This window comes from Paraburkholderia humisilvae (assembly GCF_902859855.1).
Classification (GTDB): domain Bacteria; phylum Pseudomonadota; class Gammaproteobacteria; order Burkholderiales; family Burkholderiaceae; genus Paraburkholderia; species Paraburkholderia humisilvae.
In genome coordinates this window covers 56,529-113,925 of record NZ_CADIKH010000018.1, presented here as the reverse complement: position 1 = coordinate 113,925, position 57,397 = coordinate 56,529, and the positions used below count along the sequence as shown (strand labels likewise).

The window sequence follows — 57,397 nt, the reverse complement described above, 5'->3', positions numbered from 1 at the left end:
GGCGATCATCCAGAGCCTCTACCCGCCGCATCGGCTCGGACGCGGCCTCGGGCTCAACGCACTCGTCGTCGGCACTGCGTTCGCCGCCGGCCCGACCGTCGCCTCGCTGATTCTGTCAGTCGCGAACTGGCCGTGGCTGTTCGCGGTCAACGTGCCGCTCGGCATTCTGGCGATTTCGTTCGCGCTGCCCGCGTTGCCGCATACCCCGCGCGGCAAGCATCATTTCGACCGGGTCGCGGCGATCCTCAACGTGATCATGTTCGCCGCGCTGATCTTCGCGCTCGCGGAAGCTGCCCAGCGCGCGCCGACGCAGATCGTGCTGGTCGCCGCGGCCATCGCGCTGGTGTTCGGTGTGCTGATGGTCAAGCGTGAGGCGGGACATCCGGCGCCCATGCTGCCGGTCGATCTGTTCAAGCTGCCCGTGTTCACGTTGTCGGCGGTGACGGCGGTCTGTTCGTTCGCGGCGCAAGGACTTGCGTTCGTGTCGCTGCCGTTCTATTTCGAAACCGTCCTGCAGCGCAGCCAGGTTGAAACAGGCTTTCTGATGACGCCATGGTCGGTGGTAGTCGCGCTCGCGGCGCCGTTCGCGGGCCGGCTGTCCGACCGCTACCCGCCAGGTCTGCTCGGCGGGATCGGTCTTGCGGTGCTCTGCGTGGGGATGATTTCGCTCGCGCTGCTGCCGCCCCATCCGTCGGTGGTCGACATCACGCTCAGAATGTCGTTGTGCGGCGCGGGCTTCGGCTTCTTCCAGTCGCCGAATCTGAAAGCGATCATGGCGAGCGCGCCGCGTGAACGCAGTGGCGGCGCGAGCGGCATCATCGCGACCGCGCGTCTGCTCGGGCAAACCACCGGCGCCGCGCTGGTCGCGCTGAGCTTCGGCATTGCCGGCCGTCACGGGCCGACGCTGGCACTGGTGACCGGCGCGGTATTCGCGGGCGCCGCCAGCATCGTGAGCGGCCTGCGCCTGCTTGCGCCATCACATCGCGCGGCGCGGCGCGGAGGTAGTGACCCGGGCACTGACCCCGGCAGTGCCCCGCAAGCGCCGGCCGCGGGGACGAAACCGCTGAGTCAACGGGCGAAGTAGCCCTTGACGGCTGCGATGAATGTGTCGATGTCGGCACGCGAAACATCCATGTGCGTGACGAAGCGCGACGCGTACAGCATTTGGGTGAGGATGCCGCGCTCTTTCAGCCACGCTTCGAGCGGCGCGCAGTGCGCTTGCGGCACTTGCGCGAACACCATATTGGTCGCCTGCGATTGCACCTTCAGCCCGGCGATCTGTGCCAGCCCGGCGGCCAGATGGGCGGCGTTGTCGTGATCTTCGGCAAGGCGCTCGACGTTGTGCTCGAGCGCATACAGGCACGCCGCCGCCAGCACGCCCGCTTGCCGCATGCCGCCGCCGAGCACCTTGCGCCAGCGATGCGCGCTCTCGAGCAACGCCTTGCTGCCGACCAGCACTGAACCCACCGGCGCACCGAGTCCTTTCGAAAAGCAGATCGACACCGAGTCGAATGGCGCGCACAGCGCCGCAACCGGCTGACGCGACGCGACCGCCGCATTGCAGACGCGCGCACCGTCCAGATGGGTCGCAAGACAGCGCTCGCGCGCGAACTGCGTCGCCTCCGCGACGTACCCCGCGAGCAGCACCTTGCCGCCGATGGTGTTCTCCAACGCGAGCAGACGCGTGCGCGCGAAGTGATCGTCGATCGGCTTGATTGCCGCGGCGATCTTGTCGAGCGGCAGCGAACCATCGAGCGCATTCTCGATCGGCTGCGGCTGGATACTGCCCAGCACGGCCGCGCCACCGCCTTCGTACTTGTACGTGTGAGCGGCCTGCCCAACGATGTATTCGTCGCCGCGCGCGCAATGCGCCATCAGCGCCGCGAGATTACTTTGCGTCCCACTCGGAAAAAACAGACCCGCCTCCTTGCCGGCGCGCTCCGCGACCGTCGCCTGCAAACGCAGGACGGTCGGGTCATCGCCCCACACGTCGTCGCCGACATCGGCAGACGCCATCGCGGCGAGCATGGCCTTGCTCGGCCGGGTAACGGTATCGCTGCGCAAATCGATCATGAGCACTTCCTGTAAGGATGGCGGGGAACGCGTCGCGCACCGGGCGCCGCGAACGTGAGTGATTGAACCCGCGAGTGTATCAACTCCTGGCGACACGAGCCGCACGCAAACGCGGCGCCATCGCGCGATGACCGCCGTCTAGCGCGGCAACCATGCGAGCGGATCGGCCGGGTGGCCGTCCTGGCGCACCTCGAACTGGATCGACCCGACGCCGTTGCTGTCCTGGCCAACCTCGCCGACCGGCTCCCCCTGCGTGACCGCCTGGCCTTCCTGCACGAGCAGCTTGCTGTTCTGGCCGTAGGCGGTGATCAGCGAATCGCTGTGCTTGATGATGACGAGCGGGCCGTAAGCGGGAATACCCGCGCCCGCGTAAACGACGCGGCCCGCCGCCGCCGCACGGACGGGCTCGCCGACGCGCCCGCCGATCACGATGCCATTTGTCTTGCCCGGTACGAAGGTCTTCAGTATCGGTCCGCGCAGCGGCCACGCAAGCACGCCGGGCTGTACCGCAGCCGTTGATGGAGGCTGCGGCGCACCAGGGGCCGGCGTCGCCGTCGCGCCCGGCGTAAGCGACGGCGGCGCGACTCGCAGCACCTGCCCGGTTGCGATGGGCGTGCCTGGGCTCAATCCATTCCAGACCGCGATATCCTGCGCGCGCTGGCCGAAGGCGCCCGCGATGCTCTGCAGCGTGTCCCCCGGGTTCACGCGATAGAAGCCCGCCGGCACGCCGTTAGCCGCGGCGCCGCCCGTTGCACGCGTGCCGATCGTGGTGGGCGGCGGAGGATTGTTCTCCCACGGCGGCGTGAACGCGCATGCGCTCAGCATCGTCGCAACCGAAAGGTAAACCCAGGCTTGCGTTTGTGCGGTATGCCACTTACCGGTCATCTTGCGATCCTCGACGCGGTCCGAAGTTGAAGAACCATTATGCCGTTGCTCGACAGCCGCCGTCACGCGCGAACGCACGTCCATCGCTCACTTTATCGGCGCTTGCGTGCGCGCTTTTCGGATACCGCCCGGATGTCTCTCGTGCGCATTTTCACGGGTCCCGTATACATCGAACGGGAGGTCTCTCACTCATCGAGCGATCCCCCACACACATCGTTGGCATTGCAGATTGATTGGGCAACGCGTGCATCGGCCGCTTTTATCCGCTACACGCTGCCTTCCGATTCGACGACGAGAATACGAGCTTCGCCGACCGGATGCGCGACGTGCTCGGTACCCACCGATGCATGAAACACGTCCCCCGTTTCGAGGATTGTTGAGTGTTCGATGCCGTTTTCGCGGTAACGCATCTCCACACGCCCGTCGAGCACCGCAAACACTTCTTCGCCGTCATTGATATGCCACCTGTATGGCTGGTTGGTCCAGTGCACGCGCGTCGTAATGCCACGCATGTTCGCGATATCGAGTGCACCCCAAGGGCATTCGGCGGTAAAGCTGCGGCTGCGAATGATTTTCATGGTTGCCAGGACGGACAGTGAACCGACAGTGAAGTCGCAGGGTGAATCATTATAGGGCCGCAAGCCCCCGCCCGCGCGCCGCGCGCGGATTCGTGCGACCATTGCTTCCACACGCTGCTCGCCTATACTGGTTCAAGCTGACGCAATGCACAGCGGGCAAGCGAGCCGCCGCGATGTCCTGTCCATGAGGAGTTCGAGCATGAACAAAGCCATGTTTCTGGCCGTGCAGCTCAGCGTCGACGAAGTTGCGTCGTCGCGCAGTCTCGTTGAACTGCTGAATACGCATCTCGTGTTCGCAGCGGACGTGGCCGAAGCCGCGGACGCGCTCGTACAGCTTGCCAGCATCGCCGGCCTGTCGAGCGGGGTCGAAGCAACCGTCGAGATTCCGGCACTGGCCATCGAACGTCTACGCGATGCGCTCGATACGCTAAGCGGCTATGACGAATCGTGGCTCTTCGCGCTCGAGCCGAGCCACGCGCTCTTCGATGAAATCACGCGCCCGCAGCGCACGCTGCATTAGCCTAAATTACGGGGAACGTCTACTTACGTTGCGACGACAACCAGATAGTTAGCTATCCGCATGAATCTGGAGGTGCTGCCATGAAGATTCTGCCCAACCGCCGCCGCACGATGCCGACCGATGGCATCGCACATCTGGTCCGCCTCGATCGGCACGAACCTTCGTCACCCGGCACGAGCGTCGATGGCGCCACACACGATGCAACATCCGTCTCGCCCGGGCTGCCGGTCGAACGCGCGGTGCGGCCCGTCGCGACGCTGCATCCGATGCCCTCGCAATCGAATGGCCGCGCCGCGCATTTCGCGGACCCGGCGGACATCGAGTGGATGGTGGGAGAAGGCGCGCTCGCGCCGTTTCGCGTATTTCGCGCGTTCGACTACTCGGTGAGTCTGCTGTTTCACGCGAAGGAGTTGAAGTACTACGTTGCGCTGTATCAGGACGGTACGCCATGGCGTGCGTTGAGGGTGAACGATCTCGATGCGGCGCAGGGCATCTTCCACCAGTTCGAACTGCAAGCGATGCGTCTCGCCGATGGGCAGACGCGTCGCGTGCAACTCGAAGCGCAGAACGAACAACTGATGAAGATCATCGCGCAATCGGAAGCGCAGGCCGAGCAATTGCGCAAGGCGCTGCAACGATCGGCCAATCAGGAACAGGCGGTGACGAGCCGTCAGCATCAGGTGCACAGGGAAGTCGCGCAACTGGAGGCACAGCGTGTCGCCGCGCAGGCGCAGTTGAACAAGGTCAGCCGGCAGATTCATCAACTCGATCTTGCCGCGCACGATGGCGTGCCGCATTTGACGAATCGTTAACGGGGTGCGCAGGGAAAGCGCAAAAAAGACGCCGGCCAGATCACCCTGGCCGGCGTCTTTCTGTTTCGGCCGGCGGCAAGGAACTGCCGCCGCGCTACGTCAATCAGTGCCCGAAAAACACCGACCGCGGGCCGCGTTCATCAGCCGCCGCGCGACCAGCCTCGGACGTCCCACCGACTTGCACGCCGTAACCGCTGGTGTCGCCTTGCGCGACTACTGCGTTCTGCGCCTTTTGCGCTTGCAGGCGCGCTTCCGCAGCCTGAATGTTGCGCGGGTATTCCTGACGGTCGCTCAGCGGGTCGTAGCCCGCCTTCTCGAGTTGCACCAGATCTTCCCGGACTTGTGCGCGGGTGAGCGGCTGATTCGACTGCGATGCCTGCGCAAACGAAACCACCGGCGCGGCCAGCAGCGTAGCGACGAGAACCGCGGGAATGAACGTTTTCATGACGTATAACCTCCGAGATCTTGTTTTTGGGTTCGCCGGGAATCTGATGTTCGAGGCGTTGATGAAAGTCTACGGAAGGGTCAGATTAGGGTAAATACCTACCGTGGCGATACACCATTCCAATTCGCGCAATAATCTCGCGAAAGATCGCGAAATTATCGAATCCTATAGTTTGGGATGCAATAAAGCGCGCAAAAAAAGCGACGACGCCCAGTGACGCCGCCGCTCGCGTTCCGGTGAACGGGACCGGCCCGAACGCGTTTACGCCCAGTTCGCGTGGAAGCTGCCCGGTTTGTCGATGCGCTCGAACGTATGCGCGCCGAAGAAATCGCGCTGCGCCTGGACCAGGTTCGCCGGCAGCCGCGCGGAGCGATAGCCGTCGAAGTAAGCGATGGCCGACGCGAACGCCGGCACCGGCACGCCGGCGGCAATGGCCGCCGTCACCACCTCACGCAGCGCGCCCTGATAATTGGCCGCGATATCGCGGAAGTACGGATCGAGCAACAGGTTCGCCAACGCCTTGTCCTTCGTATAGGCGTCCGTGATCTTCTGCAGGAAGCGCGCACGAATGATGCAGCCGGCACGGAAAATCTTCGCGATCGTGCCGTAGTCGAGATCCCACTTGTACTCTTCCGATGCCGCACGCAGTTGCGAGAAGCCCTGCGCGTACGAAATCACCTTGCTGAAATACAGCGCGCGGCGCACCGCTTCGATGAACGCGTTGCGATCGCCGCTGAACGGCTTCGCCGCCGGCCCCTCGAGCACCTTGCTCGCGGCCACGCGCTGATCCTTTAGCGACGACAGCACGCGCGCGAACACCGATTCGGTAATCAGCGGCAGCGGCACGCCGATGTCCAGCGCGTTCTGGCTCGTCCACTTGCCGGTGCCCTTCTGCGCGGCGCGATCGAGAATGATATCGACGAGGTCCTTACCGGTTTCTTCGTCTTTCTTGCTGAAGATCTTCGACGTGATCTCCATCAGATAGCTGTCGAGCTCGCCCTTGTTCCACTCGGTGTAGACGCGGCCCAGTTCCTCGTTCGACAGGCCCAGCACCTGTTTGAGCACCGCATAGCTTTCGGCGATCAATTGCATGTCGCCGTATTCGATGCCGTTGTGCACCATTTTCACAAAATGCCCGGCGCCGTCCGGCCCCATGTACGCGACACACGGCTCGCCGTCATCCGGCGCCTTCGCGGCGATTTCGGTGAGGATCGGCGCGACGAGGTCATACGCATCGCGCTGGCCACCCGGCATGATCGATGGGCCTTTCAACGCACCTTCCTCGCCGCCCGACACACCGGTGCCAATGAAATGCAGCCCCGCTTTCGCGAGGTCCTGATTGCGGCGGATCGTGTCGGTGAAATGGGTGTTGCCGCCATCGATCAGAATGTCGCCTTTTTCCAGCAGCGGTTGCAGTGCCGCAATGGTCGCATCGGTCGCGGCGCCGGCCTTGACCATCAGCAAAATGCGCCGCGGCTTTTCGAGCGACGCGACGAATTCTTCCATCGTGAAAGTCGGCACCAGCTTGCGATCAGGAAACTCGGCGATCAGCTCGTCGGTTTTCTCGCGCGTCCGGTTGAATACGGAGACCGCGTGACCGCGGCTTTCGATGTTGAGCGCCAGATTACGGCCCATAACCGCTAGCCCTACGACGCCGATTGCCTGTTTGCCCATGTGAGTTCTCCAGATGTCCGAGTGACTGATGCCGCATAAACCCGCGTTGCCGTCGGCCCGCGCGGCGTCAAGGATGAAAGGATAAAAGAAACGGCGCAACCACGCTCAGATTGCCACTTCCAGCAGGGTGGAAGCCTGCGCGATGCGTGAGACCCGCGGCAAGCATCAGCGTTTCCGGAATACGAGGCTGAAGTTGTTAGCCGGCATCGCGATCGGCGCGTCGGACGCCAGGCCAGCCGCATCGGCAAGCTGCACGACCGCTTCCATGTTGCGTACCCCCCATGCGGGATTGCGGCCGCGCAACTGCTGGTCGAACGCTTCGTTGCTCGGCGCCGTATGCGCGCCGCCGCGCCGATACGGTCCGTACAGATACAGCACGCCGCCGCTCGTCAGCAGGCGCGCGGCGCCGTCGATCAGCGCCTCGGTGGCCGCCCACGGCGAAATATGGATCATGTTGATGGACACCAGCGCGTGCGCCGCATCGATGCCCCATGGTTTGCGGCAAACGTCGAGATCGAGCGGCGGCCGGATATTCGTCAGACCGGCGTGCGCGGTCCACGCGGCGATCGACGCGCGCGCGCCGGCGTCAGGATCGCTCGGTTGCCAGACGAGGCCGGGAAACGCTGCCGCGAAATGAATCGCATGCTGGCCGCTGCCGCTCGCGATTTCGAGCACGGTCCCGTGTTGCGGCATCACCTCGCGCAGTACCGCGAGGATCGGATCGCGATTGCGCTCGGCCGAAGGCGCGTGTTCGCGTGCATCCGGAGTCGAAGGGGTCGTCATGGGTGCCCTGATGGGTTGATTGATCAGTAGAGGCTCGTGCGAACTCGTTCGGCGAGATCGCGATCGTACGCGTCCGCGTCGAATGACGGGCCGTTGAGGCGGCGATGGATTGCGCCCGCCGTCGGTAGACGTGAACGCTCCACATGATGCGACGGTTCCCACAGCTTCGAACGGACCAACGCCTTCGAGCAGTGGTAGTAGACCGCGTCGATATCGACCAGCAGCACCGTACGCGGCCGCTTGCCGTCCACCGCGAAGCTGTCGAGCAACGCGGCGTCCGCACTGATGCGGCCACGGCCATTCACGCGCAGTGTCTCGCCGACGCCCGGCACGACAAACAGCAGGCCGACATGCGGATTGACGATGATGTTGCGCAGGCTGTCGATGCGGTTATTGCCGACGCGGTCTGGAAGCGCGAGCGTCCGTTCATCGACGATGCGCACGAAGCCCGGCGCATCGCCTCGCGGCGAACAGTCGAGCCCTTCGGGGCCGCTGGTTGCGAGCACAACGAGCGGCGCATGTTCGATGAACGCGCGATAGTCTTCATTGACGAACGTTATTTCCTTGCGCACCGAGCGTTCGTGCGGCACGCCGTACAGCGCTTCGAGTGCTTCGATCGTCGTCAGCGTCGGCATCGTGTGTCTCCGGGGTGTTGGCACTACGCACGCGATCGCGCAGCCGTACTGACGCGCGCCGCGGTTCAATCGGATCATTCGGCTGCGAGCCGTGCGGCCAGCGCGGTCAGCGTATCGGCGCACGGTGCCGACATTTTCAGCGACAGCATCGGGTCGGCACGCGTGCGGCTCAGATTGATGGCGGCAATCGGCTTGTTCATCTTGTGCGCCCAAACACAGAAGCGATAACCCGAATAAACCATCAGCGATGAACCGACCACCAGCAGCGCATCGGCTGCTTCGAGCGCGCGCGATGCCTCGTCGACGGTTTCGCGCGGCACATTCTCGCCGAAGAACACGACCGCCGGTTTCAGCAAGCCGCCGCACTGCGTGCACGCCGGCACACGAAACGTGTCGAGCGCGTGCCATTCGAGATGCGCATCGCCATCAGCGGCCGGCTCCGCCTGCGCTTGCAGCAGCGCCGGATTATCGGCTTCGAGCACGCGTTGAATCGAGGCGCGCGTGTGCCGCGCACCGCAATCGAGACAGGTCACCGCACCGATACTGCCATGCAGTTCGATCACGTTGGTGCTACCGGCACGCTGATGCAAGCCATCGACGTTCTGCGTGACCAGCGCGGCGACGTGCCCTGCGGCCTCTAGTCGCGCGAGCGCGCGGTGCGCGTCGTTCGGTTGCGCGTGCGCGACGACTGGCCAGCCGACCATGCTGCGCGCCCAATAGCGGCGCCGCGACGCCTGCGTGCCGAGAAACTCCTGCAGCGTGATGGGCGGCGAGCGCTTCCATTGCCCGTTTTCGTCGCGATAGCCGGGAATGCCGGAATCGGTGCTGATGCCCGCGCCGGTCAGCACGAACAGGCGCGGATAACGCGCAACGAAGTCGTGCAGCGCATGCAGCGTTGCGGGCTCGGTCAACGGGGCGGCGAGTTCAGTCATGAAGCGGGGTCATCGAGCGAAGGCGGGCAGGCACTACGGCGCACGCTTGCCGTGCCGCGTTTCCCACTCGGCCAGCGCGGCGTCATAGCGTTCCAGCGCTTCATTGTACAGATCGAACACGCACGGATCGCAACCGCTGCGGCAGCAGTCGTCCGGGGATGGGCGGGTGGGCGGCACGGGCGGGGGATCGGCCCGTGCCGCCGGATCTTCGTTGCGTTGGGACTGACGCACGTGGGCTTGCGGCATGAAAAGCGGAGCCAGCGTTCAGTATAGGGGGATCGCGCAAATGGCGTGCGCGTCACCCGCGGCCGACGAACGGCATCTTGCTTGCCATGATCGTCATGAATTGCACGTTGGCCGACAGCGGCAAACTCGCCATATGCAGCACCGCATCGGCCACATCCTCGACGTCCATCAACGGCTCGACCGCAATCTGGCCGTTCGCCTGCGGCACCCCTTTCGCCATGCGCGCCGCCATCTCGGTCGCTGCATTGCCGATGTCGATCTGGCCGCACACGATATCGTACGGACGGCCATCCAGCGAAACGGACTTCGTGAGTCCGGTGATCGCGTGCTTGGTCGCCGTGTACGCGATGCTGTACGGCCGCGGTGCATGCGCGGAGATCGACCCGTTGTTGATAATGCGCCCGCCGCGCGGCGTCTGCGCCTTCATCATCGCAAACGCGGCTTGTGTGCAAAGAAACACGCCCGTCAGATTCGTATCGACGACCGCACGCCAGTCTTCCAGCGCGAGCGCGTCGATCTCGACGGCCGGCGCACCCCGTCCCGCGTTGTTGAACAGCACATCGAGGCGCCCGTAGCGGGTACGGATCGCGTCGAACAGCGCGGCGACGCCGGCTGGCTCCGTGACGTCGCAAGCGTGCGCGAACGCTTCGAAACCGCCGGCGCGCGCCTCTGCGGCAAGCTCATCGAGCGGTTGCTGCCGACGACCGGTCAGCACTACGCTGTAGCCGTGCTCGAACAGCTTGCGCGCGGTTGCGCGACCGATGCCGCTGCCCGCGCCGGTCACCAGCGCGACCTTGCCGAGCGAGGTGCGCCGGGTTCTCGGCGCTTCCTGCTCGCCGAATGCCATTTGTGCTTCGCGGACATTGTCCGCGCTATCTTCAGCCACTGTGCCTCCTTGAGTTGAGGACGCCGCGTGCACGCGTTTCACGCCGACGCGTCGCTCACGTTTGTGCCCTCGCGCCTCGCGGCCGTTTGGCCGCAAACCAAGGGTGCCATCCACGCAGCATGATGACCGAAGCGCGTGCGCCGCGCAGTGTCGCGGGCAACCGCGCACGCGCGGCGCATCGCGTGCAGCGACTGCGATTACATGCGTTTGCGTACAAATTCGTAGATCACGAGCAACACGATCGCACCGATCACCGACGCAATCCATCCGGCGCCCTGCCCCGGGTGATACCACCCCGCCGCCCGCCCGACGTAACCCGCGATCAGCGAGCCCGCGATGCCGAGCACGATGGTCATGATGAGGCCCATCTTGTCGTCGCCGGGTTTGATCGCGCGCGCGATCAGTCCGACGACCAAACCGACGATCAACGTACCGATAAACGCAAGCATATGCACCTCCCTCGTCAGTGAAGCCACGCGTCGTGGCCGAATGGCACAGCGTGCCGTACTCCCCCGGGGTTCGCGCCTGCTTTCCGTATGCGATATCTACACGCGGAAGTCGGCGGCCATATCCTCGTCAGTGCGCGCGTCGAGCACGCCGCTGCGGCATGCTTTCAGGAACGCATCGTAGTCACGCTCGACCTGGTCCGCATACGCGAACGCGTAGTCGGCCAACGCCTCGCCGAACTGATCGTTGCGTCCAATATATGCGGCGATCTCGATCGCCTTGCCGCTTGCCCTCGCGTGCGCACGCGCCAGCGTCCAACCGCACACGCGCGCATAACCGTTGAGCAGTTCCGTATCGATATGTTCGAGGTTCGGCGACATTTTCAAATCGAGCAGTTGCCGCACATAAAACGGGCGGCCGCCCGGCCCTGTCGCCCAGCCGAGAAAAATATCGTTGGTCGCCTGCAGCATCTGCTGCTCGCGCACGATACGCTCCCCCTCGTGGCGCGGCTGTTTCGACTTGAAATAACGTGCGACGACCGAAGGCAGCGCCTCCTTCAATTGCAGAAACAGCGGCTTGCCGGAAGGATCGGTCGCAAGCAGCACGAAGCAGCGCGCGCCGAAGCTGCCGATACCGGCCACCTTGAAGGAGAAATCCTGAATCGTGAACTGCGCCAGCAATTCGCGCCGGTCCGGCTGCAGCGTCTGCAGATAGTCGGCATACGCGCCGTCGATCAGCTTACGCCCATCGCCGCTACGGAAGCCGTCGTCGGCCGATGCGAATAGCGTATTGCCGTCGTGCAGGTGGAAAAGACCGGGCGGCATATCGCGCATCACGAAGCGGTCGTCGACGCGCTCCGCGACCTTGTCGAGCACCCCTTCGTGCGTGCGTCCCGCGGCCTTTTCCATCCCGCGCCGGATCCGGCGGCGTCCTTCGGGCGCCAATACAGCTTCAATCATCCGGTCGAACGTCATGCGCTCATACCAGAGTTCGAGCGTGCCGCATTGCGCGTATTGCGCGATCCGGTCGCGATACTGCTGCACCGCCGACATCACCGCATCGTGCGCGGCGCCGCGACTCAAGCGCAGCTGCCGCGCGGCCACCGCGAAGCTTGCAACAAGCCGCTTCAGGTCCCATTCGAATGGGCCGTGCGAGGCTTCGTCGAAATCGTTGACGTCGAAAACCAATTGCCGATCGGGCGTCGCGAAGCCGCCGAAGTTCAGCAGATGGCTATCGCCGCAGATTGGCAGCACGAACTCCGTATGAGGCACGTGGCCCAGATCGTGCGCTTGCAGAATCGCGCTGCCGCGGAAGAACGCGAGCGGCGAAGCCGCCATGCGGCCATAACGCAGTGCAACCAGCTTCGTGATGCGGCCTTCGCTGCTTTCGCGAATCAGATTGAGTGGGTCACGGCGAATCTCGCCGACCGCGCGATGGCTCGAGCGTTTCGACCGCTCGCGCGCGACCCGGCCGCTGGCTTCCCGTTCCGCGAGGGTACTGCCCTTCATGCGCCTCTCCGTTCTTGTTGATCGTCGTGCAGCGGTAGCCAATGAAATGACCTGTGAAATTATAGGGCCTGTTCACGCTAATAACAGGCCCAACGACAATCGTTGCGATGCCAGCGTCGGTTAGCCCTCTGCGTCAACCGCCCGCGTCGCCCGCACGGGTACGCAGTGCAGTACGATGCAAAGACGATTTCCGGGCCCATGGAGCAGTGCAACATGTCGATCGAAGTCGGTACCGCGTCATGGACGGACGCCATGCTGATCAAATCCGGCCGGTTCTATCCGAAGGGCTGCACGAGCGCGGAAGCGCGGCTTCGGTTCTACGCGGACCATTTCCCGATGGTCGAAGTCGATGCGTCGTACTACGCGATGCCAAGCGCGGCCCACAGCGCGCTGTGGGCACAGCGTACTCCGTCGGGCTTCACGTTCAACATGAAGGCGTTCCGGCTCTTCACCGGGCATCAGACCGAGCCGAAGTTCTTTCCGCCCGATATCCAGCAGGCGCTGCCGCAGTCCGGCAAGAAGAACCTCTATTATCGCGACGTTCCGCCCGACGTCATTGACGAACTCTGGCGACGTTTTTTTGAAGCGCTCGAACCGCTGCGCGCGGCCGGCAAACTCGGCGCGGTGCTGTTCCAGTTCGCGCCGTGGATCACGACCGCGCCGCGCGACAAGGCGCACGTCGCGCATTGCGCGGAGCGGATGGCGCCTTATCTGACCGCCTTCGAATTTCGCAACGCGAGCTGGTTCGACGAGCGGCACCGCGCATCGACCCTCGCGTTCGAACGCGAACGCGGGCTCGTCCACGTCGTGATGGATGCGCCGGAAGAAGTGACCACGCGCGCGCATACCGTGTGGGAAGCGACCTCGCCGCGCCTCGCGATCGTGCGGCTGCATGGCCGCAATGCGGACACGTGGTCCGGCAGCACGACCGCGTCCGGGCGCTTCAACTACGACTACAGCGACGAAGAGCTCGAACAGTTGACCATTCCGATTCGGGAAATCGCGAAACGAGTCGATCGCACGGATGTCGTGTTCAATAACTGCTTCGAAGATTCCGCGCAACGCAACGCGCTGACGATGATTCGTCTGCTCAACCGGCATGACGCCGGGTCTGGGACCGGGTTCGAGCTTACCTAAGCGAACCCGAAGCGAATCCGGCCACGCGACGTTGCGTTCGACCGATCACCGTGATCCGCCGCTCGAGACGCCCGAAGGTGCGACGGCGCCGCTCGCAGGCATCGCAGCCGCCCCGTTCATCCGCTGGTTGATCCATTGATCCAGCGACGTCTGTGCAGACGCCGTTGCGCCTGGTCCACTCAGAAGCGGCGGCGCTGAAGCGGGCTGCTGTCCGACGGCGCCCGGCGGCGACAGTAACGGCGGCACCGACGCGCCACCCGGCGCGACGATCTGCGGCGGCTCGACATCGCGCGGCTCCGCCGCCGACGCCGCCTGCGACGGCGCAGACGCAGACGCAGGCGCACGCCGCTGCACGAGCGGCGCGCTTTTCACTTTCTGCGGCGCGGGCTTCTTCTGCTCGTCGAACAGATGCCCCCACCATGTATCGAGCGTCGCACGCAGCGCATCGAACACGCCGGTCTGCTGCTCCTCGGCGAACTTCGCGCGTGGATCGACGAGCCGCGCACGCAGCGCCCGCTGGAAGAAATCGCCGACGATCGGCAGTGCACTGTGCGCGCCCTGCCCCCAGTAGTCGCTGCGCAGCGTGACACGGCTATCGTTGAAGCCAACCCACGCGCCCGCCACTAGTTGCGGATGCATCAGGATGAACCAGCCGTCCGCATCGTCCTGCGTGGTGCCGGTTTTCCCCGCGACATCCGCGCGAATGCCGAAGCGCGTGCGGATCGCCGACCCGGTCCCTTTGTCGATCACGTCGCGCATCACATCGAGCAGCGTTTGCGCGGCGGCAGGCGGCAGCGTCTGTTCGGCGCGCGCGGGTTGGAATTCGGCCAGCACGTTGCCGGCCCGATCTTCGATACGGGTGACGAACATCGGCGCGACATACGCGCCGCGATCCGCGATCGTGCCGTACGAGGACACCATTTCCTTCAGCGTCACCGGACTCGTGCCGAGCGCGAGCGACGGCACCGCCTCGAGCCGGCTGTCGCGCACCCCCATTGCATAAGCGAGGCGCGCGACCTTCGACGGACCGACTTCCTGCATCAGTTGGGCGGTGATCCGGTTCTTCGAATACGCGAGCGCATCGCGCAGCGTCACCGGCCGGCCGCTTGGCGGCGAGTCGTCGGTAGGCTTCCAGATTTCGCCGCCCGCCAGCGTGATCTCGACCGGCTGATCGATAAACGTATCGTCGGGCTTCGCGCCGTTCTCGAACGCGGCGCCGTACACAAAGGGCTTGAATGTCGAACCCGGCTGACGCCGCGCCTGTGACACGTGGTCGTACGGATCGTCGCCGAAGTCGCGGCTACCCACCCACGCCTTGATCTGGCCATTGCGCGGATCGATCGCGACAAAGGCCGCCTGCACGCGCGTCTTGTCGTCGCAGAGCGTCTGCATCCCATGACGGTCCGATTCGACCTGTTTCAGCGCCGCGTCGTCGGCGAGACCTGCCTGTTTTGCCGCGCGATATTCCGGCATTTCGCGCACGAACGCGTTGAATACGTCCTTGTGCGCGGCACATGCGTTGCGCGTGCCCCACACCGCATTCGCAATCGACTGCAGCTGGTTGCCCTGCCAGATCAGCGCCTGAGTCGCCATCGTTTGCAGACGCGAATCGATGGTCGTGCGCACGACGAGGCCGTCCGAATAGATGTTGTAGTCGTGCGCGTCGGCCCACTCGATCAGCCACTTGCGCAACTGCTGCGCGAAATGCGGCGCCGGACCTGGCGGCTCCGACTGCCGCTCGAAATCGACGCCGAGCGGCCGGCGCTGCAGCGTCTGATACGCGGCAGGCGCGAGCCGCTGGTACTTCACCATTTGCGCGAGCACGATATTGCGGCGCTGCAACGCCCGGTCCGGATTGATGACCGGGTTGTAATAGCTGTTGCCCTTCAGCATGCCGATCAGCGTCGCGCTTTCGAGCACCGTCAGATCGTGCGCCGATTTGTCGAAGTAGGTGCGCGCCGCCATTTCGATCCCGTACGCGTTGTACAGGAACGGCACGGTGTTCAGATACGTTTCGAGAATTTCGCTCTTCGTATAGACCGCCTCGATCTTGAATGCAGTAATCGCTTCCTTGACCTTGCGCGTCAGCGTCGGCGCTCGGCCGATTTCGTCGGGGTACAGATTGCGCGCCAGTTGCTGCGTGATCGTCGAGCCGCCCTGGCGATCTCCGGAAAACGTATGCAGCGCAGCGGACGCGGTGCGTCGCCAGTCGATACCGTGATGCTCGTAGAAGCGATGGTCTTCGGTCGAAATCAGCGCATCGATCACGTGGGGCGAAATGTCGGACAGCTTGACCCAGTCGCGGTTGGATGGCTTGAACGTCGCAAGCAGCTTGCCGTCCGCGGACATCACCTGAGCCGGCTGCTCGACCTTCGCCTTGCGAATGTCGCCGATGCCGGGCGTAAACGGAATCAGCACCAGCCCATACAACAGCACCAGGGCGGGCACGGCGGCGAGCGTCAGCGCGATACCGCGACGCGTCGGATGGCGCACGCGATCGAGCGCGTGCATCGCGTAGGGCTTGAGGAAAGTACCCGCCGTCGCGCAGAGATTGCGGACGAATGGCACGATGGATCGTTTCACGCAGGCTTACCGTCGGCAGAAAAGGCTGCATCGTACCAAACCGGCCCGCGCGCGCCGGTGTTTTCGACGTCGCCAGGTCGTCACCGCGCAGCACACACCCCGACCGGCGCCAATACTTGTGCCAACCCCGCGCCAAAACGCAAGCAGCCGCCAAAAAGGCGGCTGCGATGCAGAGAACGTGCGCGCCCCGACTGCGCGAGATCAGCCGGTACGCATCGCGTCGTTCGCTTAAGCGTTCACGCTGAGCGCCGCGCGCTTCGGCGTGACCACCGACACGACAAACGTGACGACGATATTCGCCGCGAGCGCGATCAGGCCGATATACAGCGGCCAGCTCGCGTCGCCGATATGCACGGTGAACACCGGCTTGAGCCCCTGCTCGATCGCGAGCCCGGTGCCGATCACGATGCCGACCAGCCAGCCGAGGAACAGCCCCGGCGTATTCAGGCGCCGCGTGTAGAGCGTGAATACGATGGCCGGGAAGATCTGCAGAATCCACACGCCACCCAGCAGTTGCAGGTCAATTGCGTATTGCGTCGGCAGGAACACGATAAACAGCAGCGCGCCGAACTTGACGACCAGCGACACGAACTTCGCCGTCGACGCTTCCTGCGCTCCGCTCATGTTCGGCGAAACGAGCGGACGCCACAGGTTGCGCGTAAACAGGTTCGCTGCGCCGATCGACATGATCGCCGCCGGCACCAACGCGCTGATCGCGATCGCGGCCGCGGCGAAGCCGACGAACCACGCCGGGAACAGCGTACCGAACAGCGTCGGCACGACATCGGAAGCCGACTTCACGTTCACGCCGGCCGCAATCGCCATATAGCCGAGCAACGCGATCAGGCCGAGCAGCAGCGTATAGGCCGGCAGGAAGATCGCGTTCTTGCGCACCGTCTGCGCCGATGCCGACGACAGCACCGCGGTCATCGTATGCGGGTACATGAACGCCGCGAGCGCGGAGCCGAGCGCGAGCGATGCGAATGCGGTGTATTGCGTGGGCTTCAGCAGAATGCCGGTCGCGCCGCCTTTCGCCTGGAAGTGCTGGTCAGCCATGGCGAACACGTGACCGTAACCGCCGAGTTTCAGCGGAATCAACCACACGGCCGCGATCACGACGATGTAGATCATGATGTCCTTGACGAACGCGATCATCGCGGGCGCGCGCAGGCCGCTCGTGTATGTATAGAGCGCGAGAATCACGAACGCGATGACGAGCGGCAGTTCGCCGGACACGCCAAGGCCCTTGATCACGACCTGCATGCCGACCAGTTGCAGCGCGATATACGGCATCGTCGCGACGATGCCGGTCAGCGCGACCGCCGCCGGGAACCACTTGCCGCCATACTCGCCGTGCACATAGTCGGCCGCGGTGATGTGATTCCTCGCATGCGCGATTTTCCATAGCTTCGGCATCACCGCGAACACGAACGGGTACACGATGATCGTGTATGGCAAAGCGAAAAAGCCGTACGCGCCGACCGAATAGACCAGCGCCGGCACCGCGATCACGGTATAGGCGGTGTAGAAGTCGCCGCCGACGAGGAACCACGAAATGACCGTGCCGAACTGGCGGCCGCCGAGGCCCCACTCGTGCAATTGCGTCAGATCGCCCCGCTTCCATCGCGCAGCGAGAAAGCCGACCACGGTAACGAGCAGGAAGAACGCGATGAAGACGGTCATCGCCACCGGATTGATGGGGTTCAGGTCGCTCATCGGATGCCTCGGTAGACGATGTAGATCAGCAGCGACGTGAGCGGAACCCACAGGAACTGATACCAGTAAAAGAACGGGAATCCGGCGAATGATGGCTGCGTGTCGTTGTAAAAAGGCAGCCACAACAACGCGATATAGGGGATCAGCAAAATAAGCCAGCGCCACGAATGGCGGGCCTGATCTGTTGGTTCCACGATTGTCCCTCTTGATTTGTATAGGAAAAACGAATGTGCCCCCGCGTCGGCGGCAAGGCGGGCGCCGTGCCGTTCGGTCAGTCTCCTGCGCAAGGTACGCGCATTATCAGGGAATTCGTCGAAAAGTGCCTATCGTTCTACAAGATTAGGCAGTGGGCAATTTCACGGATAGATTTATCAATGCGGGGTGCGGCGCACGATCAGTACGGCTGCGTCGACAACGTTCGGCAAAGCGCAGCCCCGTTCGATGCGCAACGGTTCGTGGAACGCGTCGCCGACTGGCCTTCGCTACAACGCATCGGTCGCTGCGCGCCAGCCCCGTCAGACACCTAGCGTCTTCGCGAACCGCTCGCGCAAGAACTGTGTGAACGCGCGTATCGTCACCGAACTTTGCCGGTGTTGCGGATACACCGCATACAGCGTGATAGGCGGCGACACGAACGATTCGAGCAGCGTGACCAACTGGCCGCTTGCGAGTGCGCCGGCGATGATGAATTCCGGCAGCCACGCGACACCCGCGCCGGCAATCGCCGCGTCGCGAATCACCTCGCCGTTGTTCGCCCGCAATGGCCCATGCACTTCGAAGGTCCGCACCGCTCCGTCGATCACGAACGACCACCCGGTGCGCGCCTCCTCGCCATACAGCAGGCATGGATGGCGCGCGAGTTCGGCCGGCGTCGCGGGCGGCCGCCGCGTATTGCGATACACCGCGCTGCAGCAGACGTTCATGCGAAACTCCGCAAGCTTTTGCGCGATCAGCGTCGAATCGGCAAGCGTACCGATGCGCAGCGCCATGTCGTACCCCTCGCCGACCACATCGACCGTTCGGTCGCTCAGCTCGAGGTCGATTCGCACTTCGGGGTTCGAACTCAGAAACGCGCCGACCAGCGGCGACAGATGGACCATGCCGAACGACAGCGGCGCGCTGACGCGCAACAGCCCGCGCGGATGCGCCCGCTGCGACGACATTGCCTGCTCGGCGTCGGACACTTCCGCAAGAATGCGCGTGGCCCGCTCGTAAAACTCGTAGCCCAGATCGGTCACTGCCAGCTTGCGCGTATTGCGCACCAGCAAACGCACACCGAGGCTCGCTTCGAGCGCCATCACGCGGCGGCTGACGAACTGCTTCGACAGTTGCAAGCGGTCCGCCGCAGCCGTGAAACGACGTGCGTCGACGGTCGCGACATAAATTCTCAGATCATCGAGCTGCATTGGCGTACAAATCCGGCCCTTAATTAAATTGTCCACTCACATAGGACAGTTAATCTCATACGGACATGATTATAGCCTGCTGAATTGACCTAAACTTCGGTCAACGCATCAGGCAACGTTTTGCGTTGAAGCCAGACCCACTCACGGAGAACAACATGATTGAAATCAGACACGCCAATGAACGAGGCCATGCGGAGCATGGCTGGCTCAGCTCACGTCACACGTTTTCGTTTGCGAACTATTACGACCCGCAGCAAATCGGCTTCTCCGACCTGCTCGTGATCAATGACGACCGTGTTGCACCGGGTCGCGGCTTCGGCAAGCATCCGCACCGCGATATGGAGATCTTCTCGTACGTGCTGGAAGGCGCGCTCGAGCACAAGGACTCGATGGGCACGGGCTCGGTGATCGTGCCCGGCGACGTGCAGGTGATGAGCGCCGGCACCGGTGTCGCGCACAGCGAATACAACCCCTCGGCGAGCGAACGCGTGCACTTCCTGCAGATCTGGATCGCGCCGTCGGTGAAAGGCGCGACGCCGCGCTACCAGCAGCAGCACTTCTCCGCGGACGAAAAGCGCGGCAAGCTGCGGCTCGTGCTGTCGCCGGAAGGCACGGAGGGATCGCTGCAACTGCGTCAGGACGCGCGCGTCTATGCGGGCCTGTTCAATGGCGCGGAACAGGCGAGCGTCGACCTTGACGCGGACCGCTATGCGTATGTGCATGTCGCACGCGGCGCGGTGACCGTGAACGGTGTACGGCTCGCGGAAGGCGACGGCGCGCGGATTCGCAACGAGCGCACGCTGAGCTTTAGCGGCGGCGACGACGCGGAAGTGCTCGTGTTCGATCTGCGTAATAACGAAGTATCGGAACTGTGGTCGTAAGCGGCAACGCCGCGACCGCCAACCATTCTTATAAGCGAGGAAAGACCATGCAAAACCTGATCGACCAACGCCGCGACACCATTCTGCTCGTCGCTCGCGTGCTGCTGATGGTGCTGTTCGTGATATTCGGCTGGAGCAAACTGACCGGCTTCTCCGCCGCGCAAGCGTATATGGCGTCAACGGGCGCGCCGCTTCCCGCGGTGGCCGCGGCTGTCGCGGTGGTGATGGAACTGGGGGTCGGCATTCTGCTCGCGGTCGGCCTGTTGACGCGGCCGCTTGCGCTACTGCTCGCGCTTTATACGCTCGGCACCGCGCTGATCGGCCATCACTACTGGACGCAGACCGGCATGGAGCAGTACGCGAATATGGTCAACTTCTACAAGAACATCAGCATCATCGGCGGGCTGCTGTTGCTGGTCGTGACGGGCCCCGGACGCTACTCGTTCGACAGGCGCTAAAGCGCGACGCGACGGGTGCGGGACACACGTCGCGTCCGGCGAACGAAACGGGGCGGCTCACGAGCCGCCCCGTTGTTTTTGCTTTATGCCTCGCCTCGGCGCACGTTGCCACGCAACCGGCGCCAATCGCGTCAAACGATGCTTAGAACTTGTGGCGCAGACCGAGGTTGACCATCGACTGCGTGCTCGTCCCCGCGTAGCCGTACGAACCGATCGACGCTTGCGCCGCTTCGATCGCGGTGCCGTCGGCGGTACGCGTTTCGCCGCTGGCGTGCTGATAAGCGGCGGTCATGTAAACGTCCGTGCGCTTGGACAGCGAGTAGTCGGCGCCAAGCGACACCTGATGATAGGTCGCCGACGTATCGCCGCTCGACTTCGTGTAGCTATAGCCAACGCCGAGCAGCATCGCCGGCGTCGCTTGCCAGTTGAAGAAGCCCTGGCCCGTGTTGTACTTCTGGTCCGAACCGAACAGCGACGCACCGTCAGCGCGATATTGCGCGTTGCTATAACCCGCACCGGCTGTGAATGGCCCAAACACATACTGGCCGGCCACGCGCGCGATGGCGAGCGAGTGAGCGGATGCATAGCCATTGTTGACCGGACCGTCAAACGTGCCGTCCGACGTGCTCGTGAACGTGTTGTCACGCATGCCTGCCGACGCCGGGCTGTTGGTCGCGTAGAAATAGCCGGCCGCCAACGACAGCGGACCGGTGTTGTACGCCGCCGCGACGGCATACGACTGCTGCGAGCCGACCGTGCCGGCCACGCCGCCGAATGCGTACATCGTTTCGAACTGGAAGCCCGACCAGACCGGCGACGCATACTTGACCGCGTTGCTCACGCGGAAGCTGTTGTCGTAGTTATCGACGTCGCCCGCGGTCGCGAACGCGCTGCCGAAGTAGTTATCCGCAGTGATGCCTTGCACGAGGTCGATCAGCGGGTCGTACTGGCGGCCGAGCGTAACCGTACCGTACTGAGTGCTCGCGAGACCGACAAACGCCTGGCGGCCGAACATGCGCCCGCCCTGATTCAGCTTGCCGGTGGACGGATCAAAGCCGTTTTCCAACTGGAAAATTGCCGCGAGACCGCCGCCCAGGTCTTCATTGCCCTTGATGCCCCAACGCGTGCCGGACAGGTTGCCGGCGCTGGAGTTGCCGAGCGCCCACAGGTTCGCGCTGCCTTGCGCATGGTTCACATAGGTCAGCGACGTGTCGATCGTGCCGTAGAGCGTGACGCTGCTTTGCGCGTGTGCGGCCCCAGCGGCTCCTAGCATCGCCAGTGAGATGACCGAGAGGGAGGTCTTGCGATTCATTATTGCTCCTTGCGCGTGTAGTTAAGGGGGTGCGAAGCGGAGACTACCCGCGCAAAGAATTAATGTAAAAAATGGCAAAAACACGCGTCTCGGATGTACGACACGTGCGAATCATGCATTATTTCTCTAATAACAATATAGAACAGCATTATACGAAACAATACAGGTCTTTTCCGCGAACCTTTCACGCGATCCAGGCGTAAACGGACACCCATGCGAATCTTCAGTTCACCTCCGGGGGCATCATTGCGAAAAATAGAATAGGTAATTTCGGAGAGTGAATAGCCGAACAATACTGGACCGGCTAGAGTGCGAAGCGCTTCACAGTATCCGTGTAGACAGCGGATATCCACGCATTGCGCGGCTCCGGCCGCGCTTTTTTTGTGTGATGTTTCCAGTGCGCGCGCGACGAAGCCTCAACCAGGCTAACAGAATAATTTCAATCAGCCGCAATCCCGCTTTAAATCGGGCTTTAAAACAAGCCAGTGACATCATTAACCGCCGTTTGCCAAAGACGACAAGCGGCGCGACAGACACGCACCCAATTCCCGAGCATCACATTGGCGGTCTTCACCTTGTGAATTCGAGCCGTTCGTCCATCGGCGCCGCGGTCTTCCGCGCGGCGAACATGAACGGAGGGTTGAACGGATAGCTGCACGACACCTTCCATAGAGGAAACACAATCGAAAGAACCCTGCACTTTCGCAAGGGGAATAGCCTCTACGGGGCGAATGTTCTTAAGAGCAACGTGACCAGGAGACGCAGCCGATGAACGATATTGCACAACGCATGCTTTCCGATATCCACGATCTGTCGGCCGACATCGAAGCGCGCGCAGCGCAGATCGAAGCCGAGCGGCGCCTGCCCGCCGACCTGGTGCACACCCTGCGTTCGATTGGCGTGTTCCGTATGTATGTGCCGCAAAGCCATGGAGGCCTGGAACTCAATATCGCCAGTGCGATGAGTATCGTTACCGCACTGAGCCGGATCGATAGCTCGATCGGCTGGCTCGCCGGCATCGGTGCAACGGCGCCGCTTTTCGCAACACGCTTGCCGCGCAACGTGTACGACGCGATGTATCGCCACGGCCCGGATGTGATCATCGCAGGCGCGGTGCAGCCGACCGGCACGCTTGAGCAAACGGCGCAAGGCTGGCGTGCCAACGGACGATGGGCGTTCGCGAGCGGTTGCATGCACGCGGACTGGTTGTTCGGCGTCGGCGTGGTGAGCGCGAACGGCAAACCGGTCAGCGGCGCAAACGGCGCGGGCGGACCGCCGCTGATGCACGGCATCCTGCTGCCGGCCGGCGCGTGGCGCATCGAAGATACGTGGGATGTCGCGGGACTCGAAGGCACAGGCAGTCATCATATTTCACTGACGAACGCCCCCGTGCCCGCGGAACATCTGATCGATCACATCAACGGTGAATCGTGCGTGCCAGGGCCGCTTTTTCAAGCGGTGACGCATCTGCTTGCCCCGATGGGGTCAGCGATGATGGTGGGAATGGCCGAAGGCGCACTCGATGCGATCGTCGCGCTCGCCAATACGGGCCGACAGCAGTTTCGCGTCGCAACGACGATGCGCGAATCGGAAATTTTCCAGTTCGAGCTTGGGCGCGTCGAAGCGGAACTGCGTGCTGCGCGCGCGTTGCATGACGCACAGGTTCGGACGTTGTGGCAGCGCGCGCTTGAGGGCACGCTGAAGGATGACACGCTTTACGCGCAAGCGACGCAAACCGCGGTTTGGGTGGCCAATGTGTGTGTGCGCGTCGCGGACGCGTGCTTCGCATTGGGCGGCGGCGCAGCTATTTACGATAGCTCACCGCTACAGCGCCGCCTGCGTGATTTGCACGTCGCCGCGCAGCATGCGGCGGTGCATCCGCGGCATTACGTGACGGCGGGGAAGTTGTTGTTGAATCGCGGGTAACGTACGCGCCCGATGCGTCAATGCAGGGTGAGCGACGCGCTCATCACACATCGAAATAAAGATAAAACTCCCACGGATGTGGCCGCAAGCGAATCGGCTCGATCTCATGCCTGCGTTTGTAGTCGATCCACGTTTGAATCACATCGTCGGTAAACACATCGCCCTTGCGCAGAAACGCGTAATCGGTCTCCAACGCATCCAGTGCCGCTTCAAGCGACCCTGGCACTTGCCGAATCCCGCTCGCCTCCTCAGGCGGCAAGTCGTAGATGTTGCGGTCGAGCGGGTCGCCGGGATCGATCCGGTTCTCGATACCATCCAGGCCCGCCATCAACATCGCCGCGAACGCGAGATACGCATTCGCTGACGGGTCCGGACAACGAAACTCGACACGTCGCGCATTCGGCGAATCCGAATACATCGGAATGCGCGCCGCGGCCGAACGATTGCGCTGCGACATCGCCAGATTCACCGGTGCCTCGTAACCCGGTACGAGCCGCTTATACGAGTTGGTCGTCGGTGCGCAGAATGCCATCAGCGCGGGAGCATGATGCAACAATCCACCGATATACCAGCGGCACAGGTCCGACGTCAGCGCCCAGCCATTCGCGTCATAAAACAGATTGCGCTCGTCGTTCCACAGACTCTGATGACAATGCATGCCGCTCGCGTTGTCCGCGAACAGCGGCTTGGGCATGAACGTCGCGACCTTACCGTGCCGGCGCGCGACATTCTTGCAAACATATTTGTAGATCATCACGTTATCGGCCATCCGCGTCAGCGTCGAAAAACGCATGTCGATCTCGTTCTGCCCCGCGGTCGCGACTTCATGATGATGCACTTCGACACGCACTCCCGCCTGCTGCAGCGTCAGCACAATTTCCGAGCGAATCTCCTGGAGCGTATCGTGCGGCGGCACCGGAAAATAGCCTTCCTTATAGCGCTGCTTGTAACCGAGATTGCCGCCGCCATACGCACCTTCATCGCGTCCGGTATTCCATTCGCCTTCGGCGGATTCAACGAAGTAGTACCCGCTATGTGGGTCCTGGCCGAAACGGATCGAATCGAATATGAAGAACTCGAGTTCGGGACCGAAATAACAGGTCGTCGCGATACCCGTCTGGCGCAAATAGGTCTCCGCCTTCTTCGCGACGTAGCGCGGATCGCGTGAATAAGGCTGATGCAGAACTGGATCGACGACGTCGCAGATCAACGATAGCGTCGGCGTCTCGCATATCGGGTCGACGAAGGCGGTCGCGGGGTCGGGCCGCAGCAGCATGTCCGATTCATGGATCTCCTGAAAGCCGCGGATCGACGACCCATCGAAGCCGATACCGGCGTCGAAGAGCTCTTCATGGACTTCAGGAAGCGTGATCGAGAAGTGCTGCCACTGGCCCGGCAGATCCGTGAACTTCAGGTCGACGATGACGATGTCATGCTTGCCGATCAGGTCAATGACGTCGCGCGCACTTTGCGGACGGGACACGCGGTAACTGCCCGCTTCGACGGATACCATGCAAGGCGATCCGCTATCAGTGTGAGTGGCTGCCATGCTCGCCTCCTCTTCAGGCCCTTTGCCCTATAGTCCACCTTAGTACGTCCACAGGCGAAAACAAGGGCCGGTCGAGGCGCGAAGCCCGCGCGCGGCGTGCGCGCCGTCAGCGGTCCGCGCTCATGGCGGCCAGACTCGCTTCACCTGCGTCCTTCGCGGCCGCCACCGTGCTGAACGTATCGTCGGAAACCAGCGAGCGCCGGACGTTTCGCGCATCGAAATCGACGAGCGTGATCACCCAGACAAAGCCGCCCCCGTGCTCCGCGGTTTGCACAAACGCGCGCAGATTGCCACTGTTCCCTTCCGATTTCATGACGACCTCCTGATAAGCGTTACGTTCTGAAAACGCATCTGACGATGCTGCGTCGCACATCGCATTCCCGCTCGCGCAGATGGGCCGCTGCCGCGCTCATCGCGCTCCTGCGAATTCACCACCATCATCGCGAGCTCGCCGATTCACGACGATCGCGCCGCCTGGGCGGAACGCGCCGCCAGGTCAGTGCAACCAGCGCGGCAAACGCGACATACGCGACGGTAAACACCCACGCAGGCAATTCGTAATACAGCATGCGGCCTACCCAGCGTTGCACGAAACCTTGCGTTGCGCCCGTGTCATGCCGCAGCCAGTCTTCGAGCACCGTTAGCGGACACGCAATACCCAACAACGCGAGCAACGCGACGACGCCGATTGCCGCGAGATGCACGCAGCGAAACACGCGGCCCTGCACCCACTGCCAGTCGAACAACGCGCCGAGCCAGATCGCGGCGAGTCCACCGACGATGAACAGCACGAGCGCCGCATGGACGACCAGCACGGCATCAGCGAGGCCGTTCATGCCTGCCTCGCACGTCAACCGCTCGACGCGTCGTCTGCACCGCCCCCCTGCCGGACATCAGCGCGCAGCCGATACGACTTGCCCCGTGAAGTCCTCTTCGACGCACTTGCGGTACGCCTGCGCGACCACCGACGCATGCACCCCGCCCGACGGATCGCGTCCCATCTGCTGCAACGTTTCAGCGACCCATCCCGGGCTCACCACGTTCACGCGCAGCATGCCTTTGAGTTCGAGTGCCGCCGCACGGCAAAACGCTTCGACGCCCGCGTTGACGAGACTGATTGCCGTGCTGCCCGGCATCGGATACTGCGCTAGCGTCCCGCTCGTCAATGTGATCGAGCCGCCCGGGTTGATCTTTTGCGTGCCGCAGCGCACCAGATTCACCTGACCCATCAGCTTGTTGTCGAGACTGAACGCAAAATCGCTATCCTGTAGCGCATCGAGCGGTGCGAATTTTGCTGTGCCGCCCACGCAGATCACCGCGTCGAGCGGACCCGCGTCGTTGTACATTGCAATGATCGATCCTTTGTCGGACAGATCCACCTTGAATGCAGAGCCGTTGCGGCTCGCGCCAATCACGTCATGCTTCGGAGACAACTGCTGGATGATTTCCTTACCAAGGAGCCCTGTTGCCCCTACGACCAGTATGCGCATACCGCCTCCTTTACTCACGATGCATCGCGACGTGTGCGGCCCCCGCGCTACCACTGCGCGACAACCGCGCCGTGCTCCGTTTCGCCTGTCGGGTTGTGCTATGCCGGATAATGCGCACGGCCATTACGAAGGAGCCCGATCATTCTGTTCCGCTGAATGGATCAGTGCAACTCGCGCGCCACTCAACGCATGACGAACCCTTCGATGCACCGCATTCAAGCTGTTCCCGCTGAGGCCCCATGCTGACTCTTGCGAATGTCATCAAGCGCTATCCGGGCAATCCGCCGCGCACCGTGCTCAACGGCGTATCGCTCGAGCTGCGGGAGGGTGAGTGCATCGCAATCATGGGCGAGTCGGGCACCGGCAAATCGACACTGCTCAACCTTGCGGCAGGGCTCGACAAGCCGGATGGCGGACGCATTGTGTTCGACGGTCAGGATCTCGCCGCACTCGACGACGATCGCAAGACGCTTCTGCGCCGCGCGCGGATGGGGTTCGTGTTCCAGGCGTTTCATGTGTTGCCGAACCTGAGCGCGGCGCAAAACGTCGCCTTGCCACTACGGTTGAACGGCGTGCCCGCCGCGGACGTGGCCACACGTGTCGCGGCGGCGCTTGCGTCGATCGGCCTGGCGGATCGCGCGGACACGCTGCCGCGCGATCTGTCAGGTGGCGAACTGCAGCGCATCGCGATCGCGCGCGCACTCGTGCATCGCCCGAGCCTCGTGCTTGCCGACGAGCCGACCGGCAATCTCGATCACGACACCGCGACGCGCATCCTGCAACTGCTGCGCGACATGACGCGTCAGTCGCGTGCCGCGGTGCTGCTGGTCACGCATTCCGCGGCGGCGGCGGCAAGCGCCGATCGCGTGCTGCGCCTGACGCGCGAGGGTCTTGCGCCGTCCGCGCCGCCCGTCGAGCGCACGCTATGAGGCACGCCCCATGACCAGCGCCGATATTCAGCGTGGCTCGCGCGGGTCCGCCGCGCGGTCCTTTTCCGCGCGCGCGATCGTGTCGACCGCGGCCGCGTTGATCGCCGGCGAAAGCCGCGGCCACCCGGTGCGCGCACTCGTCGCCGTGCTAGCGATCGCGGCCGGCGTCGCGATGGGGTATGCCGTGCAGCTCATCAACGGTGCGGCGTTGACCGAACTCGCGTCGACCGTCAATTCGCTGATGGGCAACGCCGACCTCGAAATCCGCGGGCCACGCACCGGGTTCGACGAATCGCTGTATCCGCGCCTTGCACGCTTGCCGGAAGTCGCGGCGGCAAGCCCGGTCGTCGAAGTCGACGCGCGCATCGCGGGACAGGACGATGTGCTGAAGCTGCTCGGTGTCGACGTGTTTCATGCGGGGCGCGTCACGCCGGATCTGGTCGGACGCGTCGCAGCGTCACGCGCGAACCGGCTCGATCTGCTGGCGCCTGACGCCGTGTTCCTGTCGCCCGCGGCGCTTGCATGGACTCGCCTCAAGATCGGCGACACGCTGACCGTGCAGGTCGGGCTGCGGCAGGTCGCACTTCGTGTCGCCGGCACGCTGCCTGCGTCCGGCACCAGCGTGCGCATCGGCGTCATGGATATCGGCGCCGCGCAATGGCGACTCGAACGTCTTGGTACGCTGCAACGCATCGACATCAAACTGAAAGCCGGCATCGACGCGGCGACATTCGCCCGGCAGATTGCGCCTCTGTTGCCCGCCGGTGTCGCCGCGGTCGGTCCGCACGATAATGCGCACCGCACCTCGCAACTGTCACGTGCCTATCGTGCGAATCTGAACGTACTCGCGCTCGTTGCGCTGTTCACCGGCGCATTCCTCGTGTTTACGATCCAGGCGCTCGCGGCACTGCGGCGCCGCGCGCAGTTTGCGTTGCTGCGCGCGCTCGGAGTCACACGCCGTGGCGTGTTGGGGCTGATCGTCGCCGAAGGTGCGGTGCACGGCCTGCTGGGCGCGATCGCCGGCGTCGCGCTAGGCTACGCGGTCGCGGCCGCCGTACTGCATTTCGCCGGCGGCGATCTGGGCGGCGGCTATTTCGAAGGCGTGCGCCCTCGGGTCCAATTCGATGCCGCCGCAGCGTGCCTGTTTATCGCACTCGGGGTCGCCGCCGCCGTGCTCGGCAGTATGGCGCCGGCGCTCGAAGCGGCGCGGGCGCAACCGGCCCAGGCGCTGAAAGCCGGCGACGAAGAAACGCGTCTGCAGCCTCTGCATCGAGCGCGCTCGCTGCTTGGCCCGCTGGCGGCCATCGTCCTTGGCGTCGCCGCGGCGCGCCTGCCATCGGTAAATGGTCTGCCGCTGTTCGGTTATGCGGCCGTTGCGCTGCTGTTGATCGGCGGTGTGCTCGCGATGCCGTATATCGCACGCACCGTGTTCGATGCGCTGCCGCACACGCAACGCGCATTGCCGCAGCTCGCGCTCGCGCAGCTTGCGCATGCGCCGGGACGCGCGGCCATCGGGCTCGCCGGGATTGTCGCGAGCTTCAGTCTGATGGTCGCGATGGCGATCATGGTGTCGAGTTTCCGGATTGCCGTCGACGACTGGCTGCAACGGCTGCTGCCCGCGCCGCTCTATCTGCGCGCGGCGCCCGCCGGCGACAGCGGCTTCCTGTCCGAAAGCGACCAGGCCGCGCTTGCGGCGACGCCTGGCATCGCGCGCGCCGAGTTCTTGCGCTCGACGCAGATCACGCTCGATACGCGGCTGCCTCCGGTTGCGCTAATCGCGCGTCCGATCGATCCGCGTAACCCCGGCGCGCGCCTGCCGCTGACCGGCGCGCCGCTCATCGCGGGTGGCAACGCGTTGCCGCCGGTGTGGGTCAGCGAGGCGATGGCCGACCTGTACCGGCTGCAAGTGGGAAACCGCATCGCGCTACCGGTCGGCGGCCAATCGGTGACGTTCGCTGTCGCGGGCGTATGGCGCGATTACGCGCGCCAGTTCGGCGCGGCGGTGATCGATGAAACGGACTATCGCAAGTTCACGAGCGACACGCGCGCGACCGACGCCGCGATCTGGCCGGCGCCCGGTGTATCGACGGCACAAGCCGCCGCGCGCATCCGCGAGCGCGTCGCGGGCGGTGACCGGCTATCGTTTTCCGAACCCGGTGAAATTCGCGACGCGAGCCTCAGGATCTTCGACCGCAGCTTCGCGGTCACGTATCTGCTCGAAGCGGTCGCGGTGCTCATCGGCCTGTTCGGCATCGGCGCGAGCTTCGGCGCGCAGGCGCTGTCACGCACGCGCGAGTTCGGCGTGCTGCGGCATCTCGGCGTGACGCGTGGCCAGATCGCTGCGCTGCTCGTGCTCGAAGGGGCACTGGTCGCACTGCTGGGCGTCGCGTCCGGGCTCGTGCTCGGAACGGGGATCGCGGCCGTGCTCGTCTACGTGGTGAACCCGCAATCGTTTCATTGGACGATGAGTTTGCATATGCCGTGGGCGCTCGTGATCACGCTCGCGTCGTCGGTCGTGCTCGCCGCAGCGCTGACCGCTTTATGGAGCGCGCGTTCGGCACTGTCCGTCGATGCCGTGCGCGCCGTACGCGACGACTGGTGAAACGATGAAGCGCCGCACATTTCTCAGATTGCCTCGCGCGCTTGCCGCGTGGCTCCCTTTCATCCCGCTCGCGCCACTGCTGCCGTTGATGCGGCCGCTGCGAGCGCAGGCGGACGTACCCGACTATCCGCCTGTCACGCCGGGACGCACGCTCGTCTTTCCGCGCGACTTCGGCGCGCATTCGCCATATCGGACCGAGTGGTGGTATGCGACCGGCTGGCTCTTCACCGCCGATCACACCGCACTCGGTTTTCAGGTGACGTTCTTCCGTTCACGGCCCGCGCTCGACGACGCGGATCCGAGCCGTTTCGCGCCGCGTCAATTATTGTTTGCGAATGTCGCGATAAGCGACCCGCACGTCGGAAAACTGCAGCACGACCAGCGTTCGGCGCGCACCGGCTTTGGCCTCGCGCAAGCGAGTGAAACGGATACGAACGTGCAGATCGGCACATGGTCGCTGACACGGAATGCGCGCGACGGCCGATATCAGGTCGACATCGGCGCCGCGGACTTTGCGATGGCGTTCGCGATGCAGCCGACGCAGCCGGTGCTGCTCAACGGCGCGCAAGGTTACAGCCGCAAGGGGCCGCTGGCGAGCGAGGCGAGCTATTACTACAGCGAGCCGGCGTTGCGCGTGACAGGCACGCTGACGCGTCATCGCGCGTCGGATCGCAAACCCGAGGCCGTGCATGGCGTCGCATGGCTCGATCACGAATGGTCATCGGCGTTGCTTGCCGACGACGCGGTCGGTTGGGACTGGATCGGCGTCAACTTCGACGACGGCAGCGTGCTGACCGCGTTTCAGATTCGCGATGAAGCAGGCGGCAAGCTCTGGGCGGGCGGCACGCTACGAAGCACGGACGGTCCGTCGGAAACACTCGCGCCGGATGACGTCGTGTTTACGCCACTGCGCTGGTGGCGATCGCCGCATACCGATACGCGGTATCCGATCGCGATGCGCGTCGACGCCGGCGATCTGCATCTGACACTGACGCCGCTCCTCGACGATCAGGAAGTGGACAGCCGCGCCAGCACGGGCGAGGTCTATTGGGAAGGCGCGGTGGCGGTCACACAAACGCAGGATGGCGCCGCAGGCGAAGACCGGATCGCGACACCCGTCGCGCGCGGCTATCTGGAACTGACCGGTTATGTCGCGCGCCTCGAACTGTAAGCAACGCCACGGGGCTGCGTTGCATGCCGCGCAACGCACCGCGCGTCAGCTTTCCGAAGTCACCGGATCGGGCGTATCAACGTGACTCTTCGGCACGCGGGCCGGCACCCGCAGCCGGCTTTCTTCAACGCGACGGAACAACTCCGCGCCTTGCCATGACAGCAGCGCGAGGCAGCCGAAAATGACCTCGCGCATCCGCTTGACGAGCGCGAGCGACAGCGCGGCATCGTGGCCGACACCGAACATCTGCGCGAGCAGCACGACCGCCGCTTCCTGCACGCCAAGCCCGGACGGCACAAAGAACGCCGCATGCCGCACCGCCTGGGTAATCGCCTCGATCGCGATCGCTCCGCCGATCGACACCGGATGTCCGAGCAGCGCGAGCGCCACATAGGCTTCGAGCGCGCCAAGCACATAGCCCGCCAGTTGCCACAGGAACGCGCGGAACAGCAGGCCGGAACGCACCATCAGCGCGTCGATATCGGCATCGAGACGCTTGCCGTCGATGCGCTGCACGAGCGGATGCGTATCGCCGAACAGCTTCTTCGACCCGCGCTCGATGGCATGGAAAAAGCCACCACGCCGCACGAAGATGATCGCCGCGGCCGGCAGCGGCAGCGACAGCAGCAGGCCGAGCACGACCGCATGCCATGAACCCGCGGTTTGGGCGGACGCGACGATCAGCACGACGCCGATCGCCGAGAACGCATACTGCACCGCGAGCGTGATGAGCACTTCAACGATCACCGTCGCGCTGACGACGCTGCCATCCGCGACCCGCCATTGCGCGAGCCGGATGCCGACCACTTCACCGCCGATCCCGACGACCGGCAGCAAGCGGTTGACCGCTTCGCGCACGGTCGCGACCCACAGCAGAAAGCCCAGTGGCGCCCGCCGGTCGAGCAGCAGCCGCCACGCCTGCGCATCGAGCAGCAACGGCAGCAGGTGCAGCGGCACGAGCAGCAGCAATGCAAAACCGGCCTGGCGGATCATCTGGATCGCTTCGCCAACGTGCATGTGCAGCGTCAGTGCGATCAGGATCGCGATGCCCACCGGCAAGCCGATAAAGCGCAGCCACTTCATGACAGCACCACCCCGCCCGGCAGCACATCGCCGAAACCGCCGCGGCGCGCGCCGGCGGCGTGCAAAGCCGACGCCACGCGCGGTGACAGGAGCGCGTTCAGTTCATCGGCATGGCGATAGGTGCGCATCCCATCGGACAGCGCGTCCTCGCCCGCCGTCGCCGGATGGCAATAAATCTCGCCGACGCCGTGCGGCAGGTTGGCGATCGTGTCGAGCAACACCGCTTCATCCATGCCGCCGGTGTGTGCGATGCCCACCACGTAGTCGTTATGCGCAATGCCCGCGCGGCGCAGCCGCGAGCGCACACTCGCCATCCACGGACGTATCCACGCGGGCGAATGCGCTTCGTAAGGCAGCCGCATCGCACGCATGCCATAGTCGCGGCCGATTTCGAGGATCAGCGACAGCACGGTCGGGTGCAGATGGAAATGCTTGTGGGTGTTGACGTGATCGAGCGGCAAGCCCGTCTGTTTGAATGCGTCGAACTGTGCGCGAATTTCCCGCGCGAGTTGCGCGCGCACGTGCGGCAGGAAGAAGAAACGAACGCCATCGCGCACCATGCGGTCGCCGAAACGACCTTGTGCATCGACCAGCGCGGGAATCTGATGGCGCGGCAGCGTCGCCGCACCGTCCGCGAGCACCAGATGCAGACCGACGCGCAAATCCGGCAAACGACGCGCCCGCTCGACCGCATCGCGCGCGGCCGGCGCGCCGACCATCAGGCTCGCCGCGGTCAGCACGCCATGCAGATGCGCGTGCTCGACCGCATCGTTGACGCGCTCGTGCAGGCCGAAATCGTCCGCAGTCAGGATCAGCGCGCGACCGGATCGTGGCGTCGCTGCGGTCACGCCTCGTGCGCCCTCAGGAAACGGAAGAACTCGACCCCTTCACGCAAACGACGCTTCATCATGTCCCAGCTCATCAGCATCTCGCGCACGATCTCCCAGATCTTCGACGGGCGGAAGTAGAACTCGCGATAGAACTGCTCGAGATGGTGATAGATCTCCTCGCGCGACAGGTGCGGATAACCGATCGCCGCCAGCTGCACGCCTTCCTTGCTGACGAGGTTGATCACCTTGTTTTCCTCCATCCAGCCGTTCTCCACCGCCTGCTTGTAGAGTGTCGTGCCCGGATACGGCGCCGCGAGCGACACCTGGATGGTGTGCGGATTGATTTCCTTCGCGTACTCGATGGTCTTGCGGATCGTTTCTTTCGTCTCGCCCGGCAGGCCGAGGATGAAGGTGCCGTGGATCTTGATGCCAAGCTTCTTGCAGTCCGCGTTGAAGCGACGTGCGAAGTCCGTACGCAGGCCCTTCTTGATGTTCACGAGGATCTGGTCGTCGCCCGACTCATAGCCGACCAGCAGCAGGCGCAGACCGTTTTCCTTCATGATCTTCAGCGTCGAGTACGGCACGTTGGCTTTCGCGTTGCACGACCACGTCACGCCGAGCGTGCCGAGCCCGCGCGCGATCGCTTCGGCGCGCGGCGCGTCGTCGGTGAAGGTATCGTCATCGAACATGATTTCCTTCACTTCCGGCATGTTGTCGCGGATCCACTTCACTTCCTCGATCACGTTGTCGACCGAACGCACGCGATAGCGGTGACCGCCGACCGTCTGCGGCCACAAGCAGAATGTGCAGCGCGACTTGCAGCCGCGGCCCGTATAGATCGACACGTACGGGTAGTTCAGGTAGCCGATGAAATAGTTGTCGATCTTCAGGTCACGCTTGTAGACGGGCGCGACGAACGGCAGCGAGTCCATGTCCTCGAGGATCGGACGCGCTTCGTTATGCTCGATCGAGCCATCCTTCGCGCGCCACGACAGCCCCTTGATTTCCGGGAACGGCTTGCCTTCGGCGATTTCCTTGCAGGTGAAGTCGAATTCCTCGCGGCAGACGAAATCGATTGCCTCGGTCGCGGTCAGCGAATTGTGCGGATCGACCTGCACCTTCGCGCCGACCATGCCGACGAGGATCGACGGTTTATGCTTCTTGAGGTCTTCGGCGAACAACGCATCGGTCGGAAACGACGGCGTGCTGGTGTGAATGATGACCAGGTCGTATTCGTCCGCGATCTTGAGCGTTTGCTGGACCGACAGACCGTCCGCCGGCGCGTCGAGCACGCGGCTGTCGGGCACGAGCGCAGCCGGCTGCGCGAGCCAGGTCGGATACCAGAACGAGCGGATTTCGCGCTTCGCCTGATAGCGCGACCCTGCGCCACCATCGAAGCCGTCGTACGACGGCGCCTGCAAGAACAATGTTTTCATCTTCACTCCGCCCTGCAAATGGTCATCGTTGCGTTCAAACATGAATTATCGGGTAATTTGCGTTCCGGGGTTTACCTTCCGTCGGACACTTCCAGCACTTTGACCGTGTCCAGTTCAGCCGCGCCGCTCGCGGCGGTCCGCGTCGTGACCGGCACCCGCGCGCCGCGCCAGATCACATGGGAGCCGAATGCGCCAGCCAGCCACTGTAGCATTAGCAGCGTGTCGCGCAACGGCACCAGCGGCAAATCGCGCCAGAATGCGCGCAAGCCACGTGTCGCATAGGCATGCATCAGCAAGCGCGCAATACAGCCGGCGAGGGTCACCGCTGTCATCACCGCCCGCGCGACCGGTTGCGCCCCGTCCGCGTGAAAGGCGTCCGCAAGCTGCGCGCCGAGCAGCAGCCACGGTGATGTAAACGTGATGAACAGGAACCCGAAGCCGGCAGGATTCACCGAGCGGATGGTACGCAGCCAGCGCGTTTCGCGCTGCCAGAGCGCAGCGAAACGGCTTTCGATCACGTCGGTCGCGACAATCACGTTCGATAATATCGTGCGCAGTCCTAGCCTGCGGACGTGCTCGGTCAGCCAGAAATCGTCGGCGAGGCAATTTTTCAGCGGCTCGAAGCCGCCGATCCGATCGAACGTTTCGCGGCGCAGCGCGAGTGTCGCACCGAAACCGAACTCACACGACCCGGTTGCGTGCGCGACAAACACCGACGGCATGAACCATTCGTTGACGAACAACGCGCCCACACGCGACCAGAAGCCTGTGATGCCGGTCGCACGGTACAGGCACGTGACGACGCCGGCCTGCGGGTCAGCGAGCGGCGCGCAAACCTGCTGCAGATAATCGCGCGCGACGGCGATATCGCTGTCCGCGATCACGAGCACCTCGTAGCGCGCATGTTCAGCAAGATTGATCAGATTACTGACCTTCAGATTGCTGCCATGTACCCGCGAGTCGACCACCAGCGTGATGTCGCAATGCGGATAGGCGGCCTGCAAGCGACGCACGACGCCGATCGCGGGGTCCTGCGCGGACGACACACCGAACAGCAATTGAAAGCACGGATGGGTCTGTTCGCAAAACGAGGCAAGATTCTCATACAGGCGCGGTTCCGCGCCACACAGCGGCTTGAGCACGCTGACCGCGCCGATCGGCGCCGGCACCGCTTGTGCGCGCCGTTTGCTTGCCCGCCGTCCGGCCGCGGCCGAGCGGCGCAACAAGCCGGCGGCACACGCCGCATAGACGGTCGCGCCACAACAGATCGCCGCGAGCAGCCATTGCGCGTAGGAGGTCCAGTTCATCTGAGCCGAGCCTCCCTGTGCCGGCGCTTTCCGGTCAATCCGGTCGATGAACCACAGATCGCGATTGGTTTAACTAACATCGGAGACACTCCGCTCTTTTCGCCCAGCGAGCGTAAGGTTTGTATGTGAAGCGCAGATGTTACTGGCGTCCCATTAAAGGGTATCCAAATAACGCCAGGCGTGTATGGAACCCGCGCAAACCCTCGTCGCCAAGCGACATCAACTGCTGCGCAAGGTGCGCGTCACGGCCGCACGAACGGGAATCGGCCGGTGCGCTGTCAGCCGGAAGACAACGTGGGCGTGTGTCGACAATCATTCGTTTCATCGGTCAAACTTAAGCCAGAAAGCGCGCGACGTGGATTCCGATTTCATGCGACACGCCCAGACCGCCCTTACGAAATCAATAATCTTTTCTTTCAATTAAAATATGTCACCGGCATGGAAACCGGCTGACTGATGGTAGCAGCGAAACCTTAGAGAATCATTAAGCTGACCTGAGTCTGTAGCGACATCCCGCGGCTGCATCGCGCACTTCGATGCGCATGCACGCGGCTTCGCAAACGCCCGTCTGCTTGCTTTGTTTTTAGATATATAAGGATAAGTTTTTACGACAAACTTATGCACCCGCACCATTAAAGCTAATAAGCTTGATAACCATCATTTAAAATCGCATGAACGATTTTTCAATATGCAAGGAAAGCAGTCGGTCCAATTACTGAATATCCAGGCTGATGAGCGCGTTTTCGCCGACATGGCAAACGACGACGCGAATCCCTGTCTTTCGTGCGGCGCATGCTGCCAGTATTTCCGGGTCTCGATGTATATGGGCGAGATGGCCAGTTCGCCGGGCGGCACTGTCCCCGACGAACTGGTCAGCCGTGTGAATCCTTATATCGTTTGCATGAAAGGCACTGAGGCCGGACATGGTCGCTGCATCGCATTGCGCGGTGAAGTCGGGAAGCCGGGCATACACTGCGCGATTTACGCGCAGCGCCCGTCGCCATGCCGGGAATATCGGGTCTGGTCCAACGACGGATCACCCAATCCAGATTGCCAGCGGTTGCGCGCGAAGATCGGATTGCCCCCGCTCCCTGCCATGCCGGGCTAACCGCGCCGCATCATCGGTGCGACGCGGCTGCCTGAGCGGCACTTTGCCGCATGGCCCGCGCATGACCTCGAATGACCTCGAACGGCGGCCGGGCACGACACCTGTTTCCGGCGGCCGCCCGTGCCTATTTCACATCGAATGAGTAGTCACCGTGCGTCCGGTGTCCATCCGATGCCACGGCCACCCAATGCACGGTGTAGTGCCCGGCGGCAAGCGCGGCCAGCGGCACGCTGATCACGTCCGGCTGCTTCGCGTCGATATTCGCCTTGCCCATGGTGACGGGCTTGCCGGTCGCATCGGTCACGTCCAACGTGGAGAACGCGGGCTCGAGCGGGCCATCGAACGTGATCTTCACCTGGGCCGGCGCAGACACCGTCGTGCCCGCGCCCGGCTCCTGCTTTGACGGAAACACATGGGCAAACGCGGACTGCGCAACGAGCAGTGCGGCGGTGCAGAGCAGCGGCATCGCCACTCGCTTGCGCCAGCCCGCTCCCTCTAATTTCGAATAAGACATGGAACTTCCTTCGGTTAAAGATTAAAGAGCGGCTTGCCGATCGTGTTCGGCGCCACGTCATCGAAGAAGATATGGGCCTGCACCAGCACGCCCACTCGCGAGCCGCTTGCGCGGTTAATCGGAATCTGCGCCTCGATGCCGAATTGCCCATATCGATTGATCCAGATAAAGCCCGGGTTGACCGTGCCCGTCGTCTGGCCCTGGCTACGCGATAACGGCACCTCGACGAGCGGCACGAGGTTCGACAGCGGCGCGGGCAGTCCAACGTCGCGCACGTGCTGCTGCAGATACGGCAAGCTGTATTGCACGGTGAAGCCGTAGTTGAACGCGTTCGGCTGGCCTGCGCCGGTGGTGAAGGCCGGCCCTGCTTCAGCCGTGACCGCCACCGGACGCAGCCACCCCAGCGAGTCGGGCAGATCGCCAAGCCCCTTGCCGGCAAACACCGTCGGCGAGATTGTCGAGAAGTTGTCCGCAATCGCGCGGCTGCCCGTGCCGCCCAATTCGGCATCGACGCCGACCGACATCATGAACTCGTGCGGATCGTTCACGTAGAGCAGGTATTTCGCACCGACGTCGATATTGTCGAAGCCGTGCGCGGTCGGGTTGTTCTGCATCACATACGTGCCGCCGACGGAAACCGCGAGGCGCGAAGTAATCAGCTTGTCGTACTCGAAGTCAAATGTGTTGACGCTCTGGTCGCCGCTGTCGCCGGGTACGCGTTGATGACCGAATTGCAGGTTGGCTTCGTCGCCAACACCGGGGTCGTCGATTGCCATCGTGGCGGGAAACACGCGGTCGCCGGCAACGGCGTGCGCCCGCGCCACAGCGGGAATCACAAGCGCTGCAGCGGCTGCGCAAAGGGCTGACGCGGCAGCAAGGCGCGCGCTTGCGCTGCGTGTGAAAGGTGTAGACATGGTGAGTCCTTGATCGGGTCGAGGCCACGCCGTCGCGCGCTTCATGCGCGACGGCGCGGCGATGCGGCACAGACCAGCACGTGCATATAGGCACAGCCGGCGTGGCGCCGCTCGGAATAATCTCGAATCAGGACGGGAAAGGGGGCGCGCGCGGCTGGGACGACGTCAGCGGCTCGACGCGGCGCGCCGTGTCGAACCGGACGGCTCTGCGATGCTCGATCAGCCAGACGGTGACGGCAAACGGAACCTGAACGCTTGGCACGACCGGCACGTGTGCAAGCAGACTGCAATACGCGCAGGCGTCGCCATGCGACATCTGCGTATGCGAACCCGGGCGGCTGCCTGCACCGTCATCGGCAAACGACTGCGCCGAACACAGCGCATCCAGATGGCGGCTTGCGGCGAGCGTCTGCGAAATGGTCGGCGCGAGCGTCGCCATCAGGATCGCAACCAATCCTAGCAAGCTGCCGATCTTCCGGATGAGACCCTGCTGCATGAGTCGGACGGCCGTCAATGAGGGGCATGAAGGGGCGTGTTCGCGGCGATTATGCCACGCTGTCGCGGCGCGCCGCGTGCAACCGCGCACGCACAACGTCGACCCGTCGTTCGGTACAGTCACACGCTGCCAGGTCACCGGTCGACGCCGCCGTTAGATTTAACGATGCTCGTAGACGAGTTCGGCGAAGATCACCGTGGCGAACGATCCTTGATGCGCCACCCGTTGCCTGAACCGTGAAACGCGGTCGTCATCGGAGAGCGTCGCCCAACGCGCATGGTCGCCGCAATATTGGTCCGCGTCGGCCAATCCGCTTTGAATCCGGGGGGACGTCACGGGGGGACGCTTTGAGAGCTCGTCCTTAAGGCGCTCGGTCTCGGGTTGGATGTCGATATCGATATCGCGCCCAGGACCCAGCGGAGCAAGTTCCGCCACATCGAGCATGCGGCCGACCCAACCGGACGGGTCCATGGACCGGTTGAGACGCTTGGCACGTTCGCCATCGAAGACAAATCCTCCGGAGCTCGACAGTTCGTTATCCAGGCATACGGCGACATGTCGCGGCGTCGGCCCGGTAGCGTCAAGGGTCATCACCATGGGAAGCGGCAGAAGAGGGTCCGCATTGCCGAGCGTCTCCAGCATCCACGGGATGGTCAAAACAAGCTTGCGGGGATTTTCGGGCGCGATCCGCAGGTGCGATCGCCACACACCAGGGCGAGTCGGTATCTCGTTCCACTGCGCGAGCACCGCCGACGCGAAGCGGCTAGCGGTAATGGACTCTGCATTCACAAGGGAGTCGCTCACCACGTGCACTTTCATGGCCAGTGGGTGATAACCCTGCTCCGGATCCTTCCTGGTGTGAAACGTCACCGTTTGATCCTCAGTTACAAGGACTGCAGAATCGTTAATCGCAGGTGCGTCTCTGAAATAGATGCCCCCGTGGCCATTGCCCTCGTAGGATATTCTGACGAGCCGGGGCCCCGCACCCTCTACTGCAACGCGAACGTAGGCAATGGCGCGCCGTCCCGACCGCATGTCGATGACGAGGTCCGCTTCGCTGTGAGCGTCTTTCAGGTTCGTCCTGGCGGCGTTAAGCGGCAACCAGTCCAGCCCGTACTGCTGATAGATCGCGGCAACGATCCCTGCAAGGCAAACAATCACCAGAGAACGGGCGAGAATTCGAAGCGTCATGGTGAGCTCCTGGCGGCTTCGCTCAATAGGTGACCTGAGTGACCACTATTCCGGGCCATTTGAACTGCATGCGCGGGAACGCGAGCGAAAAGACGAACGCCATTGACGTACTTGTGCCGAGCAATACAAGTGCGAGACCCGAAGAATAGATGCGGTCAAGAATACTTGCGTCGTCGAACAAGCGGTAGGCGAGATAGGCAGTTGCCGTAGCAAGCAATACCGGCGCGGTCATCGCCGTCGCGATGCCCCAAAGAATCACTGTCGCGCGACGTTGCGACTTGCCGATACAGAGTTGCGCAACGGCCACGCTGACTGAAGATGCGCACAACCAGTAAGCGATCGGAAGGGCGAGCAGCGCCACCATCTGTTTAGCGCTGGCGTTCGCCAACCCGCCGAGCACCCACACGAACAGCACATACAGCGGTATGACCACCCAAAAGGCCCACTCCGAGAGCAGATCGAGAACCCAGTTCTCCTTATGCCCCAGGATGTCCCCACTGGCCGCACGAAGCGAAATCCGATAGCCCAGCAGACCGCCGATCACGCAGACAATTGGGTACAGCAAGACGGCGATTCCACGGAGCAACATCACCGCGTCGTCCGTCGAGTACTGGATCGACGAAAACAGGAAAATCCAAAGCGGCCCGATCGAAGCACACCATATTCCGCTTGCTGCCAGCCCATAGATGCCGCCCCAGCGGGCACGCCGCGCTCGCAGGTCGGCGTGTTCGTCCAGTTCGCGTATGCGGCGAATCCGCCGGATACGCAGGCGCTCCATCATGCCGATGCTTCCCGCCGTGCGATCGACAGCGGACAGGTCCGCACAGAGTTGCAACGCCGCGTTTCGCGTGGCGGGTCGCGTGACGGCATCGAACATCAGGTCGCGTTCCCGGCGCGTCGCGTGCCGCGCGAGTACCGCGCCGGCAGCGCGTCGGACGACTTCGCGTGGGTCATGGAGGCCGAACGCGATGCAGCGGTCCAGGATTCGTGACGATGGCTGCCATTCAAGCGCTGCCAATGCGCGCAGCGCGCCAATGCGCAAGGCTTCCTTATCCGAGCGCAACTGGGCGGACAAGGTCGCCATCGTCCGCCTTTCCGAGTAGCGACTTGCCCACGACGCGAGCAATGGGCTTTGCCGATACATGCAACTCAGTATCAGAAATTTGATTTGCCAGCGGTCCAGACGCAGCCGCGCGGAATACGGTTCGATAATTGTCTTGAGCTGACCTTCCGTCAGCAGCGCCTCCGGGTTGGTGCGCCAGATCGGATTGCGTTTTGAGAATCCGGCCAGGTCGCGTGCCGACACGAAATTGAAGAAGTTGATATCGGCGTGCATCCACTCGAGGACGATGTCGACAAGCCGTTCATGCATGAATTCGAACCAGTCTTCATTGCCGCGTCTATCCCGACGGACGATACGGTGCACGTGCAGCGCTTGAACCACTGCTTCCAGTTCCTCATCCGATGCCAGAAATGGTTCCGCCTTCAGATCGATGATGCGTATCGCTCGTTTCGTGCGCTCTTTGGAAATCAGCACGTCGAGCACGAGGCGCATCACCAGCGCCATGTCGGTACCCACCTCGTCGACCGCCTTGTCGAGATAAGTGCCGAACATGCCCTCGATGCCGCCTAGCTTCAGCAGGTCGTCGCTTCTTAACGTCAACGACTCCGGGCTGCGCTCCAGTGCAACGCGCACCAGTTCGCTGCACATGATCTGCAGGATGGCAGGATCGAAGTCGAACGCAGCAAGATGCGTCAGCAGGTCTGAAACGAGTCGCGCGTCGAAGGGAATGCGTTGAGCCAGTAAGGGCAGCGTAATCGCCTGTCGTGCGCCGAACGCGGTAAGCGCATTGATCCTATATCGGTTCTCGAGGAGTTGAGGAAGCTTTGCGCTAAATTCGTCCAGCTTCGCAAGGTAGTCTTCTCGCAGGCTGAAGAGAATGCGGCAGTCGATGTCATTACGCGAAACGATCAGTCCGATCGTTTCAACGAATGCTTCCTTCAAGGCTGCGTCATTCTGGAACCGGATGAAGAACTCTTCGAACTGGTCCAGCGCGATGAGCAGTGGCCGGGTGCTGTTGCGCGCCGCCAGCCGGTCGGCCAGTTGCAACGGTGTTTCGCCTTGACGGGCGTCCAGTCCGAGCTGCTCGGTCAACGCGGACGACAGGTCGGCCACAGGGTCGGTCAAGGTTCTCAGATACACGCATTCCCAGTCCAGCTTGCGTGCGGACGGAAAGACCCCCGCCCAGATCAGCGAGGTTTTGCCGATTCCCGAAGGACCATACAGAACAAGCACACCACGGCTCGCGAGGCGCGCCGTGATGTCGAAAATCTCCTGGTCGCGGCCGCCGAAGACAGGCGCGTCCGCCTCGACGAAGTATTCGAGCAGCTTGTAAGGCGACGATTGCTGGGTCGACGGATCCTGTTCACTCATGTGCGCTCCCTTCCGTCGACATCAGCTTGGTGAGCTTGTCGATGAGCGCGTCGGGTTCCGCGTTGATCCACGTCACGTCCAGGCTTTTCCAATAGGCCCGATCGGCGGCCGTGAAGCTCGACGACGCGAAAAACGCCGGTCCCTGGTTCGAATGCAGCCGAATCAGTCGGCGCGCCAGCTTGCGCACGACGGGATCGCGTGGGTTGACGCCGAGCAGCAAGATACAACGTCCTCGTTCAGCCGTGGCCAGTTGCTCGATCGACGGGGACAATCGATCCATGGTGACCAGCAGGCTTTCGTTCTCCTGTTCGGTGAGCACCAGCGAGTCGTCGTTGGTTGGCGCCCCTCGAACCAGCACAAGCACTTCCTGGCTCGACTGCAGATCGACGGGCGGCGCCGCCAGCGAATAGATGACCTTGGACGCGCGGCCAGCTGCCTCGAACGCCCGTTCAAGCAGCCCGTCGAAATGCGTATCGAAGATTGCCGGCACCGACCACGTCGCAAGCGCGTGATGCGATGGACTCGGCCTTGCATTGTCGTACCAGTCCCGGATCGCGTCGATCAGCGCGAAACGAAGATTTTCCGCAACGAATACCTCCGCGACGCTGTGAAACGCCAACTCGGTCAATCCGGCCAGTTCCGCTGCTTTCCATAGATCATCGTCGCAACTTTGACATTTCTGAGCAAGATGCTCGGTGAGTGCACGAATCGTGTGCTGTGCCGGCGAAAACCGGTCAGTCGGCGGCCGCATCAATCCGCATCCGACAATCGGAATACAGCGCCGTTTGCGGAATGCGTCAAGCAACGCTCGCGGCACCTCCACGTCTTCGACTGCGCGCTGCGTCTGATCCGGTATAGGCGCTTGCGGGACGATGTCGAATAGCGACTCGCGGCCTTGAGCGAGATAGAGAACCGGCGTGATGAAGGTGCGCCACTGATCTCTCGTCGCGCTGTTGAACAGGACATAGCGTGCGCGCTGCATCGCGAAATCAACTCTTCCGCGATGCTCGCCCGTCAACAGCGCGCCATAGAACGCCTTCGAAAACCGCACGGCGGCGTCGTCCGGAATCGGGTAGCGCATTGCCGCGATCGCCGGCACGCCTTGACGCAGCATCAGTGGTCCGAGACCGCTTAGCGAACTCCGAGGGGAGCGGCCGCCGTAGCAACAGTTGAAGACACCCAGGCGCAATTCCGAGCGCGCGATCATCATCGCGAATTGCTCGGCATCCGCCAGAAATTCGTTCTGTCCGCCTGTGTCGCTATTGAGCCGGATGCTGACGTTGAAGTCGCTGTCGAGCTCACCATGCCCCATAAAGTGGAAAATATCCGGCGAGCTTTCGTCTACTTTGGTCATGACCGCGTCGGGTGTGACGCGGCCGCGCAGGTCCTCAAAGGACAGGTTGCCGACTTGTTTGACTGCTGTCTTGAGCCCGCTCAGTTCCTGTTCGACGTTCAAGCCCGAGCCTTCGGGAATCACCGCCAGCAGCTTGAGGCCGCTCCTCGGCGCGGGAGCGGCCAAATCTGCCGCGCGCGCTTCGTAAGGCATCGTGCGCAACACACAGTACCCAGGCTGAACGGCGAGAAACACCGCTCGGTCGATGTCATACACCGCTTCCCACGGAATCTGCTCGAGTTCGGGCGGCAAGCAGAGGCAGATTTGCACAAGCCTGCCGGGCATGATGCGTACGCCGTCAACTTCGGATTTGATGCCGCCGGAAAGCAGGCCCGCCCAGAGCTCGGTGCCAAGATCGCGCAGATCATCGCGCGTACACAGATTGTTTTCTATTCTCGCGATGACGCCGGCCAGCCGGCCTCCTTCGCCGAGATCCACCGCAAAGGGCTCGTCGAGGGGCGCGACGTCGTCACCGGAGAACCCGACTCTATATCCCGGCTCCGTCCGATTCCGGTATATCTTGAAAGCGAGCCGCTGCGGATCCATGACCGTGTGCCCCTCGTTTCCCCTACCGGATACTATAGTAGAGAGACCGGCAAACCGTGGCCCTTTCGGGGAACTGCACTCATGCTACATAAAGCGTATTGCAAAGAACTGCATCGGGCTCTGGGATATTTCGGCACGTGGCTTCCCAGCATGCAGCTACGGCTTGGCGATATCCTGACCGTCGAAGGTGAGACGGCCCGGCCCGTGGGACACGTTAGCGAACACCGCTTGACCTTTACGCCAAGGCGGTCGACGCCGGAAGGCGTCATCGAGTATTCGTCTGCCAGCGGCGTAACGATCAGCACCAAAATAGCCGGGCAGACGCTTCCAGGAAGCATGCTGACCGAGGCGGAAGCCGGCGTGGTCGTGAAATTCGCTCGCGCGAATGCGATCGTGTTTGAAGCCGCGGGCTGCGACGTCACGCGAATCGCTGATCTGACGCAACTCGGCAATCAGATCAAGAAGCTTTACCTGGCGGGCGAGTGGCAACGGGACTGGATCGTTGTGACGGAATTGGTCAAGGCGGATTCGGCCACGATCATCGTGTCCGCAGGCGCATCGGCTCAGGCTGACCTCAAAGCCAACGGTTCCGTCCAGATAGGCGCCACGCGTCTAACCGATCTAGGTTTGAAGCTGGAAGCCAAATACACAAGTGGCCTCGCTTTCAAGACCGTTGCGAGCGCATCGCTGACGCCGCTTTATCGCGCTAACGGGCTTAAGCGATCGTGGTTCGATCCAGAATTCAGGTTCAGGGACCGGCCGGACCTTGGACCGAAAGAAACCCACGAGTTTGCCCCCCTCTCTCCCGACGATGTGTGGACAGGCGTGGACCCCAGCGGCATGCAATGACGTTGAAACCCCCGATTGCGAGCGCGTGCGTGCCTCGTTCGTGCCACAACGCATTCGTTGCCTTCGCGGTGGGCGCGCAGGCGCAGGTGTGTGCGCGGTCAACGGAGCGGGCTCCGATGCGTGAACCGAGCAATAAATGAATATCGGGCGGGCGAATGGGTGCCGTTGAACTGCGCCGCCCGTTATTCGGGGTACACAAGCGAACCGACCCGTGCATGACCGGAAGCTGAGAAGGTCCATTTTCACAGTCGACGAATGCGAGCCGACGATTCAACCATGAACGCCCACGATCGTCTCGGAGTGCATATCATGCACAACGCATAAACGACCGATAGCCGCCGCTCTGCTTCCCGCGAGACGATGCGGGCCAGCCGCGATCTAGCGCTTCTTTAATCGTTCGAGCAACGCAATGCCCGCTGCGGGGTTGCGCTCCTTGTAGCCGCTGATCACATACAGAAAGACATCGCGCGGGCTCTTGCCGGCCACCTGCTTTGCCACCGTGTCGAGTCCCGCGGGCTGGTCGCCCGACGCCCATGCCCGCATGCGCCCGGTCCAGAGGTCGAGCGCATCGTCGGCATAGCCATGCTCGAATACATCAAGCGTGCCCATGATCCGCGCGTAGACGAACGGCGCGGTCACATCGGCGATCTGCAGATATCTGGAGTCTCCGGCAATGACGATCGCCACGCCGTGCTTGCGTGCGAGTTCGACGAAGGCCTCGTCGCGGAAGCTTTCATGCCGTACTTCTACCGCATGGCGCAGCGCGCGGCCGCCTGCATGCTTCGGCAGCAGCGACAGAAACGCGTCGAAGTCCGGTTCGTCGAACTGCTTGGTAGGCGCGAACTGCCAGTTGATCGGCCCGAGCTTCTCCTTCAGTTCGAGCACCCCGCTTGCGAGGAATCGCTCGATCGACTCGCCCGCTTCCGCGAGCACGCGGCGATGCGTCGCGAACCGCGGCGCCTTCAGCGAAAAAACGAAATCGTCCGGCGTCTCGTCGTGCCACTTCGCGAACGATTCAGGCTTCTGCGACCCATAGAAGGTGCCGTTGATCTCGATGGTCGTCAGCTGGCGGCTCGCGTATTCAAGCTCGCGCTTCTGCGTGAGGTCCTCCGGGTAGAACAGCCCGCGCCACGGCGCGAAGGTCCAGCCGCCGATGCCAACGCGGATGTGCGCGTCGTTGGCGCGCGCGCCGCTCGCGGGCCTCGACGGTGCTGCGTCGGGCGTTGCGGGCTGCTTCGTGGAAGCGGCTTTTGTAGCCGCGGGTTTTGTGGCCGCGGGTTTTGTGGCCGCAGGTTTCGCGACCGCAGGTTTCGCGACCGCAGGTTTCGCGACCGCAGGTTTCGCGACCGATTTCGCCGCCGTCTTGCCCACCGCTCCCGAAGCCCGTTTCGACACGACTTTCGCAGCCGATGCCGGCGCCGCCTTGACGGCCGTTTTGCGCACTGCCATGGATGACGTCTCCCCTCATGCTCGCGAATCGCTCAAGTGTAGCGAATCGCAAGGGGTTTGCATGCGCCGATGTTCAGAGTCGAGTTAGCCATCCCCACCGGATCGATACACCTCCGGCCGCCGATCGCGAAGCACATGGTTGAACGCATTTAGTTGCCGATGCCGGCGCGCATCGGCAAGATTCACCTGCGCGACCAGAACGGCTTCATCGGTCGCACTGGCGGGGCCGGCAACGGGCCAGCCATGCGCGTCGACGATCACACTACAGCCAAGAAACGGCTGCCCCCTTTCATGACCGACCCGATCCGCCGCGGCCACGAAAAGCCCGTTCGAATGCGCACCGGCCATCGCAAGCAGATTCGCCATCACCGGCAGGCCGTCGGGCTGCGCGGGCATCGGCACCCAGTTGGTCGGCACGCACAGGATATCGGCGCCGCGGTTCGCGGCCAGCCGGAAAACCTCCGGAAACCAGATGTCGTAACAGATCGCGCAAGCGACGCGGCCGAATGGGGTATGAAAGACCGGCACGCCGAGATTGCCTGGCTCGAAAAACAGATGCTCGTCGCCCCACAGATGCAGCTTGCGGTAATTGCCCAACACTTGGCGCGGACCGATGATCGCCGCGGAGTTGTAAAGCACATCGCCATCGCGCTCCGCGTAGCCCGCCACGAGCGTCACATCGAGCCGCGTGGCAAGCGACGCCCACGCGCGGATCGTCTCACCGCCGTCGAGCGTCTCGGACAATGCAAATGCCTCTTCGCGCGACTCGAACACATAGCCCGTATTGCACAACTCCGGCAGCACAATCAGACGCGCACCGCGCGCGTGCGCCTGCTCAATCAGTTCGGTTGCGTGCGCAACGTTACGCGACTTCGCCCCCACTTCGGGCTGCATCTGGATGCACGCAACGCCTAGCCTGCTTTCATTGCCTGCGGTCATTGCACAACACTCCTCGCGATCGGCGAACGCATCGCATGCCAGCGATGCACATCTTCATAAGCCTGCGCGACGCGCAGGACGGTGACTTCGTCGAATGGCCTGCCGACGATCTGCAGGCCTACCGGCAACTCCCGCGCATCGAACCCGCAGGGCAGCGACAGCGCCGGCAAGCCGGTCAGATTAAATGGATACGTGAGCCGCCACGATGCGGCGAGCGGGCTTTCCTCGAGGCCGCCCGTGACGACCGAAGGCTGGCCGCGATGCCATGCGGTGACAGGCGACGCGGGCGTGACGATCACATCGACGCGTTCAAGCACCGCGGCGAAATCGTCAATCAGCAGCGTGCGCAGTTGCTCGGCCTTCAGATAGTCGGCGGCCGTGACCATCCGGCCGATCTCGATGAGCGTGCGCACGTCGTCGTTCATCTCAGCGGTCGCGTGTCGTTGCAAACCCCGATCGTGATACGCACTCGACGACGCAAGCTCGATCGCATAGATCGCGCCGAGTCCGTATTGCAGATTCGGCACTTCGAAATCGACGATCTGCGCGCCCAGCGCGGCCAGATCGTCGATCGCGTCCTCGACGCGCGCTTCGACGTCGACTTCGTTGGCGCCGAAAAAGTGATTGCGGCAGACGCCGACTCGCAGGCCGGCGATACCCGCGTTCAAGCGCGCGGTGAAGTCGGGCACGGGCACGTCGGCACTGCCCGGGTCGCGCGCGTCAAAGCCGGCTAGCACGTTCAACAGCAACGCCGCATCGCGCACCGACAGCGCGAGCGGCCCCGCATGATCGAGCGACCAGCTGTGCGGCACGATGCCGGTGCGGCTCACGCGCCCGAAGGTCGGCTTGAGACCGACCACGCCGCACAGGCTCGCCGGAATACGGATCGATCCGCCGGTATCCGAGCCGAGCGCGCCGTACGCGAGACCTGCGGCAAGCGCCGCGCCCGAGCCGCCGCTCGAACCGCCGGGAATGCGCGACAGGTCCCATGGGTTGCGCGTCGGCGGCGTCTCGGTGCCCCACGCGAACTCGTGCGTGCGGGTCTTGCCGATCAGCACCGCACCCGCGTCACGCAAGCGCGCGACGGCGGCCGAATCCTCGCGCGCGAACGCGTAGCCCGGCGCGCGGCTGCCAGCGGTGGTCGGCATGTCGGCCGTCAGGTAGTTGTCCTTGATCGCAATCGGCACCCCGTGCAGCGGTCCGCGCCGTACGCCACACGCGACTTCCTGCGCACAGCGTTCGGCTTGTGTGCGTGCGTGCGGATTCATGCATTCATAGGCCAACACGTCGGCGTCGAACGCGCCAATGCGAGCGAGCACCGCATCCATCACGTCGGCCGGCGAAAGGTCTGCGGCAGCGATGCGTGCCGCGAGCGAAGTAAGATCGTCGATGTCGCTCATGCGCGCTCCGCCGGGTCCCGCATATCAGATGCATGGCCGGTTCGATAGAGACGCGTCACGTCGAATACGATCGCAGGATGCCGGTCCGACAGATCGAGCGTGCGAAGCTTGTCGATCTCCGTGAGTATCGAGCGATAGATCGACAGGTTGTGCGCGACGCGGTCGGGCGCGAACTCGATGCCGGTCCAGCGCGACAGTTCGTCGACGCAGTCGCTTGCCGTGTCGCGCAGACGCACCGTCGCGCCCGCACGCGAGCGCGGTGGCATCAGCAGCATGCGTGTGACATCGGGCGACAGCGCGCGGCCCGGATCATCGCGGGTCGGCATGCCTTCGACGAACGGCGTCACCTGTTGTCGCGCGACATCGAACACGCGCCGCAACTCGGCGACCGGGTCTTCATGCTCATCGACGCGCAGGTCGACCCACGCATACACTTCGTCGCGTGCGACCTTCAGCGATGCCGACTGCCGCCCGCGCATATCACCGCCGGCCGCCTGCCCGGCTTCGAGCGCCTGCATCAAGCGCTCCTCCAGCGCGAGCGGCCGGGTCGCTTCAAACGCCGCCTGCATCGCATCGAGCGTCGCGGCCCCGATCAGCATATTGCCTTGAATCGCGTACCAGGCGCCGGTGCGCTGCCCGGCCCACCCGGTGCATTGCGCCCCCGTCCACGCCGCGCCATGTCCGCGACGGCCGATCACGCCGATCTGCCGCAAATCCGCGGCCGGATCGCCGCCGAGTGCCCGCGCAAGCGCACTCTCCGCATCGGCGCCCTCCTCGAGCAAATCGAGCGCGGTGAGCGCCAGGTACGGATTGACCCACGATTGCGTCGACACCGCGCCGACACCGGCACGCACATACACGCACATCGCCCCTACCGCCGGCACCGCGGTGCTCACGGCCACACCGAGCGCGCCGCTCTGTTCGCAGCGCGCGACAATCGAGAATGTCATGACAGGCCACCTCCTTAACGCCGCTAGAGCGACAGATAGCGTGCAACCGTGGCGTGCGCCGCTGCGTCCGCCGTCGAACCCGCCGCTGGAATTTCGCCGAGTTCGAGCACCGCATAGCGGTTCGCGACCGCAAACGCGAAATGCAGATGTTGTTCGACGAGCAGCATCGACGTGCCGGAACGGTCTCGCTCGCGCGTCAGAATGCCGATCAAACGGTCGATCACCGAAGGCTGCATGCCCTCGGTGATTTCATCGATCAGGATCAGCTTCGGCTGGCGAATCAGCGCGCGCGCCACAAGCAGCATCTTCTGTTCGCCACCCGACAGGGTGCCCGCCTTCTGCCGCAAACGCTCCTTCAGAAAGGGGAACAGATCCTCGATGCGCGCGAAAAGCGGCTTGAAATCGCGATCGCGCGTCAGCGCGAGCTTCAGGTTCTCTTCGACCGACAGGTCCTGAAACAACGCCTGCTCCTGCGGGATGTAGGCCACGTCGCGCCGCGCGATCCGATTCGGCGGCAATCCTGCGATGCGCTCGCCGAATAACGCGATCTCGCCGCTCTTTGGGCGGATAAAGCCCATCAGCGTTTTGAGCAGCGTCGATTTACCCATCCCGTTCTTGCCCATGATCGCGACCACCTCGCCGCGCGCGAGCGTCAGATCGACGCCCTTTAACACCATGGCTTCGCCATAGCCGCTTCGCAGCGCGCCGAGATGAACCACGGCCGATGCCAATGCCAATGCCGATGTCGATGCGCTCATGCGCCGCCCTCCGAATTGACCGCCCCCGTATGCGATACACCCGCATACACCGCGCGCACCAGATCGGAGTTCACGACGTCGTCGACGCCGCCATCCATCACGATGCGCCCTTGATGCAGCACGACGATGCGCGAGCTGATCTGCCGCACGAAATCGAGGTCGTGCTCGACCAGCAACAGACACATCCGATAGCGTGTGGCGAGCGACACGAAGATCGAACCAATCTGCGTGCGCTCCTGTTTCGTGAGACCCGCGGTCGGTTCGTCGAGCAGCACCGTGCGCGGCTCGAGCGCGAGCACCATCGCCAGTTCGAGCGCCTGCTTCTGGCCATGCGACAAATACCGGCATGGCTGCTCGGGCATGCGATCGAGACCGGTTAGCCGCAGCACGTCGAGCGCCGGTTGCGGCAACTCGAGCGTCGTCGCGCGTTTCCATTTCGACGGCGGCGCGACGCGGTAGCGCGCGATGCGCAATGCGTCGGCGACGCTCAGCGAATCGAACACGGTCGCGGTCTGGAACTTGCGCCCGACACCGAGCGCGACACAGTCGTACGGAGCGAGATGCCGGATATCCGCGCCACCGATTTCGACCGTTCCGCCGGAGCGCTGCGCGCCATCCGCGATACAGCGCATCAGCGTGCTCTTACCCGCGCCATTCGGGCCGATCAGACTCAACAATTCGCCCGCGTGGGCATCGAAACTGATACCGTCGAGCACCTTCAGACTGCCGAAATGCTTATGCACGCCACGCAGCGACAACGCCGACCGTGGCGTGCCGTCCGCGACGCGCTCACGCGCCGGCGCGGGCGCGGCGACCAACGTCACCGGGACCGACGCGGCCACGCGGCGGCGCGGCATGGCCCGGCGCACGCCATCCGCCACGAGCGGCGCGAGTCCGCGCGGCATCGCGACGATCACGACGACGAACGCGACGCCGATCAGCAACATCCAGATATACGGCAGGTCGCCGCTCAGGTAAGCGCTGCCGGTATCGATCAGCAGCGCGCCAATGATCGGCCCGATAAGCGAACCGCGCCCGCCGAGCGCAACCCAGATCACGAGCTCGGTGCCGAACACAAAGCCGGCATACTCGGGCGCAACCACCATTTGCACACAGGCGAACAGAAAGCCCGCGAATGCGGCAACCAGCGCGCAAGTGTCCATCAGCCGCGCCTTGTAGCGCGACACGTCGATGCCGAGATACTCGCAGCGCGATTCGTTTTCGCGGATCGCGACCAGCAGCCGGCCCGCATCGCTGCGCACAAAGAGCCACGCAAGCACGGCCAGCACGGTCAGAAATGCGCCGGCGATAAAGAACCACGCTTCGAGCGGCAAGTCGATGCTGTCGAAGCCGGACAATCCGCTGCTCGATCCGGTGAACTCACCGCCCGAATAGATCGCCTGCACCAGCACGATAGGCAGCACCAGCGTCACGACCGACGCATAAAGCGGCGATGCGCCGTGATAGAACGCAAGCCAGCCGATCGCACGCGATACCAGCCATGCCGCGGCAAGCCCCGCGGCGAGCGCGCCCAACGCGAGGAGAGGCGAATAACCCGCGTGCACGAACACGAGACCGGCCGCGTAGGCACCGATCCCGAAGAACGCCGATTGTCCGAACGTGAGGATGCCTGTGTAACCCCAAAGCAGATCGACGGTCAACGCGAGCGCCGCATACAGAAACGAGCGGATCAGGTTGTTGACGAGAAAGGTCGGAAGTATGACGCTGCCGACCGCCAGCACCACGAGCGCGGCGACGCCCACCACCAGAGGGGCGCGCCACGGCGGCGCAGCCGACACGCGCAACGGTAAAGTCGAAACAGGATCAGCCACGAGCAAAACCCTCCGGCCGGATACGCAGCAGCAGTGCGGCCAGCACCGCGATCGTCAGCCCGCCGAGCACCGGATTAATGAATGTGCTGACCAGCACCTGAGCGCCGCCGAGCAGCACGCTCGCCACCGCCAGATTGACCAGCGATGCGCCCGACACCAGCACCAGCATGAACGCGCCGACGACCCACGCGACGCCCATGTTCGGATCGACACTCGCCAACGGCGTGATCAGGCAGCCCGCCAGCGACGCGAGCGCCGCACCCGTGCAAAACGTGATGAAACGCACGCGTGTACTGCTGATGCCCAGACCCCGCGCGAGCGCCTCGTTCATGATCACCGCGCGTGTTTGCAGGCCAAGGCGCGTGCCGTTGAGCAGCCAGCCGAGCGCCAGCGCAACCAGCAACGCGACGCCGACCAGCACCAGCCGGTACGCCGAATACTGTGCGCCCAGCAATGCAATCGCGCCGTTCAGCGGACTCGCGACCATCTGTACGCCACGCCCGAACACCAGCGTGATCACCTGCCCGACGATGATGCCGAGGCCCCATGTCGCGAGAATCGCATCGAGCGGGCGCGCATAAAGCGGACGCACGATAAAGCGCTCCACCGCCATCCCAAGCACGAAGCCGATCGCCAGCGAACAGGGGATGCTCCACCACCAGCTCAGCCCCGCCTGCGCGACAATCACGCTGGCATAGCCGCCGGTTGTCAGAAACGCGCCGTGCGAGAAGTTGATGATTTTCATCACGCCGAACACGAGCAGCAATCCTGTCGACACGATAAACAGGATCGCCGCCGTCGTGACGATATCGAGGACCAGATTCAGCATCGCAGCTTCCCCGGTGCGCTTACTTCAGCGACGGACATTGATCGCCCGGGTCGACATTCTTGAAGGACCCAATCACCTTGACCGAGCCGTCCGCCTGCACCTGGCCAAGATACATCGTGAGCGGCGTGTGGCGCTGCTTGTCCATGCGGATCGTGCCGCGCGGACCATCGAACGAAACCTGCGCCAGGGCGGGGATCACCTTTGCGGTGTCGACACTGCCAGCCTTCTCCACCGCCGCCTTATACAGATAGATCGCTTCATATTCGGGCACCGACAGGTCGTTCGGCGTCTTCAGATCCGTGCCGAAGCGCTTTTGCATCGCCGCGAGAAATTGATGATTGGCAGGCGTGTCGATGTTCGTCACGTACGAACCGGAGATGTAAATGCCTTCGGCGTCCGTGCCCATGCTTTTTGCGGTGCCTTCGTCGACTGCGAGATTCCCGTACGGCAACTTCACGCCGGCTGCGCGCAATTGCTTGGTCAACGTGACGTTCGGCGCGCCGCCGGCCGTCGACGTGATGATCGCGTCGGGCTTCGCCGCCTGCAGCTTGCTGATGATCGGCGTCCAGTCGGAGCCGTCCATCGGCAGGTACTCGTTGCCGACTACCTTGCCGCCCTTCTTCTCGATGTAGCTCTTCGTAAAGTCGAGCATGCCGCGCCCGAATGCGTAGTCGCTGCCGATCAGGAAGAACGTTTTCGCCTGCTTATCCTTCATGAAGTAGTCGACGATCGGCGCGACCTGCTGATCGGGCACCCACGCATCGACGTACATGTAGCGGTTGCACGAGCGGCCTTCATAGAACGACGTATAGATAAACGGCACCTTGCCGCGCGACACGATCGGCAACCCCGCATTGCGCGCCGCGCTGGTTTCCATCGAGATCAACGTATTGACCTTCTTGTCGAAGATCAGCGAATCGAACGCCTTTTGCGCGCCCGCGGCGCCGCTGCCATCGTCCGCTACTTCGAGGCTCACCTGACGGCCGAGAATGCCGCCTTTTGCGTTGATCTCGTCGACGGCGAGCTGCGCTGATTGCACGACCGACGGTGCGACGACGCTGTTCGCGCCGCTGAGTCCCACCGGTACGCCGATCTTGATCGGATCAGCGGCGAACGCTGTCTGGACGGTCACGATCGACGCGAGCAATGCGGCGGCTGCCGCCACGGAAGAGAGGCGCTTCATTGTTGTATGGCTCCTTGTACGGATTGTGTTTAGATAGATCAAGACCGGTCACGGTGCGTCAGAATTGCACGCCGCGCGTCAGTGCACCGTCCACCACGAGATTGGTCCCGCTCACGAAACTCGCCGTCGGGCTCGCGATAAACACCACCGCGTTGGCGATCTCCTCGGGCCGCGCCATGCGGCCGGTCGGATTCAGCGCGAGGGAATCCGCGAACAGCTTCGGGTTGTTGCGTTCAATGTTTTCCCATATGCCGCCCGCAAAATAGGTATTGCCCGGCGACACCGTGTTGGCGCGAATGCCCTTCGGCGCAAGCTGATACGCGAGCCCCTGCAGGTAGTGCACGACCGCGGCCTTGAATGTGCCGTACGGTCCCGCCGCGAAATCGATCTCGCGCGCGGATACGCTCGCAATGCCGACGATCGATGCCGCCTGACTCGCTTCGAGATACGGCATCGCCGCATGCACGAGGTTCACCGTGCCCATCATGTCGGTCTCGAACTCGGCCTTCCACGCGTCGACCTCATCCGCAATCGACAACGCACTGACATTCGCGACGACAATGTCGAGACCGTCGAACTGCTCGGCGACCGAACGCGTCCATGCCTGCAATGCGTCGCGGTCGGCGACGTCGACGGCCGCGCCGGTCACGCGTACCGCGCCGGCCGCACGCCGGGTCAGATCGGCCACCGTCCGCTCGACCGCTGCCCGGTCGCGCGAGCACAGCGCAACGTCGGCGCCTTCGGCAACGAATGCCTGTGCGATCGCGAGCCCGATGCCACGCGTGCCGCCGGTGACAAGCGCTTTCAATCCGTTAAGCTTGAGATCCATGTCCGTGTCTCCTCTAGGTTGCGGCCGGAGCCAGATACTTCTTGTTGATCGCCGCGCCGACTGAATATTTCGGGTCGACAAAATTGCCAAGGCGCACCTGGCCGCATTGGCTGAGCATCATGTAAGCGTCCCAGCGGTCGAATCCATATTCGAGTTCGAGCCAGCGTACGAGCTCGTGATAGGCAATGCGCGTCGCATCTTCGAGCGGTCGCGCGCTACCGATCGTCATCAGCAGCGCGTCGGTTTCGAGGCGCGGCCAGGCGATCTGCCAGCCTTTAATCAGGTCGACGTGAATGGTCGTCGTGCTCGAAAACTCGACCGCCGTGCCGCACACTTCGCCGTCGCCCTGACATGCATGCGCATCGCCAATAAACAGGCGCGCGCCCGGCGAGCGCACCGGCAGGTACGTGATGCTGCCCGGCCCCATATCGGGCACGTCCATGTTTCCGCCGTGGTTGTCCGGCGTCAGCGAATTGATCGAGTCGATTTCCGGCGAAAGACTCAACGTGCCGATATGCGGCTTGTAGGGCAGCCTGATGCGCTTGCTCCAATACACGCCCTCTTCGTCGAGATCGATCTTGCGGGTGATCTCGGGCAGCGGTTCGTTGAGCGTCGCGGTGTAATCGGTGCCTGTCAGCGCGCCGAAGCGCGGAATCAGGCAACACGTGCCACGCGGATTGTCACCGCGCGGCAGCATCGATTCGATATGCACCGCGATCACGTCACCCTTCTGCGCGCCGTCGATCATGATCGGTCCGTTCTGCGGGTTCAGGAACGGCACTTTCAGGTGTTGGCTCGGCAGGTCCTTTTCCGTGCGAATCTTCCCGTCGAACGCATCGCGCGTTTCGACGACGACGCGGTCGCCCGGCGCAATACTCAATACCGGGTCCGAATACGGGCCCATCGTGTAATGGAATGTGCCCTGACGCGCTTCGGTGAGCTCATGCGTCGCGCCGACCTGGCCGCGTGCCACACCGCGCGTGTACATGATCGATTGTTCAAGCCAGTTCATCGGGTTGTCCTTGTGAGGTTGATCGGAACGACGCTCGCGTTCAAACGGAGATCAGCGAGCGGACGTTGTTGGCTTCCATCTGGTCACCGTGCCCGGCGGACACGACCTGTCCACGCACCAGCACGACATAGTCGTCGGCCACCGCCTGCGCGAAATCGAAAAACTGCTCGACAAGCAGGATCGACAGCGAACCCTTCAGCGAACGGATCACCGCTTCGATCTCCATCACGATGGACGGTTGAATGCCTTCCGTGGGTTCGTCGAGAATCAGCAGCTTCGGGTTGGTCAGCAACGCGCGGCCGATCGCGAGCTGCTGTTGCTGGCCGCCGGACAGGTTGCCCGCGATGCGCCGGCGCATCGTCTTGAGCACGGGAAACGTGTGGAACACGTCAGCAAACGAAAAATGTCTGCCGTTGCGCGACTCGCTGCGTTCGCCCGCATACGCGCCGATGCACAGGTTTTCCTCGACGCTCAACAGCGGGAAAATGTGGCGACCTTGCGGCACATAACCGAGACCGGCCGCGACGCGCC

At 63.4% G+C, this 57,397-nt stretch carries 54 protein-coding genes (2 of these 54 only partly in view); 12 read left to right on the top strand and 42 right to left on the bottom strand.

What is annotated here, in order from left to right:
- Positions 1–1,084, top strand: the 3' portion of a protein-coding gene (locus HV796_RS20245; RefSeq protein WP_175228279.1) for an MFS transporter. The gene continues 350 nt to the left of window position 1, outside the view; the window shows 1,084 of its 1,434 coding nt (coding positions 351–1,434); its start codon lies off the left edge, out of view; the stop codon is at positions 1,082–1,084.
- On the opposite strand, the gene ltaE is transcribed toward HV796_RS20245, so the two are convergent.
- The 3 genes from ltaE to HV796_RS20230 all read right to left on the bottom strand — a co-directional run bounded on the left by ltaE (position 1,069) and on the right by HV796_RS20230 (position 3,536).
- On the bottom strand, positions 1,069–2,073 hold the full coding sequence (gene ltaE / locus HV796_RS20240; RefSeq protein ID WP_175228278.1) for a low-specificity L-threonine aldolase: 1,005 nt from the start codon (positions 2,071–2,073) through the stop codon (positions 1,069–1,071). The genes HV796_RS20245 and ltaE overlap by 16 nt on opposite strands.
- Positions 2,074–2,211: 138 nt before the next feature.
- Positions 2,212–2,958: a peptidoglycan DD-metalloendopeptidase family protein gene (locus HV796_RS20235; protein WP_175228277.1), complete on the bottom strand. Its 747-nt coding sequence runs from the start codon at positions 2,956–2,958 to the stop codon at positions 2,212–2,214.
- A 266-nt stretch (positions 2,959–3,224) separates the two neighbouring features.
- The gene (locus HV796_RS20230) at positions 3,225–3,536 is read right to left on the bottom strand and encodes a cupin domain-containing protein (protein WP_175228276.1); all 312 of its coding nucleotides are present in this window, start codon (positions 3,534–3,536) and stop codon (positions 3,225–3,227) included.
- Between the two features lie 199 nt (positions 3,537–3,735).
- Between HV796_RS20230 and HV796_RS20225 the strand changes: the two genes are divergently transcribed.
- Together HV796_RS20225 and HV796_RS20220 are read left to right on the top strand one after the other, a co-directional pair.
- On the top strand, positions 3,736–4,056 hold the full coding sequence (locus HV796_RS20225) for a hypothetical protein (RefSeq protein ID WP_175228275.1): 321 nt from the start codon (positions 3,736–3,738) through the stop codon (positions 4,054–4,056).
- An 80-nt stretch (positions 4,057–4,136) separates the two neighbouring features.
- Positions 4,137–4,868, top strand: coding sequence for a DUF2968 domain-containing protein (locus HV796_RS20220; RefSeq protein ID WP_175228274.1), 732 nt, complete (start codon positions 4,137–4,139; stop codon positions 4,866–4,868).
- A gap of 103 nt (positions 4,869–4,971) precedes the next feature.
- Here HV796_RS20220 and HV796_RS20215 read toward each other — a convergent pair whose 3' ends face one another.
- The 9 genes from HV796_RS20215 to HV796_RS20175 all read right to left on the bottom strand — a co-directional run bounded on the left by HV796_RS20215 (position 4,972) and on the right by HV796_RS20175 (position 12,424).
- Positions 4,972–5,313 carry a DUF4148 domain-containing protein gene (locus tag HV796_RS20215; RefSeq protein WP_175228273.1) on the bottom strand — a complete coding sequence of 114 codons (342 nt, stop codon included), beginning with the start codon at positions 5,311–5,313 and terminating at the stop codon, positions 4,972–4,974.
- Positions 5,314–5,574: 261 nt separating this feature from the next.
- Positions 5,575–6,987 carry an NADP-dependent phosphogluconate dehydrogenase gene (gene gndA / locus HV796_RS20210; RefSeq protein ID WP_175228272.1) on the bottom strand — a complete coding sequence of 471 codons (1,413 nt, stop codon included), beginning with the start codon at positions 6,985–6,987 and terminating at the stop codon, positions 5,575–5,577.
- Between the two features lie 165 nt (positions 6,988–7,152).
- Positions 7,153–7,770, bottom strand: coding sequence for a DUF938 domain-containing protein (locus HV796_RS20205; protein WP_175228271.1), 618 nt, complete (start codon positions 7,768–7,770; stop codon positions 7,153–7,155).
- A gap of 23 nt (positions 7,771–7,793) precedes the next feature.
- Entirely contained in the window at positions 7,794–8,405 is a 612-nt protein-coding gene (locus HV796_RS20200) for a pyridoxamine 5'-phosphate oxidase family protein (protein ID WP_175228270.1), read from the bottom strand.
- Positions 8,406–8,479: 74 nt separating this feature from the next.
- Positions 8,480–9,337, bottom strand: a complete 858-nt coding sequence (locus HV796_RS20195; RefSeq protein ID WP_175228269.1) for an NAD-dependent protein deacetylase — start codon at positions 9,335–9,337, stop codon at positions 8,480–8,482.
- 33 nt (positions 9,338–9,370) lie between these two features.
- Positions 9,371–9,568 carry an oxidoreductase-like domain-containing protein gene (locus HV796_RS20190; RefSeq protein ID WP_246355946.1) on the bottom strand — a complete coding sequence of 66 codons (198 nt, stop codon included), beginning with the start codon at positions 9,566–9,568 and terminating at the stop codon, positions 9,371–9,373.
- A 67-nt stretch (positions 9,569–9,635) separates the two neighbouring features.
- On the bottom strand, positions 9,636–10,430 hold the full coding sequence (locus HV796_RS20185; protein ID WP_175228330.1) for an SDR family oxidoreductase: 795 nt from the start codon (positions 10,428–10,430) through the stop codon (positions 9,636–9,638).
- A gap of 236 nt (positions 10,431–10,666) precedes the next feature.
- Entirely contained in the window at positions 10,667–10,918 is a 252-nt protein-coding gene (locus HV796_RS20180; RefSeq protein ID WP_175228329.1) for a GlsB/YeaQ/YmgE family stress response membrane protein, read from the bottom strand.
- Between the two features lie 96 nt (positions 10,919–11,014).
- Entirely contained in the window at positions 11,015–12,424 is a 1,410-nt protein-coding gene (locus HV796_RS20175; RefSeq protein ID WP_175228267.1) for a DUF2252 domain-containing protein, read from the bottom strand.
- A gap of 213 nt (positions 12,425–12,637) precedes the next feature.
- On the opposite strand from HV796_RS20175, the gene HV796_RS20170 reads away from it, so the two are divergent.
- On the top strand, positions 12,638–13,561 hold the full coding sequence (locus tag HV796_RS20170; RefSeq protein ID WP_175228266.1) for a DUF72 domain-containing protein: 924 nt from the start codon (positions 12,638–12,640) through the stop codon (positions 13,559–13,561).
- A gap of 45 nt (positions 13,562–13,606) precedes the next feature.
- Here the strand turns inward: HV796_RS20170 and HV796_RS20165 are convergent, their stop codons facing one another.
- From HV796_RS20165 to HV796_RS20150, 4 genes are all read right to left on the bottom strand, one after another.
- Positions 13,607–16,072, bottom strand: coding sequence for a penicillin-binding protein 1A (locus HV796_RS20165; RefSeq protein WP_175228328.1), 2,466 nt, complete (start codon positions 16,070–16,072; stop codon positions 13,607–13,609).
- A gap of 300 nt (positions 16,073–16,372) precedes the next feature.
- On the bottom strand, positions 16,373–17,860 hold the full coding sequence (gene mctP, locus HV796_RS20160) for a monocarboxylate uptake permease MctP (protein ID WP_175228265.1): 1,488 nt from the start codon (positions 17,858–17,860) through the stop codon (positions 16,373–16,375).
- A complete protein-coding gene (locus HV796_RS20155) occupies positions 17,857–18,054 on the bottom strand; it encodes a DUF3311 domain-containing protein (protein WP_175228264.1) in 198 nt (65 codons plus the stop codon). The genes mctP and HV796_RS20155 overlap by 4 nt, the downstream gene beginning before the upstream one ends.
- A 321-nt stretch (positions 18,055–18,375) precedes the next feature.
- Positions 18,376–19,266, bottom strand: a complete 891-nt coding sequence (locus tag HV796_RS20150; protein ID WP_175228263.1) for a LysR family transcriptional regulator — start codon at positions 19,264–19,266, stop codon at positions 18,376–18,378.
- A 155-nt stretch (positions 19,267–19,421) separates the two neighbouring features.
- Between HV796_RS20150 and HV796_RS20145 the strand changes: the two genes are divergently transcribed.
- Together HV796_RS20145 and HV796_RS20140 are read left to right on the top strand one after the other, a co-directional pair.
- The gene (locus HV796_RS20145) at positions 19,422–20,147 is read left to right on the top strand and encodes a pirin family protein (protein WP_175228262.1); all 726 of its coding nucleotides are present in this window, start codon (positions 19,422–19,424) and stop codon (positions 20,145–20,147) included.
- Positions 20,148–20,194: 47 nt separating this feature from the next.
- Positions 20,195–20,605, top strand: a complete 411-nt coding sequence (locus tag HV796_RS20140) for a DoxX family protein (protein WP_246355945.1) — start codon at positions 20,195–20,197, stop codon at positions 20,603–20,605.
- 142 nt (positions 20,606–20,747) lie between these two features.
- Here HV796_RS20140 and HV796_RS20135 read toward each other — a convergent pair whose 3' ends face one another.
- A complete protein-coding gene (locus HV796_RS20135; RefSeq protein ID WP_175228260.1) occupies positions 20,748–21,917 on the bottom strand; it encodes a porin in 1,170 nt (389 codons plus the stop codon).
- A gap of 768 nt (positions 21,918–22,685) precedes the next feature.
- On the opposite strand from HV796_RS20135, the gene HV796_RS20130 reads away from it, so the two are divergent.
- The gene (locus HV796_RS20130; protein WP_175228259.1) at positions 22,686–23,843 is read left to right on the top strand and encodes an acyl-CoA dehydrogenase family protein; all 1,158 of its coding nucleotides are present in this window, start codon (positions 22,686–22,688) and stop codon (positions 23,841–23,843) included.
- 43 nt (positions 23,844–23,886) lie between these two features.
- Here HV796_RS20130 and glnA read toward each other — a convergent pair whose 3' ends face one another.
- The 4 genes from glnA to HV796_RS20110 all read right to left on the bottom strand — a co-directional run bounded on the left by glnA (position 23,887) and on the right by HV796_RS20110 (position 26,882).
- Positions 23,887–25,392: a type I glutamate--ammonia ligase gene (gene glnA / locus HV796_RS20125; protein ID WP_175228258.1), complete on the bottom strand. Its 1,506-nt coding sequence runs from the start codon at positions 25,390–25,392 to the stop codon at positions 23,887–23,889.
- Between the two features lie 106 nt (positions 25,393–25,498).
- Positions 25,499–25,705: a hypothetical protein gene (locus HV796_RS20120; RefSeq protein ID WP_175228257.1), complete on the bottom strand. Its 207-nt coding sequence runs from the start codon at positions 25,703–25,705 to the stop codon at positions 25,499–25,501.
- A 124-nt stretch (positions 25,706–25,829) separates the two neighbouring features.
- Entirely contained in the window at positions 25,830–26,228 is a 399-nt protein-coding gene (locus tag HV796_RS20115) for a DUF2784 domain-containing protein (protein ID WP_175228256.1), read from the bottom strand.
- A 57-nt stretch (positions 26,229–26,285) separates the two neighbouring features.
- Positions 26,286–26,882, bottom strand: coding sequence for a short chain dehydrogenase (locus HV796_RS20110; protein WP_175228255.1), 597 nt, complete (start codon positions 26,880–26,882; stop codon positions 26,286–26,288).
- Between the two features lie 239 nt (positions 26,883–27,121).
- Here HV796_RS20110 and HV796_RS20105 point away from each other — a divergent pair, with 239 nt between their 5' ends.
- From HV796_RS20105 to HV796_RS20095, 3 genes are read left to right on the top strand one after another with little or no spacing between them, the layout of a single operon-like run.
- A complete protein-coding gene (locus HV796_RS20105; RefSeq protein ID WP_175228254.1) occupies positions 27,122–27,811 on the top strand; it encodes an ABC transporter ATP-binding protein in 690 nt (229 codons plus the stop codon).
- A 10-nt stretch (positions 27,812–27,821) separates the two neighbouring features.
- Positions 27,822–30,413 carry an FtsX-like permease family protein gene (locus HV796_RS20100; protein ID WP_175228253.1) on the top strand — a complete coding sequence of 864 codons (2,592 nt, stop codon included), beginning with the start codon at positions 27,822–27,824 and terminating at the stop codon, positions 30,411–30,413.
- A gap of 4 nt (positions 30,414–30,417) precedes the next feature.
- Entirely contained in the window at positions 30,418–31,584 is a 1,167-nt protein-coding gene (locus HV796_RS20095) for a lipocalin-like domain-containing protein (RefSeq protein WP_246355944.1), read from the top strand.
- Positions 31,585–31,629: 45 nt separating this feature from the next.
- Here HV796_RS20095 and HV796_RS20090 read toward each other — a convergent pair whose 3' ends face one another.
- Genes HV796_RS20090 through hpnI form a run of 4 tightly spaced genes read right to left on the bottom strand, consistent with a single transcriptional unit; the run spans position 31,630 to position 36,240 of the window.
- Positions 31,630–32,667: a lysylphosphatidylglycerol synthase domain-containing protein gene (locus HV796_RS20090; RefSeq protein WP_175228252.1), complete on the bottom strand. Its 1,038-nt coding sequence runs from the start codon at positions 32,665–32,667 to the stop codon at positions 31,630–31,632.
- Positions 32,664–33,515 (bottom strand): hopanoid biosynthesis-associated protein HpnK, encoded by an 852-nt coding sequence (gene hpnK, locus HV796_RS20085; RefSeq protein ID WP_175228251.1) that lies wholly within the window; start codon positions 33,513–33,515, stop codon positions 32,664–32,666. Before hpnK ends, HV796_RS20090 begins: the two co-directional genes overlap by 4 nt.
- Complete coding sequence (gene hpnJ, locus HV796_RS20080) at positions 33,512–34,975, bottom strand: hopanoid biosynthesis associated radical SAM protein HpnJ (protein WP_377692606.1); 1,464 nt, start codon at positions 34,973–34,975, stop codon at positions 33,512–33,514. The genes hpnK and hpnJ overlap by 4 nt, the downstream gene beginning before the upstream one ends.
- A 29-nt stretch (positions 34,976–35,004) precedes the next feature.
- On the bottom strand, positions 35,005–36,240 hold the full coding sequence (gene hpnI / locus HV796_RS20075; protein WP_175228249.1) for a bacteriohopanetetrol glucosamine biosynthesis glycosyltransferase HpnI: 1,236 nt from the start codon (positions 36,238–36,240) through the stop codon (positions 35,005–35,007).
- A 751-nt stretch (positions 36,241–36,991) separates the two neighbouring features.
- On the opposite strand from hpnI, the gene HV796_RS20070 reads away from it, so the two are divergent.
- On the top strand, positions 36,992–37,348 hold the full coding sequence (locus tag HV796_RS20070; protein ID WP_246355951.1) for a YkgJ family cysteine cluster protein: 357 nt from the start codon (positions 36,992–36,994) through the stop codon (positions 37,346–37,348).
- A gap of 124 nt (positions 37,349–37,472) precedes the next feature.
- On the opposite strand, the gene HV796_RS20065 is transcribed toward HV796_RS20070, so the two are convergent.
- The 6 genes from HV796_RS20065 to HV796_RS20040 all read right to left on the bottom strand — a co-directional run bounded on the left by HV796_RS20065 (position 37,473) and on the right by HV796_RS20040 (position 44,605).
- Positions 37,473–37,814 (bottom strand): copper resistance CopC family protein, encoded by a 342-nt coding sequence (locus HV796_RS20065; RefSeq protein ID WP_246355950.1) that lies wholly within the window; start codon positions 37,812–37,814, stop codon positions 37,473–37,475.
- Positions 37,815–37,876: 62 nt separating this feature from the next.
- The gene (locus HV796_RS20060) at positions 37,877–38,776 is read right to left on the bottom strand and encodes a hypothetical protein (RefSeq protein ID WP_175228246.1); all 900 of its coding nucleotides are present in this window, start codon (positions 38,774–38,776) and stop codon (positions 37,877–37,879) included.
- 127 nt (positions 38,777–38,903) lie between these two features.
- Positions 38,904–39,272, bottom strand: coding sequence for a DUF2946 domain-containing protein (locus HV796_RS20055; RefSeq protein ID WP_175228245.1), 369 nt, complete (start codon positions 39,270–39,272; stop codon positions 38,904–38,906).
- 159 nt (positions 39,273–39,431) lie between these two features.
- A complete protein-coding gene (locus HV796_RS20050) occupies positions 39,432–40,463 on the bottom strand; it encodes a hypothetical protein (protein ID WP_175228244.1) in 1,032 nt (343 codons plus the stop codon).
- Positions 40,464–40,485: 22 nt separating this feature from the next.
- Positions 40,486–42,897 (bottom strand): nSTAND1 domain-containing NTPase, encoded by a 2,412-nt coding sequence (locus tag HV796_RS20045; RefSeq protein WP_175228243.1) that lies wholly within the window; start codon positions 42,895–42,897, stop codon positions 40,486–40,488.
- Positions 42,890–44,605 carry a CHAT domain-containing protein gene (locus tag HV796_RS20040; protein ID WP_246355949.1) on the bottom strand — a complete coding sequence of 572 codons (1,716 nt, stop codon included), beginning with the start codon at positions 44,603–44,605 and terminating at the stop codon, positions 42,890–42,892. Before HV796_RS20040 ends, HV796_RS20045 begins: the two co-directional genes overlap by 8 nt.
- On the opposite strand from HV796_RS20040, the gene HV796_RS44190 reads away from it, so the two are divergent.
- Entirely contained in the window at positions 44,555–45,685 is a 1,131-nt protein-coding gene (locus HV796_RS44190) for a hypothetical protein (RefSeq protein WP_246355955.1), read from the top strand. The two genes, HV796_RS20040 and HV796_RS44190, sit on opposite strands and share 51 nt — an antisense overlap.
- Before the next feature lie 378 nt (positions 45,686–46,063).
- Here the strand turns inward: HV796_RS44190 and HV796_RS20030 are convergent, their stop codons facing one another.
- The 11 genes from HV796_RS20030 to urtE all read right to left on the bottom strand — a co-directional run.
- A complete protein-coding gene (locus tag HV796_RS20030; protein WP_246355948.1) occupies positions 46,064–46,852 on the bottom strand; it encodes a DUF72 domain-containing protein in 789 nt (262 codons plus the stop codon).
- A 366-nt stretch (positions 46,853–47,218) separates the two neighbouring features.
- Positions 47,219–48,073, bottom strand: coding sequence for a nitrilase family protein (locus tag HV796_RS20025; protein ID WP_217477945.1), 855 nt, complete (start codon positions 48,071–48,073; stop codon positions 47,219–47,221).
- Positions 48,070–49,473, bottom strand: coding sequence for an amidase (locus HV796_RS20020; RefSeq protein WP_175228239.1), 1,404 nt, complete (start codon positions 49,471–49,473; stop codon positions 48,070–48,072). The genes HV796_RS20025 and HV796_RS20020 overlap by 4 nt, the downstream gene beginning before the upstream one ends.
- A complete protein-coding gene (locus HV796_RS20015; RefSeq protein WP_175228238.1) occupies positions 49,470–50,423 on the bottom strand; it encodes a DUF1028 domain-containing protein in 954 nt (317 codons plus the stop codon). The genes HV796_RS20020 and HV796_RS20015 overlap by 4 nt, the downstream gene beginning before the upstream one ends.
- 23 nt (positions 50,424–50,446) lie before the next feature.
- Positions 50,447–51,181, bottom strand: a complete 735-nt coding sequence (locus HV796_RS20010; RefSeq protein ID WP_175228237.1) for a branched-chain amino acid ABC transporter ATP-binding protein — start codon at positions 51,179–51,181, stop codon at positions 50,447–50,449.
- Positions 51,178–53,013 (bottom strand): branched-chain amino acid ABC transporter ATP-binding protein/permease, encoded by a 1,836-nt coding sequence (locus tag HV796_RS20005; protein WP_246355943.1) that lies wholly within the window; start codon positions 53,011–53,013, stop codon positions 51,178–51,180. The genes HV796_RS20010 and HV796_RS20005 overlap by 4 nt, the downstream gene beginning before the upstream one ends.
- Entirely contained in the window at positions 53,006–53,839 is an 834-nt protein-coding gene (locus tag HV796_RS20000; RefSeq protein WP_217477950.1) for a branched-chain amino acid ABC transporter permease, read from the bottom strand. The genes HV796_RS20005 and HV796_RS20000 overlap by 8 nt, the downstream gene beginning before the upstream one ends.
- A 22-nt stretch (positions 53,840–53,861) precedes the next feature.
- Positions 53,862–55,025: a substrate-binding protein gene (locus HV796_RS19995; RefSeq protein WP_175228235.1), complete on the bottom strand. Its 1,164-nt coding sequence runs from the start codon at positions 55,023–55,025 to the stop codon at positions 53,862–53,864.
- Between the two features lie 58 nt (positions 55,026–55,083).
- Positions 55,084–55,854, bottom strand: coding sequence for an SDR family NAD(P)-dependent oxidoreductase (locus tag HV796_RS19990; RefSeq protein WP_175228234.1), 771 nt, complete (start codon positions 55,852–55,854; stop codon positions 55,084–55,086).
- A gap of 13 nt (positions 55,855–55,867) precedes the next feature.
- Positions 55,868–56,866 carry an acetamidase/formamidase family protein gene (locus HV796_RS19985; RefSeq protein ID WP_175228233.1) on the bottom strand — a complete coding sequence of 333 codons (999 nt, stop codon included), beginning with the start codon at positions 56,864–56,866 and terminating at the stop codon, positions 55,868–55,870.
- Between the two features lie 40 nt (positions 56,867–56,906).
- Positions 56,907–57,397, bottom strand: the 3' portion of a protein-coding gene (gene urtE, locus HV796_RS19980; protein WP_175228232.1) for an urea ABC transporter ATP-binding subunit UrtE. The gene runs 214 nt beyond the window's last position; the window shows 491 of its 705 coding nt (coding positions 215–705); the start codon falls outside the window, past its right edge; it ends in the stop codon at positions 56,907–56,909.

Bases quoted from the DNA above. Each gene is read 5' to 3' on its own strand.
- ltaE (WP_175228278.1), bottom strand. From the start codon at position 2,073: ATGATCGATTTGCGCAGCGATACCGTTACCCGGCCGAGCAAGGCCATG.
- HV796_RS20235 (WP_175228277.1), bottom strand. From the start codon at position 2,958: ATGACCGGTAAGTGGCATACCGCACAAACGCAAGCCTGGGTTTACCTT.
- HV796_RS20230 (WP_175228276.1), bottom strand. From the start codon at position 3,536: ATGAAAATCATTCGCAGCCGCAGCTTTACCGCCGAATGCCCTTGGGGT.
- HV796_RS20225 (WP_175228275.1), top strand. From the start codon at position 3,736: ATGAACAAAGCCATGTTTCTGGCCGTGCAGCTCAGCGTCGACGAAGTT.
- HV796_RS20220 (WP_175228274.1), top strand. From the start codon at position 4,137: ATGAAGATTCTGCCCAACCGCCGCCGCACGATGCCGACCGATGGCATC.
- HV796_RS20215 (WP_175228273.1), bottom strand. From the start codon at position 5,313: ATGAAAACGTTCATTCCCGCGGTTCTCGTCGCTACGCTGCTGGCCGCG.
- gndA (WP_175228272.1), bottom strand. From the start codon at position 6,987: ATGGGCAAACAGGCAATCGGCGTCGTAGGGCTAGCGGTTATGGGCCGT.
- HV796_RS20205 (WP_175228271.1), bottom strand. From the start codon at position 7,770: ATGACGACCCCTTCGACTCCGGATGCACGCGAACACGCGCCTTCGGCC.
- HV796_RS20200 (WP_175228270.1), bottom strand. From the start codon at position 8,405: ATGCCGACGCTGACGACGATCGAAGCACTCGAAGCGCTGTACGGCGTG.
- HV796_RS20195 (WP_175228269.1), bottom strand. From the start codon at position 9,337: ATGACTGAACTCGCCGCCCCGTTGACCGAGCCCGCAACGCTGCATGCG.
- HV796_RS20185 (WP_175228330.1), bottom strand. From the start codon at position 10,430: ATGGCATTCGGCGAGCAGGAAGCGCCGAGAACCCGGCGCACCTCGCTC.
- HV796_RS20180 (WP_175228329.1), bottom strand. From the start codon at position 10,918: ATGCTTGCGTTTATCGGTACGTTGATCGTCGGTTTGGTCGTCGGACTG.
- HV796_RS20175 (WP_175228267.1), bottom strand. From the start codon at position 12,424: ATGAAGGGCAGTACCCTCGCGGAACGGGAAGCCAGCGGCCGGGTCGCG.
- HV796_RS20170 (WP_175228266.1), top strand. From the start codon at position 12,638: ATGTCGATCGAAGTCGGTACCGCGTCATGGACGGACGCCATGCTGATC.
- HV796_RS20165 (WP_175228328.1), bottom strand. From the start codon at position 16,072: ATGCACGCGCTCGATCGCGTGCGCCATCCGACGCGTCGCGGTATCGCG.
- mctP (WP_175228265.1), bottom strand. From the start codon at position 17,860: ATGAGCGACCTGAACCCCATCAATCCGGTGGCGATGACCGTCTTCATC.
- HV796_RS20150 (WP_175228263.1), bottom strand. From the start codon at position 19,266: ATGCAGCTCGATGATCTGAGAATTTATGTCGCGACCGTCGACGCACGT.
- HV796_RS20145 (WP_175228262.1), top strand. From the start codon at position 19,422: ATGATTGAAATCAGACACGCCAATGAACGAGGCCATGCGGAGCATGGC.
- HV796_RS20140 (WP_246355945.1), top strand. From the start codon at position 20,195: ATGCAAAACCTGATCGACCAACGCCGCGACACCATTCTGCTCGTCGCT.
- HV796_RS20135 (WP_175228260.1), bottom strand. From the start codon at position 21,917: ATGAATCGCAAGACCTCCCTCTCGGTCATCTCACTGGCGATGCTAGGA.
- HV796_RS20130 (WP_175228259.1), top strand. From the start codon at position 22,686: ATGAACGATATTGCACAACGCATGCTTTCCGATATCCACGATCTGTCG.
- glnA (WP_175228258.1), bottom strand. From the start codon at position 25,392: ATGGCAGCCACTCACACTGATAGCGGATCGCCTTGCATGGTATCCGTC.
- HV796_RS20120 (WP_175228257.1), bottom strand. From the start codon at position 25,705: ATGAAATCGGAAGGGAACAGTGGCAATCTGCGCGCGTTTGTGCAAACC.
- HV796_RS20115 (WP_175228256.1), bottom strand. From the start codon at position 26,228: ATGAACGGCCTCGCTGATGCCGTGCTGGTCGTCCATGCGGCGCTCGTG.
- HV796_RS20110 (WP_175228255.1), bottom strand. From the start codon at position 26,882: ATGCGCATACTGGTCGTAGGGGCAACAGGGCTCCTTGGTAAGGAAATC.
- HV796_RS20105 (WP_175228254.1), top strand. From the start codon at position 27,122: ATGCTGACTCTTGCGAATGTCATCAAGCGCTATCCGGGCAATCCGCCG.
- HV796_RS20100 (WP_175228253.1), top strand. From the start codon at position 27,822: ATGACCAGCGCCGATATTCAGCGTGGCTCGCGCGGGTCCGCCGCGCGG.
- HV796_RS20095 (WP_246355944.1), top strand. From the start codon at position 30,418: ATGAAGCGCCGCACATTTCTCAGATTGCCTCGCGCGCTTGCCGCGTGG.
- HV796_RS20090 (WP_175228252.1), bottom strand. From the start codon at position 32,667: ATGAAGTGGCTGCGCTTTATCGGCTTGCCGGTGGGCATCGCGATCCTG.
- hpnJ (WP_377692606.1), bottom strand. From the start codon at position 34,975: ATGTTTGAACGCAACGATGACCATTTGCAGGGCGGAGTGAAGATGAAA.
- hpnI (WP_175228249.1), bottom strand. From the start codon at position 36,240: ATGAACTGGACCTCCTACGCGCAATGGCTGCTCGCGGCGATCTGTTGT.
- HV796_RS20070 (WP_246355951.1), top strand. From the start codon at position 36,992: ATGGCAAACGACGACGCGAATCCCTGTCTTTCGTGCGGCGCATGCTGC.
- HV796_RS20065 (WP_246355950.1), bottom strand. From the start codon at position 37,814: ATGCCGCTGCTCTGCACCGCCGCACTGCTCGTTGCGCAGTCCGCGTTT.
- HV796_RS20060 (WP_175228246.1), bottom strand. From the start codon at position 38,776: ATGTCTACACCTTTCACACGCAGCGCAAGCGCGCGCCTTGCTGCCGCG.
- HV796_RS20055 (WP_175228245.1), bottom strand. From the start codon at position 39,272: ATGCAGCAGGGTCTCATCCGGAAGATCGGCAGCTTGCTAGGATTGGTT.
- HV796_RS20050 (WP_175228244.1), bottom strand. From the start codon at position 40,463: ATGACGCTTCGAATTCTCGCCCGTTCTCTGGTGATTGTTTGCCTTGCA.
- HV796_RS20045 (WP_175228243.1), bottom strand. From the start codon at position 42,897: ATGAGTGAACAGGATCCGTCGACCCAGCAATCGTCGCCTTACAAGCTG.
- HV796_RS20025 (WP_217477945.1), bottom strand. From the start codon at position 48,073: ATGACCGCAGGCAATGAAAGCAGGCTAGGCGTTGCGTGCATCCAGATG.
- HV796_RS20020 (WP_175228239.1), bottom strand. From the start codon at position 49,473: ATGAGCGACATCGACGATCTTACTTCGCTCGCGGCACGCATCGCTGCC.
- HV796_RS20015 (WP_175228238.1), bottom strand. From the start codon at position 50,423: ATGACATTCTCGATTGTCGCGCGCTGCGAACAGAGCGGCGCGCTCGGT.
- HV796_RS20010 (WP_175228237.1), bottom strand. From the start codon at position 51,181: ATGAGCGCATCGACATCGGCATTGGCATTGGCATCGGCCGTGGTTCAT.
- HV796_RS19995 (WP_175228235.1), bottom strand. From the start codon at position 55,025: ATGAAGCGCCTCTCTTCCGTGGCGGCAGCCGCCGCATTGCTCGCGTCG.
- HV796_RS19990 (WP_175228234.1), bottom strand. From the start codon at position 55,854: ATGGATCTCAAGCTTAACGGATTGAAAGCGCTTGTCACCGGCGGCACG.
- HV796_RS19985 (WP_175228233.1), bottom strand. From the start codon at position 56,866: ATGAACTGGCTTGAACAATCGATCATGTACACGCGCGGTGTGGCACGC.